Origin of the sequence: Gordonia sp. SGD-V-85 (assembly GCF_001456905.1) — a bacterium.
Lineage (GTDB): Bacteria > Actinomycetota > Actinomycetes > Mycobacteriales > Mycobacteriaceae > Gordonia > Gordonia hongkongensis.
The window spans coordinates 1-56,667 of record NZ_LNQO01000015.1 but is presented as its reverse complement, the minus strand read 5'-3'; the positions used below and the strand labels follow the sequence as shown (position 1 = coordinate 56,667).

General features: G+C 69.2%; 55 protein-coding genes and 1 pseudogene (1 of these 56 only partly in view). 29 read left to right on the top strand and 27 right to left on the bottom strand.

The window, feature by feature from the left end; genetic code table 11:
* Together AS181_RS16990 and AS181_RS16985 are read right to left on the bottom strand one after the other, a co-directional pair.
* On the bottom strand, positions 1-377 hold the start of the coding sequence (locus AS181_RS16990) for an ABC transporter permease (protein ID WP_058252727.1). Its footprint begins 454 nt before the window's first position; 377 of the gene's 831 nt are visible here — the first part of the coding sequence; it begins with the start codon at positions 375-377; its stop codon lies off the left edge, out of view.
* A complete protein-coding gene (locus tag AS181_RS16985) occupies positions 374-1,375 on the bottom strand; it encodes an ATP-binding cassette domain-containing protein (RefSeq protein WP_058252726.1) in 1,002 nt (333 codons plus the stop codon). The genes AS181_RS16990 and AS181_RS16985 overlap by 4 nt, the downstream gene beginning before the upstream one ends.
* A 600-nt stretch (positions 1,376-1,975) precedes the next feature.
* Between AS181_RS16985 and AS181_RS16980 the strand changes: the two genes are divergently transcribed.
* The 3 genes from AS181_RS16980 to AS181_RS16970 are packed head-to-tail and all read left to right on the top strand — an operon-like array spanning position 1,976 to position 6,371.
* Positions 1,976-3,433 carry a condensation domain-containing protein gene (locus tag AS181_RS16980; protein WP_058252725.1) on the top strand — a complete coding sequence of 486 codons (1,458 nt, stop codon included), beginning with the start codon at positions 1,976-1,978 and terminating at the stop codon, positions 3,431-3,433.
* Between the two features lie 16 nt (positions 3,434-3,449).
* Positions 3,450-4,946: a condensation domain-containing protein gene (locus AS181_RS16975; RefSeq protein ID WP_058252724.1), complete on the top strand. Its 1,497-nt coding sequence runs from the start codon at positions 3,450-3,452 to the stop codon at positions 4,944-4,946.
* A gap of 6 nt (positions 4,947-4,952) precedes the next feature.
* Positions 4,953-6,371, top strand: coding sequence for a condensation domain-containing protein (locus tag AS181_RS16970; RefSeq protein ID WP_058252723.1), 1,419 nt, complete (start codon positions 4,953-4,955; stop codon positions 6,369-6,371).
* Between the two features lie 150 nt (positions 6,372-6,521).
* On the opposite strand, the pseudogene AS181_RS16965 reads toward AS181_RS16970, so the two are convergent.
* Positions 6,522-7,085, bottom strand: a pseudogene (locus tag AS181_RS16965) (TetR/AcrR family transcriptional regulator); the annotation flags it as partial.
* Positions 7,086-7,276: 191 nt separating this feature from the next.
* Here AS181_RS16965 and AS181_RS16960 point away from each other — a divergent pair.
* Both AS181_RS16960 and AS181_RS16955 read left to right on the top strand, forming a co-directional pair.
* Entirely contained in the window at positions 7,277-8,839 is a 1,563-nt protein-coding gene (locus tag AS181_RS16960; protein ID WP_058252722.1) for a flavin-containing monooxygenase, read from the top strand.
* Between the two features lie 26 nt (positions 8,840-8,865).
* Entirely contained in the window at positions 8,866-9,696 is an 831-nt protein-coding gene (locus AS181_RS16955) for an SDR family NAD(P)-dependent oxidoreductase (RefSeq protein WP_058252721.1), read from the top strand.
* Positions 9,697-9,989: 293 nt separating this feature from the next.
* Here the strand turns inward: AS181_RS16955 and AS181_RS16950 are convergent, their stop codons facing one another.
* Positions 9,990-10,940 carry a glycine betaine ABC transporter substrate-binding protein gene (locus AS181_RS16950; protein ID WP_058252720.1) on the bottom strand — a complete coding sequence of 317 codons (951 nt, stop codon included), beginning with the start codon at positions 10,938-10,940 and terminating at the stop codon, positions 9,990-9,992.
* Between the two features lie 58 nt (positions 10,941-10,998).
* A complete protein-coding gene (locus AS181_RS16945) occupies positions 10,999-11,619 on the bottom strand; it encodes a MarC family protein (protein WP_058252719.1) in 621 nt (206 codons plus the stop codon).
* Positions 11,620-11,661: 42 nt separating this feature from the next.
* On the opposite strand from AS181_RS16945, the gene AS181_RS16940 reads away from it, so the two are divergent.
* From AS181_RS16940 to AS181_RS16930, 3 genes are all read left to right on the top strand, one after another.
* Positions 11,662-12,747 carry a magnesium and cobalt transport protein CorA gene (locus AS181_RS16940; protein WP_058252770.1) on the top strand — a complete coding sequence of 362 codons (1,086 nt, stop codon included), beginning with the start codon at positions 11,662-11,664 and terminating at the stop codon, positions 12,745-12,747.
* 46 nt (positions 12,748-12,793) lie between these two features.
* Positions 12,794-13,453, top strand: coding sequence for a hypothetical protein (locus AS181_RS16935; RefSeq protein ID WP_058252718.1), 660 nt, complete (start codon positions 12,794-12,796; stop codon positions 13,451-13,453).
* Between the two features lie 140 nt (positions 13,454-13,593).
* The gene (locus tag AS181_RS16930; protein ID WP_058252717.1) at positions 13,594-14,631 is read left to right on the top strand and encodes an iron-containing redox enzyme family protein; all 1,038 of its coding nucleotides are present in this window, start codon (positions 13,594-13,596) and stop codon (positions 14,629-14,631) included.
* A gap of 39 nt (positions 14,632-14,670) precedes the next feature.
* Here AS181_RS16930 and AS181_RS16925 read toward each other — a convergent pair whose 3' ends face one another.
* The 3 genes from AS181_RS16925 to AS181_RS16915 form a co-directional block, all read right to left on the bottom strand.
* Positions 14,671-14,874, bottom strand: coding sequence for a CDGSH iron-sulfur domain-containing protein (locus AS181_RS16925; protein ID WP_058252716.1), 204 nt, complete (start codon positions 14,872-14,874; stop codon positions 14,671-14,673).
* Entirely contained in the window at positions 14,871-15,587 is a 717-nt protein-coding gene (locus AS181_RS16920) for a HemK2/MTQ2 family protein methyltransferase (protein ID WP_091344408.1), read from the bottom strand. The genes AS181_RS16925 and AS181_RS16920 overlap by 4 nt, the downstream gene beginning before the upstream one ends.
* Positions 15,588-15,746: 159 nt before the next feature.
* Entirely contained in the window at positions 15,747-16,340 is a 594-nt protein-coding gene (locus tag AS181_RS16915; RefSeq protein WP_058252715.1) for a suppressor of fused domain protein, read from the bottom strand.
* 58 nt (positions 16,341-16,398) lie between these two features.
* Here AS181_RS16915 and AS181_RS16910 point away from each other — a divergent pair, with 58 nt between their 5' ends.
* Both AS181_RS16910 and AS181_RS16905 read left to right on the top strand, forming a co-directional pair.
* Positions 16,399-17,088 (top strand): metallophosphoesterase family protein, encoded by a 690-nt coding sequence (locus tag AS181_RS16910; RefSeq protein WP_058252714.1) that lies wholly within the window; start codon positions 16,399-16,401, stop codon positions 17,086-17,088.
* Positions 17,078-17,935: a hypothetical protein gene (locus AS181_RS16905; RefSeq protein ID WP_055475023.1), complete on the top strand. Its 858-nt coding sequence runs from the start codon at positions 17,078-17,080 to the stop codon at positions 17,933-17,935. The genes AS181_RS16910 and AS181_RS16905 overlap by 11 nt, the downstream gene beginning before the upstream one ends.
* 28 nt (positions 17,936-17,963) lie before the next feature.
* Here AS181_RS16905 and AS181_RS16900 read toward each other — a convergent pair whose 3' ends face one another.
* From AS181_RS16900 to AS181_RS16880, 5 genes are all read right to left on the bottom strand, one after another.
* Positions 17,964-19,139 (bottom strand): ABC transporter ATP-binding protein, encoded by a 1,176-nt coding sequence (locus tag AS181_RS16900; RefSeq protein ID WP_058252713.1) that lies wholly within the window; start codon positions 19,137-19,139, stop codon positions 17,964-17,966.
* Between the two features lie 3 nt (positions 19,140-19,142).
* Positions 19,143-19,973, bottom strand: coding sequence for a carbohydrate ABC transporter permease (locus AS181_RS16895; RefSeq protein WP_058252712.1), 831 nt, complete (start codon positions 19,971-19,973; stop codon positions 19,143-19,145).
* A 4-nt stretch (positions 19,974-19,977) separates the two neighbouring features.
* Positions 19,978-21,198, bottom strand: coding sequence for a sugar ABC transporter permease (locus AS181_RS16890; RefSeq protein WP_082652962.1), 1,221 nt, complete (start codon positions 21,196-21,198; stop codon positions 19,978-19,980).
* Entirely contained in the window at positions 21,195-22,607 is a 1,413-nt protein-coding gene (locus AS181_RS16885) for an extracellular solute-binding protein (RefSeq protein ID WP_175404349.1), read from the bottom strand. The genes AS181_RS16890 and AS181_RS16885 overlap by 4 nt, the downstream gene beginning before the upstream one ends.
* A 220-nt stretch (positions 22,608-22,827) precedes the next feature.
* The gene (locus AS181_RS16880) at positions 22,828-23,316 is read right to left on the bottom strand and encodes a general stress protein (RefSeq protein WP_055475026.1); all 489 of its coding nucleotides are present in this window, start codon (positions 23,314-23,316) and stop codon (positions 22,828-22,830) included.
* Positions 23,317-23,451: 135 nt separating this feature from the next.
* On the opposite strand from AS181_RS16880, the gene AS181_RS16875 reads away from it, so the two are divergent.
* The 4 genes from AS181_RS16875 (at position 23,452) to AS181_RS16860 (ending at position 27,883) form a co-directional block, all read left to right on the top strand.
* Positions 23,452-24,798, top strand: a complete 1,347-nt coding sequence (locus AS181_RS16875; RefSeq protein ID WP_058252711.1) for a magnesium transporter MgtE N-terminal domain-containing protein — start codon at positions 23,452-23,454, stop codon at positions 24,796-24,798.
* Positions 24,795-25,310 carry a DUF1003 domain-containing protein gene (locus tag AS181_RS16870; RefSeq protein WP_055475028.1) on the top strand — a complete coding sequence of 172 codons (516 nt, stop codon included), beginning with the start codon at positions 24,795-24,797 and terminating at the stop codon, positions 25,308-25,310. Before AS181_RS16875 ends, AS181_RS16870 begins: the two co-directional genes overlap by 4 nt.
* 241 nt (positions 25,311-25,551) lie before the next feature.
* Positions 25,552-26,679 carry a lytic transglycosylase domain-containing protein gene (locus AS181_RS16865; protein ID WP_058252710.1) on the top strand — a complete coding sequence of 376 codons (1,128 nt, stop codon included), beginning with the start codon at positions 25,552-25,554 and terminating at the stop codon, positions 26,677-26,679.
* 58 nt (positions 26,680-26,737) lie between these two features.
* Positions 26,738-27,883 (top strand): Mrp/NBP35 family ATP-binding protein, encoded by a 1,146-nt coding sequence (locus AS181_RS16860; protein ID WP_055475030.1) that lies wholly within the window; start codon positions 26,738-26,740, stop codon positions 27,881-27,883.
* Positions 27,884-27,887: 4 nt separating this feature from the next.
* Here the strand turns inward: AS181_RS16860 and tatB are convergent, their stop codons facing one another.
* The 4 genes from tatB to sigE all read right to left on the bottom strand — a co-directional run bounded on the left by tatB (position 27,888) and on the right by sigE (position 31,301).
* On the bottom strand, positions 27,888-28,367 hold the full coding sequence (gene tatB, locus AS181_RS16855) for a Sec-independent protein translocase protein TatB (protein ID WP_058252709.1): 480 nt from the start codon (positions 28,365-28,367) through the stop codon (positions 27,888-27,890).
* A gap of 31 nt (positions 28,368-28,398) precedes the next feature.
* A complete protein-coding gene (locus AS181_RS16850; protein WP_231742515.1) occupies positions 28,399-29,913 on the bottom strand; it encodes a S1C family serine protease in 1,515 nt (504 codons plus the stop codon).
* 2 nt (positions 29,914-29,915) lie between these two features.
* Positions 29,916-30,446 (bottom strand): hypothetical protein, encoded by a 531-nt coding sequence (locus AS181_RS16845; RefSeq protein ID WP_055475033.1) that lies wholly within the window; start codon positions 30,444-30,446, stop codon positions 29,916-29,918.
* A gap of 234 nt (positions 30,447-30,680) precedes the next feature.
* Complete coding sequence (gene sigE, locus AS181_RS16840; RefSeq protein WP_055475034.1) at positions 30,681-31,301, bottom strand: RNA polymerase sigma factor SigE; 621 nt, start codon at positions 31,299-31,301, stop codon at positions 30,681-30,683.
* A gap of 292 nt (positions 31,302-31,593) precedes the next feature.
* On the opposite strand from sigE, the gene AS181_RS16835 reads away from it, so the two are divergent.
* Positions 31,594-32,241, top strand: a complete 648-nt coding sequence (locus tag AS181_RS16835) for an O-methyltransferase (protein WP_055475035.1) — start codon at positions 31,594-31,596, stop codon at positions 32,239-32,241.
* Positions 32,242-32,261: 20 nt separating this feature from the next.
* On the opposite strand, the gene AS181_RS16830 is transcribed toward AS181_RS16835, so the two are convergent.
* Genes AS181_RS16830 through rfbD form a run of 3 tightly spaced genes read right to left on the bottom strand, consistent with a single transcriptional unit; the run spans position 32,262 to position 35,274 of the window.
* The gene (locus tag AS181_RS16830; RefSeq protein ID WP_058252707.1) at positions 32,262-33,395 is read right to left on the bottom strand and encodes a sugar phosphate nucleotidyltransferase; all 1,134 of its coding nucleotides are present in this window, start codon (positions 33,393-33,395) and stop codon (positions 32,262-32,264) included.
* A gap of 44 nt (positions 33,396-33,439) precedes the next feature.
* The gene (locus AS181_RS16825; protein ID WP_175404348.1) at positions 33,440-34,318 is read right to left on the bottom strand and encodes a glycosyltransferase family 2 protein; all 879 of its coding nucleotides are present in this window, start codon (positions 34,316-34,318) and stop codon (positions 33,440-33,442) included.
* A 5-nt stretch (positions 34,319-34,323) separates the two neighbouring features.
* The gene (rfbD, locus tag AS181_RS16820; protein WP_058252705.1) at positions 34,324-35,274 is read right to left on the bottom strand and encodes a dTDP-4-dehydrorhamnose reductase; all 951 of its coding nucleotides are present in this window, start codon (positions 35,272-35,274) and stop codon (positions 34,324-34,326) included.
* 593 nt (positions 35,275-35,867) lie between these two features.
* Here rfbD and AS181_RS16815 point away from each other — a divergent pair.
* The 4 genes from AS181_RS16815 to AS181_RS16800 are packed head-to-tail and all read left to right on the top strand — an operon-like array spanning position 35,868 to position 39,556.
* Positions 35,868-37,604, top strand: a complete 1,737-nt coding sequence (locus AS181_RS16815; RefSeq protein ID WP_435174608.1) for an LCP family protein — start codon at positions 35,868-35,870, stop codon at positions 37,602-37,604.
* Positions 37,592-38,308 (top strand): TIGR03089 family protein, encoded by a 717-nt coding sequence (locus AS181_RS16810; protein WP_058252703.1) that lies wholly within the window; start codon positions 37,592-37,594, stop codon positions 38,306-38,308. Before AS181_RS16815 ends, AS181_RS16810 begins: the two co-directional genes overlap by 13 nt.
* Before the next feature lie 38 nt (positions 38,309-38,346).
* Complete coding sequence (locus AS181_RS16805) at positions 38,347-38,721, top strand: nitroreductase family deazaflavin-dependent oxidoreductase (protein WP_058252702.1); 375 nt, start codon at positions 38,347-38,349, stop codon at positions 38,719-38,721.
* 4 nt (positions 38,722-38,725) lie between these two features.
* Complete coding sequence (locus AS181_RS16800; RefSeq protein ID WP_058252701.1) at positions 38,726-39,556, top strand: dienelactone hydrolase family protein; 831 nt, start codon at positions 38,726-38,728, stop codon at positions 39,554-39,556.
* A gap of 12 nt (positions 39,557-39,568) precedes the next feature.
* Here the strand turns inward: AS181_RS16800 and purE are convergent, their stop codons facing one another.
* Positions 39,569-40,081 carry a 5-(carboxyamino)imidazole ribonucleotide mutase gene (purE, locus tag AS181_RS16795; RefSeq protein ID WP_055475043.1) on the bottom strand — a complete coding sequence of 171 codons (513 nt, stop codon included), beginning with the start codon at positions 40,079-40,081 and terminating at the stop codon, positions 39,569-39,571.
* Positions 40,078-41,274 carry a 5-(carboxyamino)imidazole ribonucleotide synthase gene (locus AS181_RS16790; RefSeq protein ID WP_175404351.1) on the bottom strand — a complete coding sequence of 399 codons (1,197 nt, stop codon included), beginning with the start codon at positions 41,272-41,274 and terminating at the stop codon, positions 40,078-40,080. The genes purE and AS181_RS16790 overlap by 4 nt, the downstream gene beginning before the upstream one ends.
* A gap of 182 nt (positions 41,275-41,456) precedes the next feature.
* Between AS181_RS16790 and AS181_RS16785 the strand changes: the two genes are divergently transcribed.
* The gene (locus AS181_RS16785; RefSeq protein ID WP_197414684.1) at positions 41,457-42,017 is read left to right on the top strand and encodes a GtrA family protein; all 561 of its coding nucleotides are present in this window, start codon (positions 41,457-41,459) and stop codon (positions 42,015-42,017) included.
* On the opposite strand, the gene AS181_RS16780 is transcribed toward AS181_RS16785, so the two are convergent.
* The 3 genes from AS181_RS16780 to AS181_RS16770 are packed head-to-tail and all read right to left on the bottom strand — an operon-like array spanning position 41,989 to position 44,673.
* The gene (locus tag AS181_RS16780; RefSeq protein WP_058252699.1) at positions 41,989-43,386 is read right to left on the bottom strand and encodes a sensor histidine kinase; all 1,398 of its coding nucleotides are present in this window, start codon (positions 43,384-43,386) and stop codon (positions 41,989-41,991) included. The two genes, AS181_RS16785 and AS181_RS16780, sit on opposite strands and share 29 nt — an antisense overlap.
* A 7-nt stretch (positions 43,387-43,393) precedes the next feature.
* Complete coding sequence (locus tag AS181_RS16775; protein WP_004572230.1) at positions 43,394-44,068, bottom strand: response regulator transcription factor; 675 nt, start codon at positions 44,066-44,068, stop codon at positions 43,394-43,396.
* Entirely contained in the window at positions 44,065-44,673 is a 609-nt protein-coding gene (locus AS181_RS16770; RefSeq protein ID WP_231742513.1) for a PH domain-containing protein, read from the bottom strand. The genes AS181_RS16775 and AS181_RS16770 overlap by 4 nt, the downstream gene beginning before the upstream one ends.
* A 153-nt stretch (positions 44,674-44,826) precedes the next feature.
* Between AS181_RS16770 and AS181_RS16765 the strand changes: the two genes are divergently transcribed.
* A complete protein-coding gene (locus tag AS181_RS16765) occupies positions 44,827-45,438 on the top strand; it encodes a hypothetical protein (protein WP_058252697.1) in 612 nt (203 codons plus the stop codon).
* Positions 45,439-45,441: 3 nt separating this feature from the next.
* Here the strand turns inward: AS181_RS16765 and AS181_RS16760 are convergent, their stop codons facing one another.
* Positions 45,442-46,233, bottom strand: a complete 792-nt coding sequence (locus tag AS181_RS16760; RefSeq protein ID WP_058252696.1) for a biotin--[acetyl-CoA-carboxylase] ligase — start codon at positions 46,231-46,233, stop codon at positions 45,442-45,444.
* 158 nt (positions 46,234-46,391) lie between these two features.
* Here AS181_RS16760 and AS181_RS16755 point away from each other — a divergent pair, with 158 nt between their 5' ends.
* From AS181_RS16755 to AS181_RS16745, 3 genes are read left to right on the top strand one after another with little or no spacing between them, the layout of a single operon-like run.
* Complete coding sequence (locus tag AS181_RS16755) at positions 46,392-48,020, top strand: acyl-CoA carboxylase subunit beta (protein ID WP_058252695.1); 1,629 nt, start codon at positions 46,392-46,394, stop codon at positions 48,018-48,020.
* Positions 48,021-48,052: 32 nt separating this feature from the next.
* On the top strand, positions 48,053-48,271 hold the full coding sequence (locus AS181_RS16750) for an acyl-CoA carboxylase subunit epsilon (protein WP_175404347.1): 219 nt from the start codon (positions 48,053-48,055) through the stop codon (positions 48,269-48,271).
* A gap of 2 nt (positions 48,272-48,273) precedes the next feature.
* Positions 48,274-48,942 (top strand): Maf family protein, encoded by a 669-nt coding sequence (locus AS181_RS16745; RefSeq protein ID WP_058252693.1) that lies wholly within the window; start codon positions 48,274-48,276, stop codon positions 48,940-48,942.
* 115 nt (positions 48,943-49,057) lie between these two features.
* On the opposite strand, the gene AS181_RS16740 is transcribed toward AS181_RS16745, so the two are convergent.
* Positions 49,058-50,041: a metalloprotease gene (locus AS181_RS16740; RefSeq protein ID WP_231742511.1), complete on the bottom strand. Its 984-nt coding sequence runs from the start codon at positions 50,039-50,041 to the stop codon at positions 49,058-49,060.
* Positions 50,042-50,193: 152 nt separating this feature from the next.
* Here AS181_RS16740 and AS181_RS16735 point away from each other — a divergent pair, with 152 nt between their 5' ends.
* From AS181_RS16735 to AS181_RS16715, 5 genes are all read left to right on the top strand, one after another.
* The gene (locus AS181_RS16735; protein WP_055475116.1) at positions 50,194-51,090 is read left to right on the top strand and encodes a sulfurtransferase; all 897 of its coding nucleotides are present in this window, start codon (positions 50,194-50,196) and stop codon (positions 51,088-51,090) included.
* A gap of 13 nt (positions 51,091-51,103) precedes the next feature.
* Positions 51,104-51,541 (top strand): SufE family protein, encoded by a 438-nt coding sequence (locus tag AS181_RS16730; protein ID WP_058252692.1) that lies wholly within the window; start codon positions 51,104-51,106, stop codon positions 51,539-51,541.
* Positions 51,538-53,091, top strand: coding sequence for a condensation domain-containing protein (locus tag AS181_RS16725; RefSeq protein WP_058252691.1), 1,554 nt, complete (start codon positions 51,538-51,540; stop codon positions 53,089-53,091). Before AS181_RS16730 ends, AS181_RS16725 begins: the two co-directional genes overlap by 4 nt.
* Positions 53,092-53,297: 206 nt before the next feature.
* Positions 53,298-55,100, top strand: a complete 1,803-nt coding sequence (locus AS181_RS16720; protein ID WP_058252690.1) for an acetyl/propionyl/methylcrotonyl-CoA carboxylase subunit alpha — start codon at positions 53,298-53,300, stop codon at positions 55,098-55,100.
* 153 nt (positions 55,101-55,253) lie between these two features.
* Positions 55,254-56,339 carry an IS110 family transposase gene (locus AS181_RS16715; RefSeq protein WP_091344265.1) on the top strand — a complete coding sequence of 362 codons (1,086 nt, stop codon included), beginning with the start codon at positions 55,254-55,256 and terminating at the stop codon, positions 56,337-56,339.
* The last annotated feature ends 328 nt before the right edge of the window (positions 56,340-56,667 follow it).

The window sequence follows — 56,667 nt, the reverse complement described above, 5'->3', positions numbered from 1 at the left end:
GGCGCGATGCGCGCGATCGGCAGCGACTTGAACCGGTCGAACACCCCGCGATCGAGGTCCTCGCGCAGCTGGACGCCGGTGACCACCGACGCCGCGACACACACCTGGACCAGTACGCCGGGAATGAGCAGCGGCAGATAGCCCACCACGTTCCCGGCGATCGCGCCGCCGAAGATCGAGGAGAACATGACCGTGAACACGATGGGCAGCACGATGACGTCGAACAGCTGCTGCGGGTTGTGTTTGATCTTCAGCAGGCCACGATGGGTCATGGTGAGTGACTGCATCACCGCGGCGGTCGGCCGAACGCGGTCGTGGGGTTCGGCCGGGGCGTCGCCGGCGGCGAGTGCGCTCGGCTGCAGGGAACCGGTGGTCATGCGCGGGCTCCTGCCGAATCCGCCCGTGCGGCCATCGGTGCCGATCGCGTGGGGTCGCCCCCGTCGGTCAGCGCGAAGAACACCTCGTCGAGGGTCGGGCGCACGACGTTGACCGACGTCAGCCCGAGCCCGCGCGCGCGGAGCGCACCGAGGATGTCGGCGAGGGGGTCGATGTCGGACATGGGCAGCACGAGGATGCCCTCGCCGCGCGCGATCGTCGCCTCGCCGTTCGCGGTGAACGGCGCGCACACCTCTGCCGCGGCGATCAGATCGTCCGCATCGGCCAATTCGAGTTTCACACTCATGTCGCCGACTCCGGCTTTCAATTCGTCGGCGGTCCCGTCGGCGACCACCCGGCCGCGATCCATGACCGCGATGTGATCGGCGAGTTCATCGGCCTCGTCGAGATATTGGGTGGTCAGCAGCACGGTCGAACCGCGCGCCACCATCTCACGAACCGTCTGCCACATCTGCGCCCGCGTCCGTGGGTCGAGTCCGGTGGTCGGCTCGTCGAGGAACAGCAGGCGTGGCCGGGTGATCAGCGAAGCCGCGAGATCGAGGCGCCGGCGCATCCCGCCGGAGAAGTGCCCCACCCGGCGGGTGGCGACCGCCCCCAGCCCGAATTCCTCGAGCAGTTCGTCGGCACGCACCCGGGCTCGGCGGCGCGACGACCCGATCAGACGACCGAAGATCATCAGGTTCTCGCGAGCGGTGAGATCCTCGTCGACCGAGGCATATTGCCCCGTGACCCCGATGAGCGATCGAACCGCCGTCGCCTCCGCGACGACGTCGTGCCCGAAGATCCGGGCGCCCCCGGCATCCGGGCGCAGCAAGGTCGCGAGCATGCGCACGGTGGTGGTCTTGCCCGCACCGTTGGTTCCGAGCAGAGCGAACACCCCGCCCGCGGGTACGTGGAGGTCGACGGCGTCGACCGCACGCGTCCCGCCGTACTGCTTGGTCAGACCGTGGGCCTCGATGGCCGGGACGGTCGTGGACATGGCACCCCCGATGCGTGTATTCGACTTCGAGTGGGCCCGCTCGATCCGCTGCCGGCACCCTTCTCGGCCCACGGTAGGTGAGCTCTCCGGGTGCCGCAACGTGACCTGTCCCGGCATACCGTGCTGCCCGGCAATGCATTTCGGCGCAACCCGGCCTGACCGCGCATTCCCTCCGATGCCACCCCTGTGCGGCAGCCGCTCGTCATGAGTTCTTTACATGAACGCAACGAAACGCCCTTGACCGCAGGTCCGAACACCCAATTCGGATTAAAAACCTCTGTCTCGCAGCGCGATTCCGAAACCGGCGGTGCGTCCGTGCACACCTGGACACCGTCCCCGTGATGAAGCTCACGGACTCCTGCCGCTGCACATGTCCGATGTGACCGCTTAGGCTCGGTTCAGACACAGGCGGCCGTGATGCGGTCCGTTCGACCGGAGAGACCTCCGGGACGTCGTCGGACAAGGTCGTGCGCGTGCATCGGGGTACGGGCGATTCCTGTTGTCTCAGATCAGAACTCATGGGCCGGGGGGCCTTGCCGGCGAAGGCATGGCATGGCGTCGCGGCCCGAGAACGGATGACCGACGCATGGACGACCGCGAATGAAGTTCACCGAACTGTCCGACTATCCCGTCCCGCCCGGGACGGTGACGATCTGGACACCGACCACACGCGCGGATTCCGCGGGCTGGCACACCGATCCGCGACCGTTCACCTACGACCAGTCCGCCTCGATACGACGGTCGACCGCCTACGACTCCGACGAGACCTCCTGGCTCGGGGCCATTTTCGAGATCGACGATGATCTCGACGACGAGCACTTCGATGCCTGCCTGCGGGGGTGGATCACCCGGCACGAAGCCCTCCGCTCGACCTCGGACCCGACAGCCGACGACCCGCACGACGGCCGCCGCACCTACCGCGGTGCGCATCTCGGCGTCGACGCCGAGGCGGTCGGCGGATTCGACTCGGGAGACGACGTCCGCGAGCTGCTCACCGCGGTCTTCGACACCAGGCTCGCGCCGACGCGGTGGCCGCACTGCATCGTGGCCACGATCGAGTCCGAGCGCGGCTTCACCGTCGCCTTCGCCGCCGACCACGTGGTGATGGATGCGTACTCGATCCTGTTGAGCATGAGCGAGATCCGCCGGCTCTACCTCTCCCCACGGCACGGCTCGTCCACCGAGATGGCGGAGGTCGGCAGCCACCTCGACTTCAGCGTCCACGATCGGGCGGTGGGACTCGGACTCACCGTCGATCACCCCGTCGTCGCACGATGGCGCGCCTTCCTGGACAGCTCCGCCGAGTCCCCGGGCTTCGACCTCCCGCTGGTCCGTCCGCACCTGCAGACCCGGGACCGTGCGCGCACCCCGCGCCAGCGCGGCATCTCCGAGTACGTCGCCACCGACAACCAGGCGACCTTCGTGACCTCGGCGGCGCGTGCGCGCGGGCACGGTACCCAGACCGCGGTGTTCGCCGCCCTCGCGGTCACCCTCCGCGCACTCACGGGCCGGGACACGCTGCGGCTCACGATGCCGATGCACACCCGATCCGAGGCACGGTATGCCGGGTCGGTCGGCTGGTATGTCGGTCTGGCGCCGCTCGAGGTCGACCTCACCGCCGCCCACACGTTCGACGACGCGCTCGACGCGACCGCGGCCGCCATCGACACCGTGCGCCATCTGCCGTCCTTCCCCTACCAGCGCATCGTCGAACTGCTCGGTACCGGCGGCGAACCCGAGTTCGTGGTGTCGTATCTCGACATCCGCCACGTCCCCGGGGCGGCCGAATGGGAGGCGGCTCGCGCGCAGATCCTGCGGGGCGGCTCACGGTCGGACCGCGAGGTCTACCTCTGGATCGCGCGTGTACCCGGCGGGATCACCCTGTCCGCCCGGCATCCCGGCCATGACCCCGCCGACTCGAGCATCCGCGACCTCCTCACGTCGTACGCGACCGTCCTGAGAGCACTCGCCACCACCGGCACCGGACTGCCCCTGTCCTCCTACACCCACGCGAACTTCGCCGGCGCCACCGCGATCGACGGCGCCCGCCCCGCATGACCGACGAGAGGACCCGATGAGAATCACGGCCATGGGCAACTGGCGCCCACAACCGGGGACCGCCGTGCGATTCGATCCGACCGAGGCGTGCCGCGCGGCCGCGGCGGCGGCGCCCGCCCACACCGCTCCGGTGACCTTCCTGGCCCAGAACCACGTCCGCGGTGCTGCGGTGGCCCGGGCCGCGGGCCGTACCCATCGCGGATACCTGGGATCGGGCACGGAGATCGACGGCGACCTCGACACCGCGGCACTCGGGACCGCCCTGACGCTCTTCGTCCGGCGACACGAGGTGCTACGCACCTGGTTCGAATGCCGCGACGGAGAGGTCACCGCCCATGTCGTCGACCCGTCCGACATCGAGTTCGAGGCACACGTCGACGGCGAACTGGCGAGCACCGAGGACATCCACCCCTATCTCGTCGACCGATTCGACCGCGAGACCCCGAGCGACTCCTTCCCCGGCTTCTCCTTCGGAGTCGTCCGCCGCCCGGGCGGCTTCGCCATCTTCCTGGCGTGCGATCACGCGCTCTCCGACGGCGCCTCACAGGCCCTCGCCCTGGACGAGATCGCGCAGATCTACGCCGAACTGATCCGGCCGGACGGGCACGGCCACCCGGACCCGGACCCCGCAATGCTGGCCGCCGGGAGTTACTTCGCCTATGCGGCCGCGGAAGCGGAGGTGACCGCCGAGCATCTGGCCGGGTCACCCCAGACCAGGGCGTGGCAGGACATCTTCCGACGGCACGACCTGCAGATGCCGCGCTTCCCACTGGACCTCGGGCTGGGGCCGGGAGAGACAGCGCAGGTGGCCGGGGTCGAGGTCTCACTGCTCGATCGTGCCGGCATCGTCGCCTTCGACACCGTCTGCCGGGCGGCGGGGGGTCGGTTCGTCGACGGCATCTACGCCGCCATCGCCGTCGCCGACCGCGAACTGGCCGGCGCGGACGACTACTACGGCATGACGGTCTTCAACACGCGTGCCGCGCTCGACGGGTACGCGACGTCGCAGGGATGGTTCTGCAACTTCGCCCCGGTCGAGTTCTCCCTCGCCGGCGCGTCGACGTTCTCCGAACTGATCCCGGCGGCCCATGCGGCCCGTCGCCGCGCTCGTGACCTGGCCGCCGTCCCGGTCGCCGCCGCACTGGCCGCCATCGCCGCCGCCGGGGCCACCCCGGACGCGATCATCACCGCACCGAACCTGTTGTCGTACATCGACTTTCGCTGGTTTCCCGGCACCTCGCGCGAGGCCTTCCGGCGCGGTGCGCTGTTCACCGGGGAGGGGCGCACGGCCAATGCGTCGGCGTGGATCAATCGCGATCACGACGAGCTCTACCTGGGGAGCCAGATCCCGGGCACGCGCTTCGCCGAGTCGGTGGCCCGTCCCTACTATGAGCGCCTACGCGACATCATGACCGACATCGCCGCCACCGGCGACCGGCGGATCCAGGCACCGGCGGCCGGTTCCGGGCGAGCTGCCCCGGCCACCGACTCGGCGCTACGCAGAGGAGCGTGAGCGGGCGTGCACGTCACCACCATCGATCGCTACCACCCACCCGCCGGCGAACTGTTGACCTGGACCGTGGACGTCTCGGCCGCCCGGCCCGAGATATCCGACGTACCACCGTCGTTCAACCAGACCGTGCACCTGGCCACGGCCGGTGACTCGAGTACGTGGCTGGCCGCCGCGTTCACCGTCCGCGGGCGCGTGGACCGTGCGGCGCTTGGGTCCGCCTACCGGGCGCTCATCGCCCGGCACGGCACCCTGCGGTCGTCGTTCTCGGCGGGTCCCGCGGGAATCCGGCGACACGCTTACGATCCGGACGACCTCGTCCTGCACCTCGGCAGCGTGGTCGACACGACCGCCGACACCGTCCTACGCGACCGGCTTCGCGACACCCTCGATCGCGCGTGCCACCCCTTCGGTTACCCCGCGTTCCTGTTCGCGGCGATCGACCGCGACGACGCGTCGACGATCATCTGCGGATTCGACCACTGCCATGTGGATGCCTACTCGATCTCCATCGTCATCGACGACCTGCACCGGTTGTACGACGGATTCCGTTGCCACGGAGAGCTTTTCGATACCACCGCCCTCGCGATGAGCGGGAGTTTCGTCGACTTCTGCGCCGCGGAGTCAACAGCGCCCCCGGTCGCACTGTCCGACCCGCGGATGCGCCGATGGCTCCGGTTCTTCGACGACCGGGACGGCACACTGCCCACCTTCCCGCTGGATCTCGGGGTCGAACCCGGCGCCACCGCGCCACAGGCCACCGAGGTGCGCGCACTCCTCGGCCGGCGGGAGACGGAGCAGTTCGCCGAGTTGTGCCGGCGCAGCGGCGCGAGCGTGTTCGGCGGGACGCTGGCCGCGATGGCCGACGCCGTGCGCCGCTGCGGCGGCGGACCCGAACTGCCCCTTCTGTTCCCGATGCACACGCGACGGGAAGAGAGGTGGCGCAACGCAGTCGGATGGTTCACCACCAATGCCCCGCTGCGGGTCGTGGGCACCGGCGATCTGCTGGAGACGATCCGGCGTACCGGGCCCGAACTCCGTCGCGCGGTCACGATCGGCGAGGTTCCCGTCCCACAGGTGATCGAGGCGATGGGCGGACTCCGTCGCACACGCTCGGACATCTTCATGGTGTCCTATGTCGACTACCGGCTGCTGCCCGGCGCCGACCGGCACCGGACCATCGACGCCCACCACATCTCGAACGCGACCACCGCCGACGACGCGCAGTTCTGGATCTCGCGCACCGACGACGGACTCGCGTTGCGGGCCCGGCACCCCGACACGCTGACCGCGCACCGCACCATCCGCCGATTCACCGACGAGCTGATCCGTACCCTGCGGGCGGGCGTCGAACTGGCGGCGGCCGACGACAACGACATCCAGGAGCTGGACGGAGGCGCGGACACCGCGCACGTGGTCGGTCTCTGATCACCAGGTTTGAGAGGTCGCGAGGGGATGGTCGGTCTCGGCCTGCTCCTGCGCGGTCGTTCGGTCCCAACCGGCACCCGCCGCACGGGACCGGTCGGCGGTCAGCGGATCTGAACCCGGTCCCCGGCCTTTACTGGATCGTCGCCGCCGCAGGGCGGGAAGCGCGGCGGTGATCAGGGCGAGCAGTTCGTCCCGGGTGAGCGCTTCGGCGTCGATCGGTTCGGCGGTGAGCCAGCGGATCGTGGTCTCCTCGACGAACGCGATCCAACCGTGCACGCTCATCTCGACGATCGGCGTCACCTCGACCCCGAACACGGGGGCATGGTCGAGAACCCGGCCGACCATCACCTCGCGGGTGCGGTCGACGACCTCCCGCATCGCCGCGTCCGAACTCGACGCGCCGCGGATCAGCGCGGTGTAGGCGGTCCGGTTCTCGCTCACGTAGTCGACGAAGGCCGCCATCGACGCGGCCAGGATCGCGATCGGGTCGCCGAGGGACTCGTCCGGCTCGGTGCGGGCGAGCATCCGGTCGGCCTGGGCCTGTGCGATCGCGACGTGGAACTCCTGCTTCGACGCGAAGTAGTGGAACAGCAGGGCGCGCGACACCCCGGCGGCATCGGCGATTGCGTCGATCGTGATCTCCTCCAACGGCCGGTCCCTGACCATCGCGAGCCCGTAGTCGATGAGCTGGTCACGACGTGCCTCGGGACTCATGCGCGTGCGCTTGTGCGGCGCGCGCCGGTGGTCACCTCCGTCGTCGCCGGTCGTCTCGCCGCTGATCGTCTTGCCGTTGATCACCGACACCGCGCACATCCTCGTCTACTGGCCACGCGGCCAGCCTACCCTCTATTGAGGGTTGTTCAATAGCTATTGACACGTGTTCAGTACCACCTTATGGTGACACCATGACAACGAACGATGTAGAGATCGCCATCATCGGTGCCGGCTTCTCGGGTCTGGGCGCCGCGGTCCGTCTCAAGCAGAACGGTTTCGACGACTTCGTCCTCCTCGATCGCGGCAGCGACTTCGGCGGGACCTGGCGCGACAACACCTACCCGGGCGCGGCCTGCGACGTCCCCTCGCAGCTCTACTCCTTCTCGTTCGCGAAGAACCCCACCTGGTCGCGGTCCTACTCTCACCAGCCCGAGATCCACGACTACATCAACGGGGTCGCCGACCGGTTCGGAATCGGCGCGAAGGCGCGCTTCGGCACCGAGGTGACGCGGACCGCATGGAACGAGGACGAGGGCCGTTGGATCATCGACACCCTGCAGGACGGCAAGACCGATCAAGTGCGGGCACGAGTCCTGGTCGGCGGTGTCGGCCCGCTCTGCGAGCCCAACCTCCCCGACATCGAGGGCATCGAGTCCTTCGAGGGCAAGATCGTGCACTCCGCGCGCTGGGACAACGACCACGACTTCGGCGGGCAGCGCGTCGCGGTGATCGGGACCGGCGCGTCGGCGATCCAGCTCGTTCCCGAGGTCGCGAAGGTCGCCGGGCGCCTCGACGTGTACCAGCGGACCGCACCGTGGATCGTCCCCCGCACCGAGCGCGCCTACAGCTCCGTCGAGCACTGGGCCTACAAGAACATCCCCGGGTACCAATCCGCGGTCCGCGGTGGCATCTACGCCGCCAACGAGGTCGTCGCGTTCGGTCTGACCTACTCCCCCAAGGCCCTCAAGCCGGTCGAGTTGCTCTGCCGCGCCAACATCCTGCGCGGCATCGGCCGCGACGCCGAGCTGCGGCGCAAGGCCACCCCGACCTTCCAGGTGGGCTGCAAGCGCATCCTGCGGTCCAACGACTGGTACCCGGCCCTCGCCCGCCCGAACGTCGATCTCGTGACCGACGGCATCGACCGCATCACCCCGACCGGGATCGTGTCGAAGGACGGCACCGTCCGCGAGGTGGACGTGATCGTCGTCGCCACCGGATTCCACGTCACCGACTCCCCCGTGTTCGAGAAGATCATCGGCAAGGACGGCCGCAGCCTCGCGCAGGTGTGGAACGAGATCGGTATGCAGGGCTACAAGGGCTCGTTCGTCCACGGCTTCCCGAACATGATGCTGATGGTGGGCCCGTCGACCGGGCTGGGCCACACCTCGATGGTGTACATGATCGAGTCGCAGCTGAACTACCTCGTCGATTACCTGAAAACCTCTCGCGCGCTGGGGATCACCCGGACCGAGGTGAAGCTGTCCGCCCAGCAGGAGTTCAACGCCGGAATCCAGCACAAGCTGCGCAACAGCGTGTGGGTGAACGGCGGGTGTGCCTCCTGGTACAAGGACGCCAACGGCAACATCACCACGCTGTGGCCGGGCTTCACCTTCGCGTTCCGGCAGACGACCCGTTCCTTCGACGTCGCCGCCTACGATGTGACCCGCGGTGCCCGGCGATCCGCCGCACCCGCGGTGCCGGCCGCTTCCGCCACCGGCGACGACATCGCGTCGCCCGCCACCGCCAACGCCTGACCGAACCCACCCACAGGAGACAAGACATGAAGGACTTTCGCGGCAAGGTCGTCGTGATCACCGGCGCCGGTTCGGGAATGGGCCGTGACATCGCCGTCAAGCTCGCGCGTCGCGGTGCGCGGCTGGCCATCTCCGACGTCACCCCCGACGGCCTGGCCGTCACCGAGAAGCTGGTGACAGAGGCCGGCGCCGAGGTGCATTCGCAGCTGCTGAACGTCGCCGAGCGCGAAGCGGTACTCACCTACGCCGACACCGTCGCCGAGCACTTCGGCGTGGTCAATGTCGTGTTCAACAACGCCGGCATCGCCCACCACGGTGAGATCGAGCGCACCGAGTTCAAGGACATCGAACGGGTGATGGACGTCGACTACTGGGGAGTCGTCAACGGCACCAAGGCGTTTCTGCCGCACGTGATCGCGTCCGGGGACGGGCACATCGTGAACACCTCGTCGTTGTTCGGCTTGCTGGCCGAACCGGGCCAGGCCGCCTACAACTCCGCCAAGTTCGCGGTGCGCGGATTCACCGAGGCGCTGCGGCAGGAGATGATCATCGCCAAGCACCCGGTGGAGGTGTCGTGTGTGCATCCCGGCGGGATCAAGACCGCGATCGCCCGGAACGCCACCGTGTCCGGGGATCACGACCAGAAGGCCACGGCCGCGTTCTTCGACCGCTACCTCGCCCGGATGACGAGTGAGGATGCGGCCGAGGTGATCATCGAGGGCGTCCGGAAGAACAAGGCACGCATCTTGGTCGGCACCGACGCCAAGATCCTGGACCTCTCGGTGCGCCTCGTCGCCTCGAAGTACCAGTGGGTGTCGGCGAAGCTCACGGGCTGGGCGCTGTCGAAGGCGCGCTAGGCGCCGGGGTCACACACGGGTCGTGACACCGACACGCGGTCGGGGCGTGTCGGTGTCACGGCGCCGGGAGCGAAGCGAGCGGGCCGAATGAGCACGGCGCCGGGAGCGAAGCGAGCGGGCCGAATGAGCACGGCGCCGGGAGCGAAGCGAGCGGGCCGAATGAGCACGGCGCCGGGAGCGAAGCGAGCGGGCCGAATGAGCACGGCGCCGGGAGCGAAGCGAGCGGGCCGAATGAGCACGGCGCCGGGAGCGAAGCGAGCGGGCCGAATGAGCACGGCGTTGTCGTGTCTTCCCTACAGCCCGTGTTCGCCCAGCCAGGCCAGCGCGACGTCGCGCGGGTCCGCACCGCCGTCGACCTCGGCCGCCATGGTGGCGAGATCGGCGGTCGTGATCTCGCCCGCCACCTTGTTCATGGCCTTCACCTGATCGCGGTTCAGCGCCGCGGAACGGAACACCGGGACCAGCACCTCCGCCCGCGGACCCGACTCGTCCGCGGGTTCGGCAGCCGCGGCACCGTCCGCGGTGTCGCCGCCACCCGGTGATGTGCGGAGCGCCTGGACCTCCGACGACGCCCCGTCGGCGTCCTCGCCGGCGATCTCGAGGGGGGTCAGCAGTCCGACCGCGCCGCCGTCGGCGGCACGTCGGAGCACCTCCTCTCCGGTGGCGGTGACCTCGACCGGACCGAAGGCACAACCGGCGTCGGCGAAGGCACGCATCGTCGAGTCATCGGGTTCGGCGACGGCCACGATCGGCAGGCCCGCCGGCAGTCGGCCGCAGTCCTCGAGTCCGGTGGCGCCGACGTCCCCGGCGAGGGCCGTCGACACGAAGATCTGCGGCGCCGCCGATACCGGCGTCTCATCGCCGACCGAAACCCCCTGCGGGAGTGAGCGGTTCAGGTCGTTGTAGACGTCCTCGGCGCCGATCGCGGTAGACGACGGGGACAACAACGTCAGCAGTTCCCCGGTGAAAGCCGGGAAGAGATCGAGCGCAGCGCGGTCCATCTCGTCCAGCAGCGCCGGCGCGTCGCCACGGAGCTGGTCACCGGACACCACCGATCCGGAATTGCGCAACGCACCCGCGTACACCTCGGCCATCACGCGCATCGCCGGATCCTCCGACGAGCCGATCACCACCCCGCGTGGTGGGGACGACGAGTCGTCGGCGCACCCGGCGATGACCACCGCCAGGACGACGATCAGACCGGCCACCGTGATGAGACGTTTGCGGACACGACGTTCAGTCACCCCGCCACCGTATCCGCAGCACGTCCCACGTCCGAACGAGGCGGGTCCCCGGGTCGGCTCACGCTCCCTCGGCAATGAATCCCATGACGGAGTCGGCGATGAGCTGCACGGCGATCGCGGCGAGGAGCAGGCCCGCGATCTTGGCGAGTAGCGTGATGCCGCCGATGCCCAGGATGCGGATGAGCGCCGTCGAATAGCGCAGGACCAGCATCACCACCAGGTGAACACTGACGATGGCTGCCGCGATGGCCAGATAACCACCCGATCCGGCGTCGACGCCGCTCACACCGACGATGACCGCGGCGATGGCACCCGGTCCGGCGAGCAGCGGGGTGCCGAGCGGCACCAGCGCGACGTTGACGTCGTCGGCGGCCGTGGGCTTGCCGGCGTTGCCGAGGCCGGTGAGCAATTGCAGCGCCACGAGCAGCAACAACAAACCGCCGGCGCCCTGCAGCGCCGGGATCCCGATGTGGAGATAGTTCAGGATGGCTTTGCCGGCGACGGCGAACACACTGATCACCAGGAGGCTGACGAGCGGCGCCTGCCAGGCCGCGCGCCGCCGGTACTCCGGCGAGCGTTGACCGACCAGGCTGAGGAACAGCGGGATCTGGCCAGGCGGGTCCATGATGACGAGCAGCGTGATCAACGTCGTCGTGTACACCGTGACGTCGAAGGACACGTTCGGAGAGTGTACGGGGCCCGCCGGGTAGCATCGGCACTCGTGCCCTCGATCCCCCGGCCTGGTCCGCGCGGGTTGTCACCGCGCCGCGAGCGCCGCCCGCTCCCCGAGATCCGCGTCCCCGTGGCGCGGGCGATCGTCGATTGCGCGGTGTACGTCGACGGCCACCGGCAACCGGGACGGGTGAGCTACACCGAAGGTCTCGCCCGGGTGCGGGCCGCCGGCGAGGGCTTCGTATGGGTCGGACTCCACGCCCCCGACGACGCTCAGATGGCCGACGTCGGCGCCACGTTCGGCCTTCACGAACTCGTCGTCGAAGACGCGGTACACGCGCACCAGCGGCCGAAGCTCGAGGTCTACGACGACACCCAGTTCCTCGTCCTGCGCACCGTGCAGTACATCGAGCACGAGACGATGGCCAAGGCGAGCGAGGTCGTCGAGACCGGCGAGATCATGGTCTTCGCGGGGCCGGACTTCGTACTGACCGTGCGCCACGGCGAGCACACCGAACTGTCGGAACTGCGCCGTCGCCTGGAGACGCACCCCGAGCGTCTGGCCCTCGGCCCGACCGCGGTGCTGCACGCCGTCGCCGACAAGGTCGTCGACAGCTACCTCGCCGTCACCGACCGGATGGACGCCGATGTCGCGGCGATCGAGGAGGTCGTGTTCGGTCGGCAGGGTCACGCACTCGACATCGATCCCGTCTACCTCCTACGGCGCGAGGTGCTCGAACTCCGTCGTGCGGTGACACCGCTGGCGGCCCCGCTGCAGAGTCTCACGGCAAGCGGTAACCCGTTGGTGCCCAAAGAGATCCGACGCCAGTTCCGCGACGTCGCCGACCACCTCACGACCGTCATCGACCGGGTCCTCGAGTACGACGAACTGCTCACCTCCCTCCTGCAGGCCGCGGCGGCGAAGGTCGGTATCCAGCAGTCGACCGACATGCGCAAGATCTCGGCATGGGTCGCGATCGCCGCGGTGCCGACCATGGTCGCCGGGATCTACGGCATGAACTTCGACCACATGCCCGAACTGCACCAGGAGTGGGGTTATCCCGTCGTGCTGGGCTGTCTCGTGGCCCTCTGCGCGACGCTGTTCGTCGTGTTCCGGCGCAGTCACTGGTTGTGACCCGCGGCTGGGATTGCCCACGCACCGGCGTGGGTAACCGGCTTCGATGACCCGCACGGACCACGCCGAGGACGCGGCGCGACAACTGATCGACCGCGCCGGCCGCACCTACGCGCAGGACGCCGGGATCACGCTGAAGAACTCGCCGTCACCGCTCTTCGAGCTGTTGGTGCTCGCCCTGCTCCTCAGTACGCGGATCTCCGCGGACATCGCGGTGGCCGCCGCGCGCGAACTGTTCACCGCCGGTTACCGGACCCCGGAGAAGATGGCCCGCGCCAACTGGCAGAAGCTGGTCGACGCGCTCGGCCGCGGCCACTACGTCCGCTACGACGAGAGCACCGCCACCCGCCTCGGCGAGGCGGCGCAGAAGGTCCTCGACGACTACCACGGCGATCTCCGTCGGCTCGCCGACGACGCCGACTCCGACCCCACCCGCGTGGCGGAACTGCTCCAGGATTTCACCGGCATCGGTCCGGTCGGGGCCGACATCTTCCTGCGAGAGGTGCAATCGGTGTGGGAGTGGGTCGCGCCGCGTTTCGACAAACGCGCGCTCGCCGCCGCCCGCGACCTCGGACTACCCGAGGACCCGGCACGGCTCGCCGATCTCGCCGACGGCCGGCCCGAGGTGCTGGCAGCGGCGCTGGTGCGTGTCTCGCTCGACAAGCAGTTGCGCGCGGAGATCGCCGGATCCGACAACCGGGCCTAGGCTGGGACGACGGTCACTACCACCCGGTGATGGTTTGTGCCGTCCCCGATCCGGTTACCCAGGAGAGCCGGCGTCCGCCGCGCACCGCGGTGCCCGACGCCCGTACCCGACAGGAGGACTCCCAGGTGTCAGCTGACCCGATGGTCGACGATCCGACGGCGCACGACACGGCCTTCCGACGCCCCCTGTTGCCCGGTGCGCGCGGACCGCTCTCGGCCATGGTGATCGACCTCCTCCGCGGTGACCCTGCGTCCGCATCGGTCCTCGACCTGCCGGCCGACGACCCGAGGGTCGTCGACGCCGACCCCTACGGCGACGATCTGCAGCTCGCGCTGTACCTCTGCTACGAGATGCACTACGTCGGGTTCGTCGACGCCGACGCCGGTTGGGAATGGAGTCCGGCCCTGCTCACGGTTCGGGCCGCCCTCGAGCAGCGATTCCTCGCCGCCCTGCACCGCGACGTCCCGGCGATGACCGCCGACGATTCCGCCGAGCACGAGATGGAAGAACTGTGCATCGAGAACCCCGACGGTGACGGCGCCTCCTACCGGCTCCGCGACGCCGGGACGTGGGAGCAGTACCGGCAGCTGTTCGCTCTGCGCTCGCTGTACCACCTCAAGGAGGCCGACCCGCACGCCTTCGCGATCCCACGTCTGCGCGGGCACGCCAAGGCCGCCTACGTCGCCGTCGAGTTCGACGAATTCGGCGGCGGACGCGGCGACGCCGTGCATCAGGAGCTGTTCGCCGATCTGCTTCGCGCTTCCGATCTCAGCGCCGACTACCTCGGCTACCTCGACACCGTTCCCGGCGTCGCCCTCACGCCGGTCAATCTGATGTCGCTGTTCGGACTACACCGGCGCTACCGGGGCGCGGCGGTCGGACATCTGGCGGCCACCGAGATCACCTCGCCGCCCGGTTCGCAGCGCCTGCTGGCCGGTTTGGAGCAGCTCGACGCACCGGAGGCGTGCCGGCGGTTCTATCGCGAACACGTCGAGGCCGATGCCGTGCACGAGCAGATCCTGCGTACCGATGTCGTCGGCGATCTCATCCGCACCGAGCCGGACACCGAGGCCGATGTGATCTTCGGGATCCGCGCCTTCCTGTTCGTCGAGGACGCCCTCGACCGGCATGTGCTGTCCGCGTGGGACGACGGAAAGAGCGCCTTCCCGGGTATCTGACCCGGGCAAGGCGCTCGTTCGGGCGGCGCTCGTGAGCCGTCAGGTCGCGCGGCGGCGCTTCTTGCGATGGCTGGTGTCGCACAGGGGGTAGTTCTTGCTCCGACCGCACGCACACACCGCGACCATGAACCGATCCGACTGCACCCGGGCGCCGTCGGGGAGTTCGATGTCGACCGGACCGGACACCAGGACGGGTCCGCCTCGGATCACTCGCACCGCATTCGGCTTCTTGTCCCCGCTCACCGCGACGCTCCGGCCGGGGCGGGACCACCCGGGGCGACTGCGACGATCGCGACGAGACGCTCGATGCGACGGTTGCTTTCTAGCATGCCGCACTCTTCCATCCAGCCCGCGCGTGCGGTGAGGACCGGACCGAACGGGATGACCCGCTCGGCCACCACCTCTGCGGTCAGTCCCCCGGCGCGCAGGGCGCGCAGCGAGGCGTCGGAGTCCGCGAATTCCGAGTGGACCAGCACGAAAGCTCCGCCGGGCACCAGCAACTCGGGAACGCGTGCGCACAGCGGGTCGAGGACGGCTCGGCCGTCGGGTCCCGCGTCCCACGCATGAGACGGGCCGGCCGGGTGCAGCTCCGACTCGGACTCCGGTGGGGTCGGAACATACGGGGGGTTGCAGGTGACGACGTCGTAGCGACCCTGATGGCGCCGGAGATCACCGTGCGCCACCTCGATCCGGACGCCGGTGTCGGCTGCCGCGCGCCGAGCGTAGGCAACCGCGTCCGCCGATGCGTCCACCGCGGTCACGTGCGACGCACCCGACCTTGCGGCCGCTATCGCGATGGCGCCGCTGCCGGTGCAGAGATCGAGCACGCGGGCCCCGGAGACGCCGCGGGATCGGAGAGTGTCGATCAACAGCTGAGTGTCCTGCTGTGGCAGGTAGACATCGAGCTCGGGTAGCGCTGCGGTCGCTGTGGGAAGCGACGATGAGGTGATGGTCACGCCGGGCACCGCCCGTTCGTCGTGCCGATGGTCCCTGCTCCCCGTGACTCCATGCACCCTCACTTCTCAGACGGACCGTGCTCAGTTGGTCAGAAGTTCCCTCTGTCATACGTTCCGAAACCTCGACGCGGATGAGTCCGCCGGGAATCCGCCGGCCGGTCAGGCCGGGGTTGCCGAGGCCCGATCCGGCCGCCGCACATCGATACCCGCCTCACGCCAGGCCTCGCGGAGTGCGTCGGCACCCTTCAATCGGACCCACGCGGCCTCGTTGGCGGTGATCGGCACCGCCCGGAGCATGCTGACCGGGTCCATGGGCGTGGGCAGCTCGACCATCCCCAGTTCGTCCGCCTCGAGCAGGACCGCGGTGAACGGCGAACCGTCCCACAAGGGTTCGCCGAGGTCGACGAGTGCATCGGCGGCGATGACGAGGCCCTCGACCGCCGGCGCGGCTGCCAGCGTCGCCATGCGCTTGTGCAGACCGGGCAGCGGCGTTCCCGACGACACGCGCACGACGAGTTCGGCACGGGGGCCGCGGACCGGATCGGCGTGCAGGTCGGTGGGATCGGACATCGGGTGCCGTGCGCACCCCGACGTCACGTAGACCACCTCGCCCCGATCTCCGGCCTCGTCGGGCACGAACCGCAGGACGTCGATCGGTTCGACACCGAGGAACGTCACCGACGCACGTTGGGGGGTCGCCCCCAGCCGGTCTTCGAGAAATCGTCCGACGACCTCAGTCACGGCTTCGCTCACATCCGACAGGCTACCGACTCCGGCGCACGGGCCCGGGGTGCTCCTCTAGCCTGGAGCAATGGTCCGGGTTCTGGCGGTCGCCGACGAGGTGGTGGACTCCCTCACCTTCGGGGTGGGGATCGAGTCCCGTCCCGACCTCATCCTCGGCGCGGGTGACCTCCCGTTCGAGTACCTCGAGATCCTGTCGTCGCTGTGCGACGCGCCGTGCGTGTTCGTGCCCGGCAATCACGACCGGGACCTGCGCGGGTACCGCCGCGGCCGCACCGGCTGGACGCGCGCCGGGCTCCCCGTCGAGGACCCCGGACCGTGCGGTGCGGTCAACGCCGACGGCCGGACCGTGACGGTCGCCGGACTCCGTATCAGCGGCCTCGGCGGCAGCCGCCGCTACAACAACGGCACCAACCAGTACACCGACACCCAGCAGCGGTTGCGGTCCCTCCGGTTGCGATGCACCACCGCGCTGTCACCTCCCCGTGGTGCCGACATCCTGCTCACGCACAGCCCGGCCCGCGGCGTCGGCGACCGCGACGATCTGCCGCACCGGGGTTTCGACTGCTTCCACCCGCTGGTCCGGTCACTGCAACCGGCGCTGCTGGTCCACGGCCATGTCCATCCGTACGGCGAACAACCCGCTGACCTGCCCATCGGCTCCTCGACGACCTCGATGAACGTCGTCGGCTACTGCCAGTTCGACTTCGATCCCGCCACCCGGGAGGTCGAGATCGTGAGGCGCAGACATGGCGCGTGACACCGGATTTCCCGACGCCGACGCGGAGAACGACTTCGCCCGGATGCGACGCCAGGCCGAACGCGCGCGGCTCGCGCAGTGGTTCATGCGCCAGCCCGCCGACGTGAACACCATCCTCCCGTTCGACGAGGTCGTCGCCGCGCTCGGACGGACCGGGGAGACCTCACTCGGACTGCAGGTCGTCGAGGTGTCCTCGATCGTCGGAAGTGTCGACCGCACCAAGGATTTCGACCGCTACTTCCGGCCCACCTCGTCGCGCGGCCGGGAGCGCTGGCAGCGGCTGGCGGCCGCGCAACGCCGCGGCGAATCCGTCCCTCCGGTACAGCTGTACCGGATCGGATCGATGCACTTCGTCATCGACGGCCATCACCGCGTGTCCATCGCGATCGCGCGGAACTGGGTCACGATCGACGCCTACGTCACCCTGATCCACACGCGCATCTCCCCCGAGGGCATCACCGCGACCTCCGACCTGGTCCTCAAGGACCATCGTCGGATCTTCCTGTCACGCGTGCCGCTCGAGGGGTCCCAGGCCGAGGCCATCCGACTCAGCTTCCCGTTCGACTACGCCGAACTCGCCGAGAACGTCGAGGCGTGGGGATTCCGCCTGAGCCAGGAGATCGGCGAGTTCCTCAACCGCACCGAGACCGCTCGGCGCTGGTTCGGTGAGGAGTTCCTGCCGGTCGTGCGGATGGCGCGCCGGGCGGGCATCCGGCCCGACCTCGACAGCGACGCCGAGCTGTACATGTGGGTGGCCTGCGAACGGTATCGGCTCGTGCGCAGGCACATCTGGGACGAACACGTCTTCGACGAACTGCTCGACCACTCCCGCAGGCGTCGGCGCTGAGCCGACGCCTGCAGGGACAGGCGGGACACTAGCGGACGCGCAGGGACTGCCCCGAGCTCTGGTCGAACACCGCGATCTTCGACGCGTCGTAGAACAGCTCCGCCGAACCGCCGCGGCTCACCTTCGAGTCCGGGGACAATCGCGCGATGAACTGGTTGCCGCCGAGATCGGTTCCGGAATCGGCGGACAACTCCGCGAGGGCGTCGCTCGACGCCCGGCTCGACCCGACGCCGAAGTAGGCGTAGATGTCGGATCCCATCGATTCGAGCACGTCGATGTTCGCGGTGAAGGTCCCGCCGTGTCCGCGGGTCGTCGAGTCGACGAGCGACGCGTCTTCGAGGTGCTCGGGCCGGATGCCGATGAGCACATCGCCGCCACTGCCGACGTCTCCGGCACGGGAGACCACCGCACGGTGGTCGTCGAGCACGATCGTGCCGATCGCGGTCTCGATACCCTCGCTGCCGAGGCGCCCGGACAGGAAGTTCATCGCCGGGGAGCCGATGAAACCGGCCACGAACACGTTGGTCGGATTGTTGTACAGCTCCTGCGGCGTACCGATCTGCTGCACATACCCGTTGCGCAGCACGACGACCCGGTCACCGAGGGTCATCGCCTCGGTCTGGTCGTGGGTCACGTAGACCGTGGTGGTCCCCAGGCGCTGCTGCAGCTGTGAGATCTCCGTACGCATCTGCACGCGCAGCTTCGCATCGAGGTTCGACAGCGGCTCGTCCATCAGGAACGCCTTCGGGGAGCGCACGATCGCCCGGCCCATCGCCACGCGCTGCCGCTGACCGCCGGAGAGATTGGCCGGCTTGCGGTCGAGGTACTGCCCGAGGTCGAGGATGCGCGCGGCCTCGTCGACCTTCGCGGCCACCTGATCCTTCGGCATCTTCGCGAGAGTCAGTGGGAAGGCGATGTTCTCGCGCACCGACATGTGCGGGTAGAGCGCGTAACTCTGGAACACCATCGCGATGTCGCGGTCCTTGGGTGCGCGCTCGTTGACCCGCTCCCCGCCGATCCGCAGCTCGCCGCCGGAGATGTCCTCGAGTCCGGCGATCATGTTGAGCGTCGTCGACTTACCGCACCCCGACGGGCCCACCAGGATCACGAACTCGCCGTCGGCGATCTCGATGTCGACCCCGTGTACGGCGGTCGAGCCGTCGGGATACTGCTTGGAGACGTTGTCCAGAACGATGTCTGCCATGGGTTATCCCTTCACGGCGCCGGAGGTCAGGCCGGCCACGATTCGACGTTGGAAGAAGAGCACGAAGATGATGATGGGGATGGTGATGACCACCGCGGCGGCCGAGATCGACCCGGTTGGTTCCTCGAACTGCGAACTGCCGGTGAAGTTCGCGATCGCCACCGGCGCGGTGATCGCCCGTTCGGTCGACGTCAGCGACAGGGCCAGGAGCAGGTCGTTCCAGGCGAAGATGAACACCAGGATCGCCGCCGTCACGACGCCCGGGGCGGCGAGCGGGGCGATGACCTTGCGGAAGGCCTGCCACGGGGTGGCGCCGTCCATCTTGGCGGCCTTCTCCAGCTCCCACGGGATCTCGCGGAAGAAGGCGGACAAGGTGTAGATCGCCAGCGGCAGCGCGAAGGTGATGTAGGGCAGGATCAGGCCGGGCCAGGTATCGAACAACCCGATGGCCCGCTCGATGTTGAACAACGGTGTCACCAGCGAGATCTGGGGGAACATCGCGATCAGCAGCGCGGCACCGATCAGAAGCTTCTTGCCCGGGAAGTCCAGGCGGGCCACCGCATAGGCCGCCATCGTCCCCAGCAGCACCGCGATCACCGTGGTGATCAGACCCACGCCGATCGAGTTGATCAGCGCCGAGGTGAAGGCGCTGGTCTCGAAGATGCTCTTGTAGTTGTCGAGGGTGAACTCACTCGGCCAGAACCTCCCGTCGGTCACGCTGCTCGCCGGCTTGAAGGACAGGCTGATGATCCACAGCAGCGGGATGAGTGCATACAGGATCACCAGGATGTTGGCGATCGACCACCAGGCCTTGGACTTTCCGCTCGCATTCAACGGCTTACCTCCCCTCGTCGTCGGAACCCGGTGCGGCGGTGCCGAACCCCTTGATGAACACGAACGCGATGATCGCGACACAGATGAAGATCAGAATCGAGATCGCCGAGCCGACGCCGAGATTGAAGGCGCCGAACAGATTGTCGTAACCCAGCATCGACACCGAGTAGGTGTTGTTGGACCCGCTGGTGAGGACGTAGATGTTGTCGAACACGCGGAACGCGTCGAGTGTGCGGAACAGCAGCGCCACCAGGATCGCCGGCTTCATCAGCGGAAGGATGATGCGCCACAGTCTCGTCCACGCCCCGGCACCGTCGACCTGGGCCGCCTTGAGCAGATCGTCCGGGACGAGCGCGAGGCCGGCCAGCAGGAGCAGGGCCATGAACGGCGTCGTCTTCCAGACCTCGGCGAGGACGATGATCGCCAACGACGGCCATTGCTCGGTGAGCGGTGCGGTGCCGTCGGGTAGCAGGTTGGCGAGATATCCGGTGCCCGGCGTCCACGCGTAGTACCAGGAGAACGCCGCCGCCACGGTGACGATGCCGTAGGGGATCAGAACGACGGTGCGGATGGTGCCCCGCCCGAAGATCGTCCGGTGCATGACGAGCGCGATCGCCATGCCCAGTACGAGTTCGATGAGTACCGAGACGACCGTGATGCCGACCGTGACGGCAAAGGCCGTCCACCAGTAGTTGTCGGTGAGGACGGTGGCGTAGTTGGCGAACCAGACGAACTCGCGTTCCCCCGGCGCCGAGAGGCTCATCTTGTTCAGCGAGAGCCAGACCGCGTACACGATCGGGTATCCGGTGACCAAGAGCATCATCAGTGCGGCCGGCGCCACGAGCCAGAAGGCCAGCCGGCGCTCGGCGGTCTTGCCCTCGCTGCGCTTGCGCGGGGCGGCCGGCGGCGTGTCGGCCCGAGGCCGATCGATCACCGCGGTGCCCCCGCCCGTCCCGGTCGCCGGCTTCGACAGCGAGGCGGGCGCGGGATCCGGGGTGGGCCGGTCGGTGTGCGACGACGCCGCGGTCACCTCGTGCCGACCTCCCGGCGGAGCGGTCCACACCTGATCGGACTGCACCGGAGGTGTGTCACCGACGATCGGGATCGGACCGGTTTGCGGTGGCGCATCATCCGGGAGGGCGTGTCGCCCGGCGCGGAACCCCGCGTCGTCGGGGTTGCCGCCCGCGTTCTCGGCGTCGTTGCGCGGAGTGTCGTTGTCGCTCACGGGACCAGCCCTTCCCCGTCGATGGCCTTCTGGACCGCTTCGGCGAGCTCGTCGACCAGGGCCTCCGGCTCCCAGGCGCCGACCGGGCTCAACTTGGCCTGCAGCAGCGTCGAGATTGCTTGATAGTCGGGCGATTTCGGCCGCAGAGCAGCGTGCTCGGGTTCGAGCTGCCGCTTGATCTCGTCGGCCATCGGGTACGCGAGGCGGAAATCGGCGTCGTCGTAGATGGACTCGATGACCGGCGGCGGACCCGCACTGAACGAGAACGCCTTCTGCGATGCCTCACTGGTGATGCACTCGGCGGCCTGGTAGGCGAGGTCCTGCTGTTGCGAGGTGCTCGCGACGGCGATGTTGATGCCGCCCAGCGTCGTCTTGGTGGGAAGTCCCTCGAAGCCCGGATAGGGCGCGAAGTCGAAGACCCGCCGCATCTCGCGGTTGAGCGGGACCACCTGCGCCGGGGTCGGCGGATTCGCGGTGTCCGCGTACAGGTTCGCGTATTCGGTGAGGTCGAGGAAGGCGACGCTTCCCGCCACGGCGTTCTCACGCATCCCGGCGAAGACGAACGGCCAGTTCACCTGGTACAGGGCCTCACCGCTCTCCATGCCGAGCCGCGCGGCGCCCTCGTCGGAGTTGGTCAGCGACGGATCGGCACCGGGCGCGGTGGCGACCCGCTTCAGCGTCTCCAGGGCGCGGACCGTCGCGGCGCGGTGTTCGGGGGTGTCGTTGAGGGTGACCTTGTCGGGGTCGTCCGGGTCGACGATCTGCCCACCGGCGCTGGCGAGTACCGAGTTGAACCACACCATCAGGCCTTCGTACTGCCTGCCCTGCACCATGATGTAGGTCGGTCCGCCGTTGCGACCGCTGACGAGCGCGTCCTCGAGCATGCCGTTCCACGTCGACGCCGGGCGCCGGCGGTCGACGTCCTCGACGAGCACATCCGGTCGGTACCAGAGCAATTGGGTGTTCGTGGAGAACGGGATGGCGTAGAGCCGTTCCCGCTCGTCGTCGTCGGTCTTCCAGACCGCGGTGTCGAGCGGACCACCCAGGGTGCGCGCCGACACCTCGGCGGCCATGGCGTCGGGGACCGGCACCATCCAACCCGCGTCGGCGAATTCGGCCGTCCACACCACGTCCATGCCCATCAGGTCCAGCCCGCTGTCGTTGCCCGCGAGGCGCCGTGCGAGCTGCAAACGCTGATCGTCGGCGCCCTTGGGCAACGGGGTGGTCACGACCTTGTACGCACCACCGGAATCGGCCGAGCACTTGTCGCCGATCTCGGCGAAGGTGTCCGCGCCGTCGGCCGGCGGATAGAAATTGAGTACGCCCGCTTCATATCCCGAGCCACATGCGGACAGCACGGGCAGCATGGCCACCGCTGCCACCGCCGCGGCGAGGACCTTTCGTCTCACGCGCCTGGTAGATCCGTCGGTGCTGATGGATCCGTCCGTGCTGACCCTGCTCCGCACGCAGCCTCCTCGATGTCGTACGCGGCGCCGCAGCGGTGCTCCGCCGTGAGCGTCCGAAGAGCAACGCTATACGTGAGGATTCGTGACATGCAACACATTCGGCATGGGCGTGCCATTCCGCGGGCGATTGTGATCGCACCGTGTCCGACCGCGGGAGGCGGCGTCAGAAGGTGAGACGGGCGAGCATGTCGCGCGCCTTCTCTGCGCTTTTCGGGTCGCACAGCACGTCATAGCGGCCGGCGACCAGCTGCATGGTCGACGCGAAATCCCGCTGGCCCCGGGTCGCCGCGTACGGAATGGTCGCGGAGATCACACCGAAGACCATGCCGCCGACGATGCCCACCAGGATGGGCGCAATGGGCGAACCGGCGAAGACGAGCGCCACCAGACAGCCGAAGAAGAAGCCGAGCCAGGCACCCGAGACCAGCCCGCCGCCGATCACCTTGCCCCACGTCAGCCGGCCGATGACCCGCTCGACCTGCATCAGATCGACGCCCACGATGGTGACGTCCTGGACGGTGAAGTTCTCGTCGGAGAGGAAGTCCACCGCGCGCTGGGCCTCGGCGTAGGTTCCGTACGAACCGATCGGCCAGCCCTTGGGCGGGGTGGGGAGTCCCGGCGTCTCGCGGCTCGGGCGCATGGGATTGGTCATATCGGGGCCTTCCCTGTTGTCAGACTCCAGTGCTGAACGTCGCGGTGAGACCCGACAGTGGGACTGGTCTCCCACCGGTGGGCGTTCGTGTCTGCCGTCGGCCTCCGCTGCACCGATGGCACTACCCTTACTCCCATGTCGTCGGTGAGCAAGGTGTTCGTGGCCAGATTAGTCGGGTTGGCCGTCCTTGGTCCCGACGGCGAGTCCATCGGACGCGTCCGCGACGTGGTGATCTCGATCCGCATGTCCGGGCAGCAACCGCGCGTCCTCGGTCTCGCGGTCGAATTGACCACTCGGCGTAGAATTTTCGTGCCGATGCTGCGGGTGACCGCGATCGAGCCCCAGGCCGTGGCCCTCAACACCGGCACCGTGAGCCTCCGCCGGCTCCACCTGCGGCCCGGCGAGGCGCTCGCCATCGGACAGGTCCTCGACACCCACGTCCGGGTCGTCGATCCGGATCTCCCCGAGCTCGCCGACGCCGACGTGACGGTGATCGACCTCGGGATCGAGAAGACCCGGACCCGCGATTGGGTCGTCTCCCGCGTCGCGATCCGGGCGGGACGTCGCGGCCTGCGCCGGCGCCACGAGACACAGGTCGTGGAGTGGTCCAGCGTGCAGGGCATCACCCAGAGCTCGCTGAACCTGCCCGGACAAGGAGTCGCGCAGGCCCTCCTGCAGTTCGAGGGCATGCGCCCGGCCGACGTCGCCAACGCCCTGCGCGAACTGCCCGCGAAACGTCGCGACGAGATCGCAGCGGCCCTGGACGACGAACGGCTCGCCGACGTGCTGCAGGAGTTGCCGCCCGACGACCAGAAAGAGGTGCTGGCCGCGCTCGGACGCGACCGCGCCGTCGACATCCTCGAGGCGATGGACCCCGACGACGCCGCCGACCTCCTCGGCGAACTGCCCGACACCGAGGCCGAGGCCTTCCTCGAGGAGATGGACCCCGTGGAGTCCGAGCCCCTCCGCCGACTCCTGCTGCACTCCCCCGACACCGCGGGCGGCGTGATGACCTCGGAGCCGGTCGTGGTCACCGCATCGACCACCATCGCCGAGGCCCTCGCCCGGGTCCGCAACCCCGACCTGACGCCGGCCGCGGCGAGTCTGGTATTCGTCGTCCGCCCGCCCACCTCGACGCCGACCGGCAAGTATCTCGGATGCGTGCATCTGCAGGCCCTGCTCCGGGAACCGCCCGCGCACCTGGTCGGCGGCATCCTGGACACCGACCTCGCCCAACTCCATCCCGAGGACTCCCTGGAGACGATGACGAGATATTTCGCGACCTACAACCTGGTCTGCGGCCCCGTCGTGGACGAGGCCGGCCACCTGCTCGGCGCGGTGAGCGTCGACGACCTGCTCGACGAGATCCTGCCGCGCGACTGGCGTGAGACCGAACCCGAGGACGTCGTCGAGGCCGACGGGTACGGCGTCGGGAGCGGCCCGGAACCGGCATCGGGCGGCCCCCAGGTGCGGATCCGATGAGCGAGCCGGGACGCAAGCTCGACACCCCCAGCACCCGCCGCACGATCTCGTTCAATCTCGACTCCGACGTCGTCGGGATGTACAGCGAGCGGATCGCCCGGTTCCTGGGCACCGGACGATATCTGGCGATCCAGACGGTCATCGTCATCGTCTGGATCGTGCTGAACCTGGTCGCGGTGTCGATCCAGTGGGACCCGTACCCGTTCATCCTGCTGAACCTCGCGTTCTCCACGCAGGCGGCGTACGCGGCGCCGCTGATCCTGCTGGCCCAGAACCGGCAGGAGAACCGCGACCGGGTGTCGCTGGAAGAGGACCGGATGCGGTCCGCCCAGACGAAGGCCGACACCGAGTTCCTGGCCCGGGAGCTCGCCGCGGTCCGTCTCGCGGTCGGCGACACCGTCACGCGCGACTACCTGCGCAAAGAACTGGACGACCTGCTCGACGAACTCACCGAACGGCTCGGCGCCCCCGCCGGCGACGAATCCGGCCGCCGCGGTTCCAAGGATCACTGACACCAAAAGCCGGGTTCGTGTCTGGGACGTCAGACCCATATGTATGGTGGGTCACAGTTCGGACCGGATCCCGGCGTCTGTCACGGCGCGACGAGATTCTCCGACACATCCATGTGAGCGGCTCTGGACCTGGGCCGCGGGTGAGCATCGCCGCGTTCTCGGGGGCAGAAGTGTGTGTTGACAACGGAGTGAACAGGACCGGGCAGCGGCCCGGGGCCGCACGATGTGCAGGAGGCCTCCGGTGAGGCCCCTCGACCTCGTCCGCCGTCGCCGTGGTCCGCGCCGTCCGTCCTCGTTCCCACGACGCGCCGCGACGCTGGTCGTCGGCGGCGGTCTGGTCGGTGCACTGGTCCTGGGGACCGCGACGTCGAGCGCCTCCGGCGGCAACGTCGCGTCGGCCGTCGTCGAGCCCGATGCCCCCGTGATGGTGGCCGAACTCGTCGCGGGTTCGCCGGGCGCACTCCTCGGCTTCGCGCCGCCGCCGGAGAAGCCCGCGACCGCGCTGCCGGCGCCGCAGTTCCGGCTCGCGAGCGACCTCCCCTCGGGCCCGCTGGGGATCCCGGGCGTCGTACTCCAGGCCTACAAGCTGGCCGCCAACCGCGTCGCCGCCGAGAGCGCGGCCTGCAAACTGCCGTGGTTCCTGCTGGCCGGCATCGGACGCATCGAGTCCAATCATGCGAGCAACGGCTCGGTCGATCAGTACGGCACGACGATCAACCCGATCGCCGGGCCGGTCCTCGACGGCTCGCTGGCCGGCAACGCGGTCATCAAGGACACCGACGGCGGACGCATCGACGGCGACGCCGGACACGACCGCGCGATGGGCCCGATGCAGTTCATCCCGAGCACGTGGGCAGCGTGGGGCTCCGACGCCAACGGCGACGGAAAACCCGACCCCAACAACATCTTCGACGCCACGTACTCGGCCGGCCGGTATCTCTGCGCCGGCGTCACCGACATCATGAACGAGCGCACTCGCGTGTCGGCGGTGCTGCGGTACAACCGCTCGATGGAGTATGTCGCCAACGTCCTCGGCTGGGCCGGGGCCTACGCGACGGGCGTGATGCCGACCGACCCCATCCCGGAGATGAAGCGCAAGCCGTCGAGCAGCTCGAGCTCGTCCAGCAAGCCCAGGCAGCCGGAGTCCGGGTCGTCCTCGTCGTCGTCGTCGTCCTCCACCACGCGGCGGCCGAGCCCTCCGCCGCCGCCGTGCATCATCGTCTGCCTGCCGTCGATCCCGCCGCTGTTCCCGGGCCAGCCCGCTCCCCCGCCCACCAAGAGGGAGGCCCCGGCGGTACAACAGGGACCGGCGGGGAACGCCGGTCCGAAGAGGCCCGGAGGGGCGAGCACCCCGGTTCCCGTCCGCTGACGGCGCCACCGGAGGACCTGCGCCCGGAACCGTCGGCGCCGCCGGTAGTCTGGGCCAGATGACAACAGGAGTCGCGCCCACGGAATCGGCAGTTCGCGCCGCTCTGGGCAAGGTCAAGGATCCCGAGATCGGCAAGCCCATCACCGACATCGGGATGGTCAAGTCGGTCACGATCAACGACGACGCGAGCGTCGACGTCGGGGTGTACCTCACGACATCGGGGTGCCCGATGCGCACCGAGATCTCGCAGCGCGTGGAAACAGCAGTCGCCGACGTCCCGGGCGTCGGCGCGATCCGCGTCGAACTCGACGTCATGGACGACGAGCAGCGCACCGAGCTGCGCAAGAAGCTCCGCGGGGACAAGGCCGAGCCGGTCATCCCGTTCGCCCAGCCCGGCTCACTGACCCGTGTCTACGCCGTCGCGTCGGGTAAGGGCGGCGTCGGCAAGTCGAGCGTGACCGTCAACCTCGCCACGGCGCTCGCCGAACGCGGGCTCACCGTCGGCGTTCTCGACGCCGACATCTACGGCCACTCGGTCCCCCGCATGCTCGGGAGCGACGCCAAACCCACGCAGGTCGAACGCATGATCATGCCGCCCAGCAACCACGGCGTCCGCTTCATCTCGATCGGACAGTTCACCGACGGCAACACGCCGGTGACCTGGCGCGGTCCCATGCTGCACCGAGCCCTGCAGCAGTTCCTCGCGGACGTCTACTGGGGCGATCTCGACGTCTTGCTCCTCGACCTGCCGCCGGGCACCGGTGACGTCGCGATTTCGATCGCGCAGCTCATCCCGGGCGCGGAGATCCTGGTGGTGACGACACCCCAGCAGGCCGCGGCCGAGGTCGCCGAGCGCGCCGGGGCCATCGCGCTGCAGACGCGGCAGAAGATCCTCGGCGTCGTCGAGAACATGTCGTGGCTGGAACTGCCCGACGGCAGCCGCATGGAACCGTTCGGGTCCGGCGGCGGCGAGCAGGTGGCGCAACGCCTCACGCGCGCGGTGGGCGCCCAGGTCGACCTGCTGGGTCAGGTACCGCTCGAGACGGCCTTACGCGAAGGCGGCGACGCCGGTGTCCCGGTGGTGCTGTCGGCACCCGAATCGGCGTCCGGTTCCGCCCTGCGCGCCATCGCGGGCAAGCTCGCGGCGCGTAAGCGCGGCCTGGCGGGTATGAGTCTGGGACTCGACACCATCCGGAATTCCTGACCGGTCAGGTCGCGTCCCAGTCGGCCGCGGCGGGACGCGACCCCGACCGCGACCGGCGGTCCGACGCCGCGGATCCCGCCGGGCCGGCGGAGTCCTGATTCCCGCTCTCCTGCTTCTCGAACGACAGGGGCGCCGACACGGGCTTGATCTCTGGCGCCGCCGGGGTGGTCTTCCGGTCGACCGTGGTGGCGCTCTCGTTCAGCCGGAACAGTGAATCATCGCCGTCGAGAAGGTGTTTCGTGACGATCGACCGCGGCGTCATACCCCGCAGTTCGTTGAGGTCGGCGAGCGGCTTGCGCAGGTCGTCGAATTCGGGACCCAGCTCGTCCTTCAGCTGATTGCTCGCACCGGTCGCGTAATCACGGACCTTCTTGGCCGACTGCATCGTCCAGGAGACGGCACCGGGGAGACGTTCGGGGCCGAGGATGACGAGTGCCGCGACCACCAGGATCGCTATCTCGCCCCATCCGATGCTGCTGAACATGTGCCTCGTCCTGACCTGTGCGGTGGTGTGGTTAGTCGCTCGCCGGAGTGATGGTACCGCTGAACGTGCGACCCGCCCGCCAGTACTGGAACGGGACCGACTCGCCGATGCTGGCGGTTCGGATCGCGACGTTCAGCTCGTCGGCGCTCTCGATCGGGCGATTGTTGAACGAGGTGATCACGTCGTTCTCCCGGATGCCCGCGCGTTCGGCGGGGCTGCCGGCGACGACGTTGCGGACCTGTGCGCCCAGCACGCGCTCGTTGCGCACCGAACTGGCGTTGACGCCGATCTGCGGGTGGTTCACGCGGCCGTCGCGGATCAGCGCCTCCGCGATGGGCTTGGCCTCGTCGATGGGGATCGCGAATCCGAGCCCGATGTTGCCGCCCCCGGCGCCGAGGCGCCCGGCGGTGTTGATGCCGACCACCTGGGCTTCGCCGTTGACCAGCGGACCGCCCGAGTTGCCCGGGTTGATCGCGGCATCGGTCTGGATCGCGTCGATCACCGCGTCGGTGTCGGACTCCGCGTCGGGCGTCAGCGCCACGGCACGGTCGGTCGCGCTGACGATGCCGCTTGTCACGGTTCGGTTGAGCCCCAATGGAGATCCGAAGGCGACCACCTCTTCGCCGATCTGCAGGTCGCCCGAGCTACCGAGCACCGAGACCGTCGGGTTCTCGACATTGTTGACCTTCAACACGGCGAGATCGGTCTTGGGATCGCGACCGACGATGCGCGCCGGGACCCGCTGACGGTCGAAGAACACGACCTCCAGTTTGGCGCTCTTGTCGTTCGCGGCCATCGAGATGACGTGGTTGTTGGTGAGGATGTAACCCTCTTTGTCGATGACGAATCCCGACCCGGTGGCGTAGGCGCCCGCCGCGCGGACGTCGATGGCGACGACCGACTTCTCCACCGCCCGGGCCACCTCGGCCACGGACGACCGCGGTCCGGCGTCGCCGCCGGTGTCCTCAGTGGACAACTCGACCGTGTCACTGGTGAGCGGCGCGGCCACCTCGGCGGTGTACCGGCCCATCAGCCCGCCGACGAGCCCGATCAGCAACGCGATCACCGCGAGCGTGGCCAGGGCGACCCAGCTCAGGCGATTGCCGAGCAGGATGTCGCGGACACCGAGCTTGGGGCCGGTCTCGGTCGGGATGTCCGACGATGCGGACGCCAGCGCGGGTGCGTCCAGCCGCGCCGGGCTCTCCGGGTCGCGCCACGGGTCGTCCGGCGCCTGCGGCTGCTCGGTGTGGCCGTAGGTCGCGAGCGGATCCCGCTGCAGGGTGTCGCTCGATCCGGCCGGCCGGCTGAAGGCCTCGGCGAGCACCGGGTCCGGGGGTGCGATCTGCGGCTCGGGCGGCCGCTTGTCGCCGTCTGAGGTGGCGAACGAGCCGCGCACACCCGACGGGCGGCCGAACACCTGCGCGGTGGACGGCGACACGGGCGAGTGCCGGGTCCGCGACGGCGTCAGACGTTGCGACTCGGGCGGTTCGGCGCGCCGCGCGAACTGTGCGTCACCGGTATCGGGAGAATCGGCGTCGGGGGCCACGGTCACCGGCCCCGGCGACGGAAGGCGCGGCCGCGGGCCGCGGGGATGCCGTCGGTCGGCGCATCGGGCGACACGGTCGGCCCGAACCCTGCCGGGCGGGGTGGCTCGGAGCTCAGATCGATCTCACGCGTGGGGATCTGGGAGAGCTGACCGAGGAGGGAGTCCGGGATCGACACGCGGCCGGACTCGCGGAGTCGGGTGCGGGCCAACGACTGCGCCTCGACCGCGGTGACGCACTCGGGGCACAGCGCCAGATGATGAGCGGCCCGCGCATGCGCGGACATCCCGAGCTCGCCGTCGACGAAGGCGGCGACCGCCTCGGGGGCCAGGTGCTCGGTGGGTGCGAAGCCGCGTCCGCCGGCCGTACCCGGCGCGCGGTAGCCGCGGTTGGGCAGGAACGACGAGGGAGCCGGACTCCAGGTGTTCGTATTCCACCTGGCTGGGGTCCAGGAGGACCGCCGGCGACGAAGGTTGGGAGTCGGCGGTTCGACACCGCCACTTCCGGTCGGACGCCCGCGATCGCCGTCCATCATCGTCGTTCACCCCTCTCCACGACGAAACCGCCGCACGATGAATCCTGTGTTGCCACTGGGCTCTGCTGCTGTCTGCCACGGTACCGACCGGCGGCATCCGATGCCGTCCCCCGAACGCGCGGGCGTCCGCGGGCTGCGGCCTCCGATCGCATCGTGTCCCGTGACACAGGCAACGTCTCAGCGTATCCGAGACTCTCAACGATGCTCGGCGGAGCAGGGTTCCCGGCAGCGACCTCAGGCGTGCGAGCCGAGCGCGACCGAACGGCTACTGGTGTGTCCTTGGGCCGCGAGTGCGTCGCGGATGCTCTGCCGACCGCGATGGATGCGGCTGCGGACGGTACCCAGCTTGACACCGAGGGTGGCGGAGATCTCCTCGTAGGACAGGCCCTCGATGTCACACAGCACCACGGCCGCGCGGAAGTCGGGAGCCAGCGAGTCCAGGGCGCGCTGCAGGTCGGGGTCGAGGTTCGTCGCGTCGAAGACCTGCTGCGGATCCGGGGTGTCGGCCGGCACCCGGTCGTACTCCTCGGGCAGGGCTTCCATCCGGATCTTGCTGCGGCGACGGACCATGTCGAGGAACAGGTTGGTGGTGATGCGGTGCAACCAGCCCTCGAAGGTGCCGGGACGGTAGTTCGACAACGAGCGGAAGACCCGGATGAAGGTCTCCTGCGTGAGGTCCTCGGCGTCGTGCTGATTCCCCGACAGACGGTAGGCCAGACGGTAGACGCGGTCAGCGTGTTCGCGGACCAGGTCGTCCCAGGACGGCATGAGCAGTTCGTCGCCGGTGGCGTCGAAACCTGCGGTGCCCGCCGGAACGGCGGGCACGGCGTCGGCGGGATCGCGGGGATCGGTCATGGTCGGTGGTCGGTTCCTCTCTCGTGAAACACGCACCCGGTGACCCAAGCACTCACCGAAGACGAACGGATGATTCCGGCTGGGTATTCCCGAGCTGCCAGGGAGTTCACACCGACCTCCCGGGACCTGTCCCAACCGGAACAGCTCTCACCCTCTCCTATCGGAGTGTGGCCGCCGTATGAGGCGCCTGAGTGTTGCCTGAGGATGCGTCGGCGGTCTCGCCGTGAGCGGATTCGCCCAGGTCTGGCGTGCCGGATCGGGTTCCGCCGCGGGGCCGGACTAACCTCGACGCGTGACCGAGTCAACGCCGTCCACACGCCCCGACCTGATCGCCTACGCCGAGTCGGCCATCGTCGAGGACGACGCCGTCATCGCCGCCCGCGCTCGCGCCGAGGAGCTCGGCGCGACACCGGTCAGCCCGGCGGTCGGCGCGCTACTGGCTCTGCTGGCCCGCGCGGCCGATGCGCGGGCCGTCGTGGAGATCGGGACCGGCACCGGGGTGAGCGGCCTCTGGCTGCTCAACGGCATGTCGGCCGACGGCGTGCTGACCACGATCGATCCCGAGCCCGAACATCACCGGGCCGCACGGGCGTCGTTCGCCGGCGCCGACATCGCCCCGGGCCGCACCCGGCTGATCAACGGCACGCCGGTCGAGGTGCTGCCGCGGTTGTCCGACGCGTCCTATGACCTGGTCTTCGTGGACGGACCACTGCTGGACCTGCCCCGGTTCGTGCGTGAGGCCGTCCGGATGTTGCGACCGGGAGGTGTCGTGGTCGTCCACAACGCGACCGCGCACGGAACGGTCGGCGACCCGGCCCGCACCGAACCGCCGACGGCGGCGGCCCGCGAGGCGGCCCTGCTGATCGCCGACGACGAGCAGCTGCTTCCCGTGGTCATCCCGCTCGGGCCCGGCGTGCTCGCCGCCGCGAAGATCCGCTAGTCGGCCGCGCTCCTGCTGGACTAGACGTCCGTCGAGAATCGAATCCCGTTGTCGGGGATCTCGATTCCCGGCCACACCCGGGCGCCGCGCAGCAACTCGCAACGGGCGCCGATGTCAGCACCGTCGCCGATGACCGTGTCCCGGACCAGCGCACGCGGCCCGATGCGGGCACCGAAGCCGATGATCGACCGTTCCACGACCGCGCCGGCCTCGATCACGGCGCCGTCGAAGACGACCGCGCCGTCGAGACGGGCGCGCGGGCCGACCTCGGCGCCACGGCCGACCACCGTGCCGCCGATCAGAAGGGCACCCGGGCCCACTCCCGCGCCTTCGTGCACGAGGGACTCGCCGCGACGGTCCCCCAGGGCGGGCGACGGCGCGATCCCGCGGACGAGGTCGGCCGAGCCGCGGACGAAGTCCTCGGGCGTACCCATGTCCCGCCAGTACGCGTGATCGACGTGTGCGTGGACGTGACTGCCCTCGACGAGCAGCCGGGGGAACACCTCACGCTCGACCGACACCGGCAGGCCGGCCGGGATGGATTCGATGACCTCGCGCTTGAACACATAGGTGCCGGCATTGATCTGGTCGGTCGGCGGGTCCTGGGTCTTCTCCAGGAACGCGGTGACCCGGCCGTCGGCGTCGGTCGGGACGCAGCCGAACGCGCGGGGGTCGCTGACCCGCACGAGGTGGATGGTGACGTCGGCGTCGGCGGCGCGGTGACTGTCGATGACGTCGCCGACATCGGTGCCACCGAGGACGTCGCCGTTGAACACCACGATCGTGCTCGCGGTCAGTTCGTCGAGGACGTTGCGGATACCGCCGCCGGTGCCCAGCGGCTCGTCTTCGGTGACGTAGCGCATGCGCAGGCCCAGCTTCGAACCGTCGCCGTAGTACTCGCTGAAGACCTCGGCCTTGAACGAGGTGCTGAGCACGATGTCGCGGATACCGGCCGCCCGGATGCGGGACAGCAGATGGGTCAGGAACGGCAGCCCGGCGGTGGGCAGCATCGGTTTCGGCGCCGACAGGGTGAGTGGGCGCAGGCGGGTTCCCTTCCCGCCGACGAGGACGACGGCCTCGACGTCCTCCCTGATGTTGTCCGATCCCCCCACGGACGGTCTTTCCACCGACTCACGCACGGTGTAGTTGTCCACTGGATCGGGTCCTTCCTCGAGGTGACTGGTGTTCACTTCAGCATTCATCGGGAGTTCTCGCTCGCCGACGCGCGTCGCGCCGCGCGCACGGCGAGCCGGGATCGGACCTCCAGGCCGATGCGCAACGCCAGGCGCAGCGGCGCCCGCCACGGTCCCGGATTGCGGTCGGCCTGGAACCGGTAGGCACTGCGGTGGTGGGCGGGCAGCATCCTCTCCGGATGCCGACCGGCGCTGTGCCCCTTGGTGTGCACGACCTCCGCGCTCGGCACATAGACGTTCTGCCACCCGGCCTTGCCGAGGCGGTCGCCGAGATCGACGTCCTCCATGTACATGAAGTAGCGGGCGTCGAAGCCGCCGATGGCGTCGAAGGCCTCGCGCCGCACGAGCAGGCAGGAGCCCGACAGCCACCCCACCGGACGTTCCGACGGTGTCTCGTCGTCCGCGCGGTAGGCCGCGGTCCACGGATTGGACTTCCACACCGTGCCGAGGATCGCGTGTCCGGTGCCCGACACGAGGTCGGGAACGCGCCGCGCCGAGGGGTAGATCGAGCCGTCGGGTTCGCGGATGAGCGGCCCGAGCGAACCCGCTCGCGGCCAGCGCTGCGCGGCGGCCATCAGCTCGTCGATGGCACCGGGCTTCCATTCGACATCCGGATTGGAGATGAGCACGAACTCGACATCCGGGTCGAGCTCGGCGACACCGCGGTTCATCGCACCGCCGTAGCCGATGTTGCCGCCGGTGCGGACCAGCGTGACCGTGTCGTACTCCTGCTCGGCCCGCTCGGGCGCGCCGTCGTCGGACCCGTTGTCGGCGATGATGACCTGCGGCATGACGTCGGTGACGGCGTCGAGGCTGCGCAGGAAGGTCACGAGGTGATCGCCGGAGAAATAGGTCACCGTCACCACGGCTGGCTGAACTGGCACGCCGCTCAGGGTAACGAACCGGGGTCGGCGTCCGACGCGGCGATCGCCGCGTGCAGCGCGGGTCGCCACGGCCGGAGCGGGGTGAGGCCGGCGGCCTCCCAGGAGTGGCCGGAGAGCACCGAGAACGCCGGCCGCGGGGCCGGGCGCGGGAAGTCGGCGGTCGTCGTGGGCAGGACCCGGTCGGGCTGCGCCCCGACCTCTTCGAAGACCCCGCGGGCGACGTCGAACCAGGTGGCGGTGCCCGAGTTCGTCGCATGCAGAACCGCGCCACACACGTCTTCGCGCGGGCCCGCGACGACGAGTTCCCAGAGCCCGTCGGCGAGGTCGTACGAGTAGGTCGGGGACCCGAGTTGGTCGTCGACGACCGACACCGTCTCCCGTGACTGTTCGAGCCGCCGCATCGTGCCGACGAAGTCGCGGCTGTCGGGTCCGCCGGTGTAGACCCATGCCGTCCGCACGACGGTGGCCCGCGGGTCCGCCGACAGCGCGGCGCGTTCGCCGTCGAGCTTGGTGCGGCCGTACACGGTCGCGGGCGTTCCGCTCACGTCGTCGGGTTCGTATCCGTTCCGCTCGACCGGCCGGGAACCCTCCGCGGCGGCCCCGGGGAACACGTAGTCGGTCGACACGTGCACGAACCACGCGCCGGCGTCGGCGGTCCGGCGCGCGAGCACTTCGGGCCCGGTGGTGTTGACCCGCCGCGAGCCTTCCGAGTCGGCCTCGGCTCCGTCGACGTCGGTGTAGGCCGCGCAGTTCACCACGATGTCGTCGGGGCCGAGGTCGCCCAGCGCGGCGGCCACCGAGGTCGGGTCGGCGATGTCGACGTCGGCTGAGGTGAGCGGCCGCACGACGACGTCGGGAACCTCGGTCGACCGTGCTTGCAGGGCAGTTCCCAGCTGCCCGCCGGCGCCGACGATGTACACGGTGGGGTTGCTCGGCGTCACACGCATGAGCACCATCGTGCCGGAGTCCGGCGGTACCCACGCGGCGACGCGCTCGCCGGCACACGTGACGACGGCTACTCACACGACCGGCGTTGCGTTCTCGAATTCGCGAATCACTTCAGTAGCCTGGCGACAGCACACAACAGCCGACCCGCCTTGCACATCAGCATCGACATCCTCAGGCGTAACGCTCGCCGCGTCGACCCCGGACCCGATGTGCCGACCTCGAAAGGGACCGCTCACCAGTGGATTCACCATCCGACGGCCCGCGTCGGCGCGCGCAGCCGCGCCGTCCGGCACGGCCGGGTCCGGACGGGCGTCAGCCGATGTCCGGCGATCGGCGCGCCCCGGAGCCCGGCGCGCGCAGGCGCCCGGCCCGGCCCCCGTACGACGGTGGACCAGATGGGCGCGAATCCCCGCGCCGCGCGGCACCGCTCCCCGGTGAACCGGGCAATCCCCCACCCCGAGCGCGACGCCAGCCCCCGCCGGACCCGCGACGTCGCGCTGCCGATCCACGCGAACCCCGCGACCCCCGGCGTCGGCCGGCCGCCGACCCCCGTAACTCCGAACGTCGCGACCCCGGCGATCGACGAGCCACGCCAGAAGCCGTGGAACCCACCCCGACCCGGCAGCGCCGCCCCGGCGAGCCGCGGCCCGTCCGACGCACCTCCGGCGAGATCCACACCCGCCCGGCCCCGGCCGCGAAGCGGACGTCCGAGCAGAAGCCAGGCGACCCCAAGACGAGCCCGCGGAAGCCGACCGCACGTCAGTCCACCGACCCGAAGCCGACCGGACCGAAACAGACCGGACCGAAATCGGCCGGACCGAAGTCCGGCGACCGGCGCACGGCGGCGACGTCGTCGGCACCCGAACCACCGTCGAAGCCGCCGGCCGACAGCCGACGCAAAGGTGCCCGCACCCCGGGGGCCGGCTGGGGTCGTGCGCTCATCGCGGTCGCCTCGGTGGCGGTGCTGTTGTGCACCGGATACGCCTGGAACACCATGTCGGACCTGCAGACCCGCATCACCCAGCTCGGCGGACTCGATCTCGGCGGTGGCGCCGAAGACGGGGCCGTCGACATCCTCCTCGTGGGCACCGATTCGCGGACCGACGCCAAGGGCAATCCGCTGTCGCCGGAGGAACTCCGACTCCTGCGGTCGGGCGACGAGGTCGCGACCAACACCGACACCATCCTGCTGATCCGCATCCCCGACGACGGCTCGTCGGCGACCGCGATCTCGATCCCCCGCGACTCGTATGTCGACGTACCCGGTGTCGGGATGAGCAAGATCAACGCCGCCTACGGCACGACGCGCGAAACCGTTCGCGCGCAAGCGGTCACCGATGGCAAGTCCGAGAGCGAGGCCGAGTCCGAGGGCACCCTGGCGGGCCGGAAGGCGTTGGTGGACACCGTCGCCAACCTGACCGGCGTGCAGGTCGACCACTACGCGGAGGTGGGCCTGCTTGGTTTCGTGCTGCTGACGAACGCGGCCGGCGGCATCGACGTCTGCCTGAACGACGCGGTCCGGGATCCCTTTACGGGCGCGCGGTTCCGCGCCGGCCGTCAGACTCTCGACGGGCCCAAGGCGCTCAGCTTCGTGCGCCAGCGTCACGGCCTCCCCCGCGGCGATCTCGACCGCATCACCCGCCAGCAGGCGTTCATGGCGTCGCTGACGCAGAAGATCATCTCGGCGAACACCCTGACCGATCCGGGTAAGCTGTCGGAGCTGCAGGACGCGGTGTCGCGGTCGGTGGTCATCGACGACGACTGGGACATCATCCGGTTCGCCGAACAGCTCAAGGATCTCAGCGGCGGCCGGGTGAAGTTCGCGACCATCCCGATCGTGACGGAGCAGGGCTGGAGCGAGGACGGTCAGCAGAGCGTCGTCCAGGTGGACCCGCGCGAGGTCCAGGCCTTCACCGGTGACCTGCTGGCACCGAAGCAGACGCAGGGCATCCAGCGCGGCGACTACACGGTCGACGTGGTCAACGCAGGAACCATCGACGGGCTCGCCTCGAATGTCGCGAACATCCTGACCAACAAGGGTTTCCGGGTCGGAGCCACCTCCAGCGGCAAGGCCGACACGAAGGACTCGATCGTGTACGCCAAGGAGGAGAGCGACGCCGCTCGGCTCCTCGCCAAGGATCTCGGCGGCGCCCAGGCCGTCGCCGATCCCGCTCTCGCCGACGACCAGCTGAAGGTGGTGCTGACCAACACCTACGCCGGTCCGGGCTCGATCAGCGACACCGGCGACCAGACCGACAACACCCCGGCGAGCGAGCGTGTCGGCAACAAGCGCCCGCCGATCACCGCGGGCAACGAGGGGCCCATGTGCGTGAACTGACTCCGAACACTCTCACCGACGCGATCTTCGCCGCGGTCGCCGATCATTCGCGTCCGCTGCTGACCTACTACGACGACGCGACCGGTGAGCGCACCGAGCTCTCGGCGGCGACCCTCGGCAACTGGGCGGCCAAGACCGCGAACTACCTACGCGACGAGATCGGGGTCGCCGAAGGCGATGTCGTCGCGGTCGATCTCCCGGAGCACTGGCAGACGGCCGGCATCCTGCTGGGCGCGCTCTGGGCGGGCGCCGAGGTGCACTTCGACTCCACCGAAGTCCCGATGATCGTGTTCACCAGCCGTGATCGCCTGGGCAGCCATCCCGACGTCGACGAGGTCGTGGTCGCCTCGCTCGATCCGTTCGCGCTGCCGCTGCGCGACCTGCCGCCCGGCGTCGGCGACTACGGCAGCGTGGTCCGCGTCCACGGCGATCAGTTCTCGTCTCGGTACCCTGCATCGGCCACCCTGGAGGGCGCCCCCATCGGCGAGGTGCTCGACGACGCCCGGGCGACGGCTGAGCGCGAGGGAATCGGACCGGGCGCCCGCGTGGTGTCCACCCGGCCGTGGTACTCCGGCGACCGGGTGAACGCTCACCTCCTGGCACCTCTGCTGGCGGGCGGCAGCCTCGTCCACGTCTCCGCGGCCTCACCGGAACGGCTCGCGGCCATCGCTGAGATGGAAAAGGCCACCCTGATCCTGTCGTGAACCCCGCGGGCACGCCGCCGATCGGGCACAGTGGGGACATGCGAATCCCCCGCGCGGTGGCCCGGCTGAACAAGCGAGTGACCAACCCCATCCAGCGACAATGGGCGCCCAGACTGGCTCCGTTCGCGATGGTCGAGCACGTCGGACGTAAGTCCGGCAAGCACTACTCCATCCCGGTGATGGCGTGGGTCGACGGCAATCGGCTCACCATCATCCTCACGTACGGGCGGCACACCGATTGGGTCCGCAACGTGCAGGCCGCCGGGACCTTCGGCTTGATCCGCAAGAACCGGCACTACCGGGTGACCGGTCCGCGGGTGGTGCCGTCGGACTCGCCGGACATCGCCCGGGGTGCCCGCATCCCGGCGCGACTTTTCGACTCCGCACTCCTCGGCACACTGCACGCGGCGTGATCTGATGGCCGACGACCCGCTCGACGACTTCGACGCCGAGGACGTGACCCTGTACGGGACCACCCGCCGGGTGCATCGCCTCGGCAGTGGTCCCGCCGTCATCGTCATCGCCGAGATGCCGGGGATCAGCCCCAAGGTCGCCGACGTCGCGCGCCGGGTGGCCGGGGCGGGCGCCACCGCGGTGCTGCCGTCGTTGTTCGGCGTCGACGGCCGTGATCCTCGCCCGGACAACCTCGGCGCGGTCGGCTCGGCGACGAACATGCTCGGCACCATCGCCCGGGCATGCATCACCCGCGAGTTCACGATCCTGGCCACCGGCAAGACGTCACCGGTCGCGTCGTGGCTGCGGGCGTTGGCCGCCCGCGAACACGACCGGTGCGGCGGCCCCGGGGTCGGTGCCGTCGGGATGTGTTTCACCGGCGGGTTCGCACTCGCGATGGCCACCGACGAGCGGATGCTCGCCCCGGTGCTGTCCCAGCCCTCACTGCCGTTCGCGGTGTTGCCGGGACGCGCGCGGGCCATCGACGTGAGCGAGTCGGATCTCGCTCTGGTGCAGGCGCGGTGCGCACGCGGCCTCGAGGTGATGGGTCTGCGTTTCCAGGGCGACCGTCTGGTGCCGGGAGCCCGATTCGCGTATCTCCGGGAGATCCTCGGCGACGCCTTCATCGGCATCGAGCTACCCGACGAGTCCGCGAACCCGGATTCGATGCTGCCGCGGCCACATTCGGTGCTCACCGAGGACCTCCTCGACGAGCCAGGGCAGCCGACCCGCGAGGCCTACGATCGGGTCATCGACTTCTTCACCGCGAAGCTCGGCCTGCAGCCGACGATCTGATCGGCGGAAGTGCTACTCCCCCAACAGTTCCTGCTGGAGTGCCGCGTCCTTGTCGAGAACCATCTGTTCGAGCCCCTGCTGGAATTCGACCATTCGGGCGCGCAGGTCGGCGTCGGCCGCGGCGAGGATCCGGACCGCGAGCAGCCCGGCGTTGCGCGCACCCCCGACCGACACCGTGGCCACCGGGACCCCGGCGGGCATCTGCACGATCGACAGCAGCGAATCCAGTCCGTCGAGATGCCGCAGCGGGACCGGTACCCCGATCACCGGCAGCGGGGTCGCCGACGCGACCATGCCCGGAAGATGCGCGGCGCCACCGGCGCCCGCGATGATCACCTCGATGCCGTGGCCTGCCGCGCCGGCCGCATAGTCGAGCATGCGCTGCGGCGTGCGGTGAGCCGAGACGACACCCACCTGGAACGGCACGTCGAACTCGGCGAGGGCCTCGGCGGCCGCCTTCATCGTCGGCCAGTCCGAATCACTGCCCATGATCAGGCCCACCCGCGGGCCGTGCGTCTCACTCATGAATGTTCATCCCATCCGTCGGTCCACGTCGCCCGCGACATCCACTGGGCCGCGCGTTCGGCACGCTCCCGTACCGACTCCGGCCGATCCCCTTCGCGCCCGACGATGTTCACATGCCCGATCTTGCGATCGGGTCGCTCGCCCTTGCCGTAGAGATGCACCTTGGCCTCGGGCATCCGGGCCATGAGGTGGTGCAGCCGCTCGTCCATCGACATCGCCGGTGCGTCCGCCGCACCGAGGATGTTGGCCATCACCGTCACCGGCGCACTCGGTGCCGTGCTGCCCAGCGGATAGTCGAGGACGGCGCGCAGGTGCTGCTCGAACTGCGAGGTCACCGCACCGTCCATCGTCCAGTGCCCGCTGTTGTGCGGACGCATCGCCAGTTCGTTGACGACCAGCTCGCCGTCGACGGTCTCGAAGATTTCCATCGCCATCACACCGACCACGCCGAGCTCGTCGGCGAGCCGCAAGGCCATCTGCTGTGCGTGCGCGGCAACCTCGTCGTCGAGCCCGGGAGCCGGTGCCAGGACGACCGCGCACTGCCCGTGGCGCTGGATGGTCTCGACCACCGGCCACGCCCCACCCTGACCGAACGGCGACCGCGCGATCATCGCCGACAACTCTCGTCGCATCGGCACCTTCTGTTCGGCGAGCAGCGCCGGTGCGTCGTCGGGGTACTCGTCGAAGACCGCGAGAGCGTCGTCCGCGCCGTCGACGAGCCACACCCCGCGGCCGTCGTAACCGCCGCGGACCGCCTTGACGACGATGGCCCAGTCGTTGGCCTCGCCGAACTCGATCAGACGAGACCGGGCCGCGGCCCGGTCCCCGGACAGGTCGGCGAAGTCGGGCACGGGCAGGCCGAGCTCGGCCAGCCGGAACCGCATGGCGAGCTTGTCCTGCGCGAAATGCAGCGCCTTCGACGGCGGCAGCACCGCGACCCCGTCGGCTTCGAGTGCCTGCAGGTGCGCCAGCGGGACGCCCTCGTGGTCGAAGGTCACCGCGACCGACCCGGACGCGGCGCGCCGCAGATCGTCGAGGTCGTCGTGCGACCCCAGGACGATGTCGGCGCTGACCTGGGCGGCCGGGTCCGATTCGGACGCGGCGAGCACTCGCAGGCACTGGCCCAGGGCGATGGCGGCCTGGTGGGTCATCCGAGCGAGCTGCCCACCGCCGATCATCGTCACGGTCGGCATCCCCGACGCCCGGCCGCCCGGGCGCCCCGATTCAGGGACCGGCGGCACCTGCGACGACGGGGACACGGCCCCGCCGACCTGCTCGCGTGAATTCACGCGCACCATCGTGGCATGTATGCGGCATCATTCGCACAACCGCCCGGCACGTGTCCCGGCGGTTTCGTTTCGTACACTCGGATCTTGTGCCATTGATCGACGAGATGATCGCCCGCCTCCCAGCGCCGGTCCGTCGGCTCGTGATGCGGCACCACGAACTGATCAAGTTCGCGATGGTCGGCGGGACCACCTTCGTCTTCGACCTCGCCATCTTCTACAGCCTGAGCCTCACGGTCCTGGAGACCAAGCCGGTCATCGCCAAGGTCATCGGCGGCGTCCTGGCCACCATCCTGAGCTACATCCTCAATCGCGAGTGGGCGTTCAAGAACCGCGGCGGCCGCGAACGTCACCACGAGGCGATGCTGTTCTTCGCCATCAGCGGTATCGGCGTCATCCTCCAGGCCGCTCCACTGTTCGTCGCCAACAACATCTTCGACATGCGCTCCAACCTGAGCGTGTCCGAGATCGTGGTCATCGACTTCGTGCTCGGCTACATCATCGGCAACCTCATGCAGATGGCGTTCCGGTTCTGGGCACTGCGCAAGTTCGCCTTCCCCGAAGAACAGTTGCGCGGCGGGGACGCCGGATCGACCGACCTGCACCCCTCGCTCGCCGAGCTCAACGATGAGGAACTCGGTCACGCCTGACGCCCGATCGCGGGGGCCGACCAGAGTTCTCGTCGATCTCGTCGGCGAGTTCGGAGTCGCCCCGGTCGGTGCCGAGCTGATCGCGTCCGGTGACCAGCCGCGCGGGCACGACGATCGCGAACACCGGCGGTCGCCGGACGGTCAGTTCGAGTCGGCCACCGTCGGATTCGATCAGTGCCCGCGCGAGTGACAGGCCGACCCCGCTCCGGCCCGCGCCGGGCCGTCGGCCGGCCGAGAAACCCCGACGGAAGATGTGTGCGGCGATCTCGTCGGCGACCCCGTCACCCTCGTCGGCGACGGTGATGCGCACCAGGTCCCCCGCGGGCAGGGTGCCGACGTGGATCCGGCAGGTCCCGCGGCCGTGCTGCAGGGCATTGTCGACCAGCACACTGACCGCCTCCCGGAGACGACCCGGGTTCGCGGTCAGCGCGTGCGGGACGCCGTCGAAGGTCGCCAGCAGTTCGCGGCCCCTCGCCTCGAAGGCGTGCCGGAAATCCCCGACCAGCGTCGTCAGCATGTCCGACACGTCGACGAACTCGGGCGCGGGTTCGTCGGCCCGGGACGCCTCGACCAGCTCGTCGAGTTCGGCGGCGAGCCGCTCGATCTGATCGAGGGCGGCCTCGGCCTCGGTGACGACCGCGGGGTCATCGTGCAGGGAGAGTTCCTCCAGGCGTAGCTGGATCGCGGTGAGGCGGCTGCGCAGCTGATGGGAGGCGTCACCGGCGACCTCTCGCTCGCGCTCGAGGCGCAGGGCGAGTTCGGCGTTCGCGTCGGCCAGTGCACGCGACACCCGATCGAGTTCGGCGATGCCGTACATCTTCCACTGGGTCCGGAAGTCGCCCCGGCCCATGGTCGCGGCCCGATCGGCGAGATCGGTCAGCGGATCGACGATCCGACCCGCGGTGACCGCGGCGACCAGCGTGCCGCCGATGACGGACGCGACGACGATGACGGCCACGATCGACGCGGCGGTGAACTGGTCGTTGCGGACCTCGTCGCGCGGGATGGACAGGGTCAGCGTCCCGGCTGCGCCGAGCGAGATGGACTCCGAGAGCCGGGGCTCGCTGATGTCCGCCCCGACCACCGTGCGCTGCAGGGTGCCGGTGGGGTCGGGGAAGGTGACGATCAGGCTGCCGTTCGGCGGCAGCAGCAGCTGGAACGCCTCACGGTCGAGGGACTCCGGCGGGATCCGGCCGTCGGCCCCCTCCTGCCGGATCAGCTGGTCTGCGATGACCTTCAGCCGGTTGTCGAGGTCCTGGTGCGCGTTGTCGGCGACCCACCACCACGCGACGACACTCAGCGGGATGCCCAGCAGCCCACCGACCGCCAGCAGGACGGCGATCATTGTCGTGAGCAGGCGACGGCGCATGAGACGACTAGGGGTCGAACCGGAAGCCGACGCCGCGCACGGTCACGATGTGGCGGGGACGGTCGTGGCGGTCGTCGCCGATCTTCCGGCGCAGCCACGAGATGTGCATGTCCAGGGTCTTCGACGACCGCAGGTCGGCCGAACCCCACACCTCGGTGAGGATCTCCTCGCGCGTCACCACCTCGCCCGCGCGTTCCATGAGGAAGCGCAGCAGGTCGAACTCGCGGTTGGCCAGGGTGAGGTCGTGTCCGTTCACCAGGACGCGGCGTGCCCGCGCGTCCAGGCGCAGGGCACCGCCCTCGAGGACGACGTCGCCGGGCTGGCGACGCCGCAGGAGGGCACGCACCCGCGCCAGCAGCTCGGCCAGGCGGAACGGCTTGCCGACGTAGTCGTCGGCGCCGGCGTCGAGGCCGACCACGAAATCCACCTCGTCGGTGCGTGCGGTCAGCATCAGCACCGCGAGCGCGGGTCGCTGGGCACGTACCCGCCGGCACACCTCCAGACCGTCGAGCACCGGTAGCCCGAGGTCGAGGATGAGTAGTTCATAGCGGGTGTCGAGGGCTTTCTCCAGGGCATCCGCCCCGGTCGAGACCACCTCGCAGCCGTAACCCTCACGCGACAGCGCCCGCGCGAGCGGTTCGGCGATCGCGGCGTCGTCCTCGGCGAGCAGCACTGTCGTCATCGGTCGCGGACCCCCCGGTTCTCCGCCCGGTCACCGGGGTGCACGGGACCGTCCGCTGTCTGGTCGTAGGAATCGCGCCGGTGTCCGTCCCACGGATGATCTTCGTCGTCGTGGACGTCGAGCACCTCGTGGTACAGCAGCGCGTGCACCCTCTCCACCTGCGGGATGTCGTCGAAGGACAGCGGTTCGTCGGAGGCCGACTCGATGACCAGCGTGCCGGTGCGCAGCATCCGGTCGACGAGGCCGTGCCGGAACTCGACGGTGTTGATCCGGCGGATCGGGATGTCGATGCCCGACCGGGTGATGATTCCGTTGCGGAACATCACCCGCCGGTCGGTGAGCACGAAATGCGTTGTCTTCCAGGACATCAGCGGGCGGACGAAGTACCAGCAGAAGCCGATGGCCCAGACCGCCGCGACCGCGATGAGCAGCACGGTCTGCGGTGTCGACCGCAACCCCGACGACGTGATGACGCCGAGGAGTACGCCGGCGGCGGCGGTGAGGAGCCCGAACAACAGGAACGGCCCGAGCAGGCATTTCCAGTGCGGGTGCCGATGGAGGACGACGCGTTCCCCCGACGCCAGGTTCTCCCGCGGATAGGCCATGCGGCTCAGCATAAACGGCCGGGTGCCGCAGTAGACTGCCAATCACGCCGACCGCCGTCCTCGTGCCGTGAGCATGCCAGGGCCCTGACACCAGATCCGACCGACACCAGATCCGACCATCGGCTCCCACGACCGGTCGGGGAGGAGAACGCCATGAGCTACCAGGATCCCCGCGACCCGCGGACCGCGCGCTACGAGTCCGGTTACACACCCGAGTCGCGTGCCTACAGCAGCCAGAACGACCCGTATGCGCGCGATCCATACGCGGCCGATCCCTATGCGGGGGATCCGTACGGGGGCCAGGGCACCTACGGCCGGCCCGGCCAGCCCGCCAAGCCCCGTCGTGGCCCGGACATCAATCCCGTCACGTTCGCCGGCGGTGTGGTCATGACCGGCGTGGTGACCGGTCTCGCGGCATGGCTCGTCGCGTGGATCATCTCCGCATTCGTGGAGAAGGTGAACGAGTCGGGCAAGTTCGGCGTGTGGAACCCGGTCGCCGCCAGCGAGCTCTGGTTCGGCGTCGTCGGCTTCCTGTGCGCGCTCGCCGCGGGTGCGCTCTGGTACGTGCTGCACCTGGTCACGCCGTCACCCGATCAGTTCTACCGGTGGATCGTCGGCCTGCTGCTGGTGGCGGCCGTGCTGATCCCGATCCTGACCTACAACCAGATCTCGGTGGGCATCGAGACCGCGATCGTGCATCTGGTGATCGGTCTGCCCTCGCTGACGATCATCCCGGCGATGGCCGGCAAGAGCGTCCAGCGCTAGTAGTCACTCCGGCCGCAGGTGGGTGACGTCCCCCGCGGCGGCCACCACCTGCTCACCGTCGGCGTCGACGACGATCCGGCCGGAGGAGTCGACACCGGTCGCGGTGCCGACGACCTCACGATCGCCGGGCAGGACCAGCCGTACGCGACGGCCGATGGTGTCGCTGTCGTCGCGGTACCGCGCCGCGAGCCCGTCCAGGTCGTGCGGCCACAGGTCGAGCAGCTCGGAGAGCGCCCGCAGGTACGACGCGGCGAGCTCGGTCAGCGGGACGTCGCGGCCGGTGGCGAGCCGGAGCGAGGTGGCGGTCGGGACCGGCAGCTGCTCCTCCGCCATCGTGGTGTTGAGCCCGGTGCCGATCACCGCCACGCCTCCCGGGCCCCCTGCGGCATGCTCGCTGCGGGTGTATTCCGAGAGGATGCCCGCGACCTTCTTGCCGTCGATGAGCACGTCGTTCGGCCATTTGAGCGTCGGACGGATCCCCATCGCGTCGTCGACACCCTGCACGGCGGCGAGTCCGGCCAGCAGCGACAGCCAGCCCAGGTCCTCGGTGTGGTCGGCGACGTCGAGCGCGGCCGACATGGCCAGCTGCGTGCCGGCCGGCGCGGTCCAGGTGCGGGCGTGGCGGCCACGTCCGGCGGTCTGGTCGGTGGTGATCCGCACGATGCCCTCGACGGATTCGCCGGCCGCGCGCGACACGAGATCAGCGTTGGTCGAACCGGTCGCCTCGACCACCTCGATCCGGTGCCAGCGGGTGCCGGTGAGACGGGTGCGGAGCAGATCGGCGTCGAGACTCATACCTGACGAAACTACTGGCCGCCGCCTCCGCACGAACGGATACCACCGGTTACACGGTCGACCCGCCGGCCCACCGACCGATCGCTCGGAAACCTGAGGGATATCTCACGTTGATCCGGTTGACGTGGCTCACACTCGGGTAGTTAGCATCGTCAGTCATGACCACTGCTTCGCGCGACGACGCCGCCGCTCCCGACATCCACACGACGGCGGGAAAGCTCGCCGATCTGCGCAATCGTCTCGAGGAGACCAAGCATCCGGTGGGTGAGGCCGCCGTCGAGAAGACCCACGCCAAGGGCAAGCTCACCGCGCGGGAACGGATCACCCACCTGCTCGACGAGGGTTCCTTCGTCGAACTCGACGCCCTCGCCCGGCACCGCAGCACCAACTTCGGACTCGCCGAGCGCCGCCCGCTCGGTGACGGCGTCGTCTCGGGTTACGGCACCATCGACGGTCGCGAGGTCTGCGTCTTCTCGCAGGATTCGACCGTCTTCGGCGGCAGCCTCGGCGAGGTCTACGGCGAGAAGATCGTCAAGGTCATGGACCTCGCGATCAAGACCGGTCGCCCCCTGATCGGCATCAACGACGGCGCCGGCGCCCGCATCCAGGAGGGCGTGGTCTCGCTCGGCCTCTACGGCGAGATCTTCCACCGCAACGTGCGTGCTTCCGGCGTCATCCCGCAGATCTCGCTGATCATGGGCGCCGCGGCCGGCGGTCACGTGTACTCCCCCGCGCTCACCGACTTCGTGGTCATGGTCGACCAGACCAGCCAGATGTTCATCACCGGTCCGGACGTCATCAAGACGGTCACCGGTGAAGAGGTGACGATGGAGGAGCTCGGCGGTGCGCACACGCACATGTCGAAGTCGGGCACCGCGCACTACGTCGCCTCCGACGAAGAGGACGCCCTGGAGTACGTCAAGGAACTCCTGAGCTACCTGCCGAGCAACAACCGCGCCGATGCCCCGCGTCTGCCCGTCGCGCAGCCGGCCGCCGGTTCCATCGAGGACACCCTCACCGAAGAGGACCTCGAGCTCGACACGCTGATCCCGGATTCGCCGAACCAGCCCTACGACATGCACGAGGTCATCCGTCGCATCCTCGACGACGACGAGTTCCTCGAGGTGCAGGCCGAGTACGCGACCAACATCATCGTCGGCTACGGCCGGGTGGACGGTCGCAGCGTCGGCATCGTCGCCAACCAGCCGACGCAGTTCGCCGGCTGCCTCGACATCGACGCCTCGGAGAAGGCCGCCCGGTTCGTGCGCACCTGCGACGCCTTCAACATCCCCATCGTCACCCTGGTCGACGTCCCGGGCTTCCTTCCCGGCACCGATCAGGAGTACCGCGGCATCATCCGTCGCGGCGCGAAGCTGCTCTACGCCTACGGCGAGGCGACGGTCGGCAAGATCACCGTCATCACCCGGAAGGCCTACGGCGGCGCGTACGACGTCATGGGCTCCAAGCACATGGGTGCCGACGTGAACCTGGCGTGGCCCACCGCCCAGATCGCCGTCATGGGCGCCTCGGGTGCGGTCGGGTTCGTGTATCGCAGCCAGCTCAAGGACGCGGCCGCCAAGGGCGAGGACGTCGACGCACTGCGTCTGCAGCTGCAGGAGGAGTACGAGGACACCCTCGTCAACCCGTATGTCGCGGCCGCCCGCGGATACGTGGACGCGGTGATCCCGCCGAGCCACACCCGCGGTCAGATCGCCACCGCGCTCAAGCTGCTCGAGCGCAAGATGGTCAACCTGCCGCCGAAGAAGCACGGCAACATCCCCCTGTGACACCAGCGGTCAGTTCCGAGAGCGAGAATCCCGTGAGCGAAGACTCCACGAAGTCCGAGCGTCCGTTCCTGACGGTCGTCGGCGGCAATCCGACCGACGAGGACCTCGCCGTGCTGGTGACCGTCCTCGCCGGTGCCGGTTCGGGTGGCGGCGCCGCCGAGCCCGAGACCCGGAACGACTGGGGCCACCCGATCGACCGGCTGCGTCCGCAGTGGGGCGGCCCGGGAAGCTTCACCAACCTGCGTTACTGACGATGACGTCCGAATCCGAGATCGGGCCGGGTACTCCCGGCCCGATCTTCGTACTCGGTTCGGCCTCCCCTGCCCGGCTCCGCATCCTTCGGGCGGCAGGCGTCGAGCCGGTCGTGCGGGTGTCGGATGTCGACGAGGATGCGCTCCTCGCCGCGCTCCCCGATTCCACACCGGCCGGTGTGGTGGTCGCCGAACTCGCCCGCGCGAAGGCGGAAGCCGTTGCAGCACTTCCGGAGATCGCAGAACTCGCCGGGTCCGGCAGCCCCGTGGCCGTCATCGGCTGCGACTCGATGCTCCATCTAGGCGGCCGGCTGCTCGGCAAACCGCACACCCCCGAACGCGCCGTCGCGCAGTGGTCGGAGATGCGCGGTCGTAGCGCGGACCTACTGACCGGCCATCACCTGATCCGCCTCGACCGGCCCGCGACCGCCGGCGGGACGAGCTCCACCACGATCCATTTCGCCGCCGCCGGCGACCACGTCATCGAGCGGTATGTCGCCAGCGGTGAACCCCTGCAGGTGGCCGGCGCATTCACCCTCGACGGTCTGGGTGGCTGGCTGGTCGAGCGCATCGAGGGCGACCCGTCGTCGGTCATCGGTATCGGCCTGCCGCTAGTCCGCACCCTCCTGGCGGACGTCCGGCTCTCGGTGACCGACTTCTGGCGCCACTGACGACGACCCGCTCCCTGAGGCGCGACCGCCCGGCCCGGCTCCTTGCGGTGAGCGCATCAACCCCCTCCGCTCCCTGAGGAGCGCCCGGAGCTTGCGGAGGGCGCGTCACGAAGGGTCACTCCACCTCGAAGAATTCCGGCCAGTACCGCTCGATGCAGTCGACCGGCTGACCCTGCCGGTTGAACTGCGGGCCGGTCAGTCCGACCGTCAACGCCACCGCACGTTCGCGCGCCGAGCCGTGTCCGGAGGCGCCGCCGGTGTCGCCGATGATCGGCAGCAGCGTCGCGACCTGAAGGATCTCCCGCGCGCCGAGCGCATCACGCTGGTAGGCGGTCGCACCCCAGTTCGCGGCCAGGCAGTCGGCGATGAGCTCGCTGTTCTTGCCGGCCGGGAGACGGCTGTCGGGGATGTCGAACGCCTCGGCCATCCGGAACACGACGTTGTGGCCGTATTCGTGCGCGACCACGATCGCCGCCGTGAAGTCGCCGACGATCGGCGACGGCACCCCGAAGACGTTGCCGTCCCAGATGGCCGCGAAGGTGTCGACCGGGAGCACGATGCTGCCCTCGGTCGGGGTGCCCTCTCCGTTCGGTTCGGTGTCCACTCCACAGAAGAACGCGTTGGCCTCGTCGGACGGGATCGGTACCGGGTTCGAATCCTCGTCGCCGGCAATGCACTCCGTGGCGAAGGAGGTGCCGGACTCGATCAGCACCCGTCCCGGTGCCGGGTCGCCCCAGCCCAGTTCGTCGAACCACCCACCCCATGTCTGGTCGAGGTCGTCGAGGAGCGTGGTGAGGTAGTCGGGCACCGCGGTGTCCACGTTGGCCGGAGTGACCCCGCTGGTCATGAGTTCCGCGGTCGGCGTCGGCAACTTCGGGCAGTCGTCGGGCCGGCACTGCGCCGCGTCGGCGTCGCCGGTCGGGTCCGGTGAGCGCGACGGCGTCGGACTCGGTGCGCTGCTCGTCGACGCGGACGACGGACGGGGCTCCCCGGAATCCTCGGACGGGATGAGTGCGCATCCGCTTCCGACAGTCAGTGTCACCACGGCGGCCAGAGCGACCGCCCACCGCATCGCGAGGGGCCCGCGTCGATCGATCATTCGGCGAACGTAGCAGGCGGGACCTGCTTCACCTGGGGTTTGTCGTCTGATCGAAGCACGGTCCGGCCGATGCCCTACGCTTTATCAGCGGGACCGCAGATGGTCCGCGCGTGATCCACGCGGAACGTCCGAACAGCGAGCTGGAGAGCACCGTGAGCGTTGACACCGACCCGAATCCGGCCTTCGCCGACTACGCCCACCCCGAGCGGCTGGTGACGACCCAGTGGCTGTCGGCGCATCTCGGCGCCAAAGGACTCAAGATCATCGAGTCCGACGAGGATGTGCTGCTCTACGACATCGGCCACATCCCGACCGCTCAGAAGATCGACTGGCACCTGCATCTCAACGACCCGGTCACGCGCGACTACATCAACGGCGAGCAGTTCGCGGAACTGATGCGCAGCAAGGGAATCGAACGCGACGACACTGTCGTGATCTACGGCGACAAGAGCAACTGGTGGGCCGCCTACGCGCTGTGGGTCTTCACCTTGTTCGGCCACGAGGACGTCCGCCTGCTCGACGGTGGCCGCGACGCCTGGATGGCGGAGGACCGTGACACCTCCTTCGACGTCCCCGATTACCCGCGGTCGGACTACCCGGTGGTCGAGCGCGACGACGCCAAGATCCGCGCGTTCGCGCCGCAGGTCCTGGAGGCCCTGGGCACCGAGCCCCTCGTCGACGTCCGTTCCCCGCAGGAGTACACCGGCGAGCGCACGCACATGCCGGACTACCCGGAGGAGGGCGCGCTGCGCGGCGGGCACATCCCGACCGCCATCTCGATCCCGTGGGCGAAGTCCGCCGCCCCCGACGGCCGTTTCCGCAGCCGCGCCGAACTCGACGAGATCTACGCCGGGCTCGACCCGAAGACGCCCACGATCGCCTACTGCCGCATCGGTGAGCGGTCGAGCCACACCTGGTTCGTGCTGACACATCTGCTGGGGCACACCGCGGTCCGCAACTACGACGGATCGTGGACCGAGTGGGGCAACGCGGTGCGCGTGCCGATCGCCGTCGGCGAGGAGCCGGGCGCCGTTCCCGGCACCGAGTGAACCCGACCGCACGATGAGTCTGCCTCCAGCCCTGGCCGAGATCGTCGACGACTTCGGCGCACTCGGCGACTCCGACAAGGTCACCCTCCTGCTCGAGTTCGCCGGCGAATTGCCGGACATACCGGCGCATCTCGAGCAGGATGCGATGGAACCGGTACCCGAGTGCCAGTCGCCGGTCTTCCTGTCCGTCGACGCCGCCGACCCGTCGTCGGTGCGGCTGTATTTCAGCGCTCCGCGCGAGGCGCCGACGACCCGCGGTTTCGCCGCCATCCTGCATCAGGGGCTCGACACCGCGTCGGCGCGCGAAATCCTCGACGTGCCATCGGATTTCTATTACGACCTGGGACTCGGCAGCGCCGTGAGTCCGCTGCGCCTGCGGGGTATGGCGGGCATGCTGGGCCGCATCAAGGCGCAGGTTCGCGCCCAGGTGCCCGACACCCCCGGGGCATGAAGTTCATCCAGATCCGCGACGAACCCATCGCGCCCGGCGGTCTCGTCGAGTGGACGCCGTATGTGCCGGGCGGACTGGGTAATTGGGACTACGACTCGCGTCTGACCTCGCACAATCACGAGCAACATCTGCGGGCGGCGTTCGAGTACCGGGTCCGCACGCGTCGCGAGGGCGGACGTGAGGCCTGGCTCGGGTTGAGCATCGAGTTCGACGAGCCGCTGTCGATTCCGGCCATCCGGTCGGTGCTGACCCAGTGGATCGACCGGCACGAGGTGCTGCGTAGTCACGTCGTGATCAAGGGCTCCGGCCTGCAGCGGCTGACCACCGCGCCGGGGACCGTGAAACTCAAGATGGGCCGGGTCGGCTGGTACGCCGAGTCGGGTCCGCTCGTGGAGCAACTGGCGGGCTCGTTCGATCGAGCCACCGCACCGCTGCACTGGCCGGCCTACCGGTTCGCGACGGTCGGACGCGAACGCTCGTTCACGCTCCTCTTCGCCGCCGATCACTCGCTGGTCGACGGGTACTCGCTGATCATGGCCCAGCAGGAGTTGGTGTCGATGTACCGGGCGGCGCGGGAGCATCGCGGCGCGAATCTGCCCGAGGTCGGCAGTTATGTCGACTTCAGCGCCGCGGAACGCCGGCTCGCCGACCAGACCGGGCGCGATCATCCGGCCGTCGGCTTGTGGTCGGAGTTCCTGGCCGCCGGCAACGGTGACATGCCCGGCCTGCACACGGCCGATCCGGCCACCGGCCACCGCACCCCCGACGATGTCGCCCCCGACGATGTCGACACGGACGCGGCACTCCCCCAGGAGTCGCTGTGGGGTGTCGTCGCCGACGACGCGACGGCCAACAGGTTCACCGCGATCTGCTCGGAGGCCGGCGGCACGCTGACCGCCGGGGTGCTGGCGGCCTTCGCCGTCGTGCACCACGAACTGACCGGCGATCGGCAGTTCCGGTGTGTGCTGCCGCGGCACACGCGCGACGACGCCCGCTGGCTGACCTCCCTCGGCTGGTTCGTCGGGGTCGCTCCCTTCTGTCTGGACATGTCCGACTCCCCGACGTTCGACCAGGCCGTCGTCCGATCCACCGCCGCGCTCAAGCACGGGCGTCAGGGCGCTTCGCTGCCGTTCCTGCGGGTGGCCGACCTGATCGGGCACGAGGGTGGCCCGCGGTTCGTCATCTCGTTCATCGACACGCGCTATGCGCCGGGCGCCGGGGCCGCCGACGCGGGGCGTGCGAAGGTCCTCCGCAGTCACAGCTACTCGCCCGACGAGGTGTACATCTGGATCAACCGCACCCCGTCGGGGCTGCGGTACTCCGCCCGGTTCCCGCGCGAGTCGCCACTGCGTGAGCTCGGCGTCGCCGCCTCGGCGAACACCCCGGGTGCACAACATGAGGGAAACGTCACATTTCCCGCCGCCGAGGCCCGTTCCGAAGACGGTTGGGCAATCGACCCGACAGGTGGTCCCGTCCACGCCTACCTGCGTGCTTTCGCCGAACTGGTCCGACGCCTCGGTGATGCGAGCACATTCTCCCCGGCGTTGTGACCCAGGGCTCCACCGAACGATTGCTCGGTGGGCTAGGGTATTGCCCGGAAGGTCGCGACACCTGCACCGCGAAGGTGTCGCATCGCCCTCGCCGTCCGCATCCCGGCCGGTGACGGCGGGCCGCCAGACTTGACCGACGTCCGCCCAACGTGTCGCGTGCGCTACCGCGTCGTGCACCTGAGTACGAGTAAGGCCCAGGAGAACAAGTGCCCAGTACCTCTGCGAACACTCCGTCCGCAATCAGCAAGGTCCTCATCGCCAACCGTGGCGAAATCGCTGTCCGCGTGATCCGCGCCGCCCGGGATGCAGGCATCGCGAGCGTCGCGGTGTACGCCGAGCCCGACGCGAACGCACTGTTCGTCAAACTCGCCGACGAGGCTTTCGCACTGGGCGGGCAGACATCGGCGGAGTCGTACCTGGTCTTCGACAAGATCCTCGACGCGGCCAAGAAGTCCGGCGCCGACGCGATCCACCCGGGTTACGGCTTCCTGTCGGAGAACGGCGACTTCGCGCAGGCCGTCATCGACGCCGGGCTGATCTGGATCGGTCCGTCCCCGCAGTCGATCCGCGACCTCGGCGACAAGGTGACCGCGCGCCACATCGCGCTCAAGGCCGACGCACCGATGGCCCCCGGCACCAAGGATCCGGTGAAGGACGCCGACGAGGTCGTCGCCTTCGCCCAGGAGCACGGCGTGCCGGTCGCCATCAAGGCGGCATTCGGCGGCGGTGGACGTGGCATGAAGGTCGCGTACACGATCGAGGAGATCCCGCATCTGTTCGAGTCGGCCACCCGCGAGGCCGTCGCGGCGTTCGGTCGCGGCGAGTGCTTCGTCGAGCGCTACCTCGACAAGGCCCGCCACGTCGAGGCCCAGGTCATCGCCGACCAGCACGGCAACGTCATCGTCGCCGGCACCCGCGACTGCTCGCTGCAGCGTCGATTCCAGAAGCTGGTCGAGGAGGCCCCGGCCCCGTTCCTGACCGACGAGCAGCGCACCAAGATCCACGAGTCCGCCAAGGCCATCTGCCGCGAGGCCGGCTACTACGGCGCCGGCACGGTCGAGTTCCTGGTCGGCAGCGACGGGCTGGTCTCGTTCCTCGAGGTCAACACCCGCCTGCAGGTGGAGCACCCGGTCACCGAGGAGACCGCGGGCATCGACCTCGTGCGTCAGCAGTTCCGCATCGCCAACGGCGAGAAGCTGGAGATCACCGAGGACCCGACCCCGCGCGGCCACGCCTTCGAGTTCCGCATCAACGGTGAGGACGCCGGCCGCAACTTCCTGCCCGCCCCGGGGCCGATCTCGGTCTACAAGGAGCCGACCGGCCCCGGCGTCCGCGTCGACTCCGGCGTCGTCGAGGGCGACGTCATCGGCGGCCAGTTCGACTCGATGCTGGCCAAGCTGATCGTCACCGGCGAGACCCGCGAGCAGGCGCTGGAGCGTTCGCGTCGTGCACTGGCCGAGTTCGAGGTCGAGGGCCTGGCGACGGTCATCCCGTTCCACCGGCACATCGTCTCCAATCCCGCCTTCATCGGCGACGGCGAGAAGTTCGACGTCTACACCAAGTGGATCGAGACCGATTGGGACAACCCGATCGAGCCGTACACCGGCGGCGAGCCCATCGAAGAGGACGAAGCCGCCCCGCGGCAGAACGTCGTCGTCGAGGTCGGCGGCCGTCGCGTCGAGGTGTCGCTGCCCGGCGATCTCGCCCTCGGTGGCGGTGGCGGCTCGGCCAACGGCGTCGTCCGCAAGAAGCCGAAGGAACGTTCACGCAAGAAGGGCGGCGGCGCAGCCGTTTCCGGCGACGCCGTGGCCGCTCCGATGCAGGGCACCGTCGTCAAGGTCGCCGTGGAGGAGGGCCAGGAGGTCGCCGCCGGTGATCTGGTCGTCGTCCTCGAGGCCATGAAGATGGAGAACCCGGTCACCGCCCACAAGGACGGCGTCGTCACCGGCCTCACCATCGAGGCCGGTGCTGCCGTCACCCAGGGCACGGTGCTGCTCGAGCTGAAGTAGGGCACACCGCTCCGTCGCTGCCTGAGGTGCGAGGAGCGATAGACGGTATGAGGGCCTTGGGGCCGAAGGCCTCAAGCTGCAAACACATCGTGGGTTGCTGCTGCTGAGTTCACACTCTGCGGTAGCACCACATTGCAGATCAGGAGGCCTCCGGTGATTGTTCAGGGTACAAGTGTCGGATTGGATGTTCACGCACGCTCGGTGGTCGCTCATGCCATCGATGAAGACACCGGGCAGGTGATTCGGCAGACCTTGGTCCCCGATGCGGCGACCATCGTCAGCTGGCTACAAGGCCTGGCCCCGCCGGTGCGGGTGGCCTATGAGGCCGGTCCGACCGGCTTCGGATTGGCGCGGGCGATCACGGCGGCCGGGATGGGGTGTGTGGTTGCCGCGCCCTCGAAGCTGCAGCGGCCAGCCGGGGACCGCGTCAAGACCGATGCCCGAGACGCTGCACACTTGGCGAAGTTGCTGCGCCTGGGCGAAGTGGTGGCGGTCAGTGTTCCTGAGGTGGGCACCGAAGCCGCACGGGATCTGGTCCGCGCCCGCGAGGACGCCCGCAGCGACCTGATGCGCGCTCGGCATCGATTGTCCAAACTGCTTCTGCGACAGGGGATCGTCTACTCCGGCGGGAAACCCTGGACCGGTGTTCATCAGCGGTGGCTGCAGCGTCAACGTTTCGAGCTGCCGCTGCTGCAAGCCGCCTTCGACAACGACCTGGACGCGGTGTTGAGCGTGACCGCCCGCCGTGACCGCCTCGATGAGCTGATCGAACAGACCGCGGCCACCGATCCGTGGCAGGCGGTGGTCACCCGGCTGTCGTGTTTGCGGGGTGTGTCGACGCTGACCGCGTTCGCTCTGGCGGTCGAGATCGGCGACTGGTCACGGTTTAGCGGCGCCACGATCGGCTCCTACGCAGGATTGGTGCCCTCGGAATACTCGACCGGCGGGACCCGCAGTCAGGGATCGATCACCAAGGCCGGTAACGCCCACGTGCGGCGGCTACTGGTCGAGGCGGCCTGGCAACACCGACGCCCCTACGCCACACCCGGACAGACCATGCGCCGCCGGTGGGAGGCGGCCTCACCGGCTGCCCGCGCCCGTGGCCATGCCGGCAATCGTCGGCTACACAAGCGCTGGCAACAATTCGACCGCCGCAGCAAACATCCCTGCGTGGCCAACACCGCGATCGCTCGTGAGCTCGCCGGCTGGTGCTGGTCGCTGGCGGTGCTCGACGACTAACCAGCACTGACACACAATCTTGGCCACCCGTCGCGGGACTCCCGCTGTGGTGAACAGGGAACGAATCCACGGCGTCGCTATGTGCGCCAGCACTTTTGGGTGCACGGTACGCACGTTTACATAGACCCGTCGGCCAGCGTTTTCATCTCCTGTCGAACACCGTTGAGCGGTAACCAACCCGCGTATATCAGTCCGACAACACCGTCGCGAGTAACGACCACCACACACCGCGGCGGGTGGCCAACCCCACAACAGCCCCTGAGAAGGAGGCAATTTCGCCATGGGACTTGACAGAGCAGCACTACATATCAGCGACGAGCCACGAAGG

What these genes read in the sequence shown, in the direction of transcription:
- AS181_RS16985 (WP_058252726.1), bottom strand. Translation starts at nt 1,375, where the DNA reads ATGTCCACGACCGTCCCGGCCATCGAGGCCCACGGTCTGACCAAGCAG.
- AS181_RS16980 (WP_058252725.1), top strand. Translation starts at nt 1,976, where the DNA reads ATGAAGTTCACCGAACTGTCCGACTATCCCGTCCCGCCCGGGACGGTG.
- AS181_RS16975 (WP_058252724.1), top strand. Translation starts at nt 3,450, where the DNA reads ATGAGAATCACGGCCATGGGCAACTGGCGCCCACAACCGGGGACCGCC.
- AS181_RS16960 (WP_058252722.1), top strand. Translation starts at nt 7,277, where the DNA reads ATGACAACGAACGATGTAGAGATCGCCATCATCGGTGCCGGCTTCTCG.
- AS181_RS16955 (WP_058252721.1), top strand. Translation starts at nt 8,866, where the DNA reads ATGAAGGACTTTCGCGGCAAGGTCGTCGTGATCACCGGCGCCGGTTCG.
- AS181_RS16935 (WP_058252718.1), top strand. Translation starts at nt 12,794, where the DNA reads ATGACCCGCACGGACCACGCCGAGGACGCGGCGCGACAACTGATCGAC.
- AS181_RS16930 (WP_058252717.1), top strand. Translation starts at nt 13,594, where the DNA reads ATGGTCGACGATCCGACGGCGCACGACACGGCCTTCCGACGCCCCCTG.
- AS181_RS16910 (WP_058252714.1), top strand. Translation starts at nt 16,399, where the DNA reads ATGGTCCGGGTTCTGGCGGTCGCCGACGAGGTGGTGGACTCCCTCACC.
- AS181_RS16905 (WP_055475023.1), top strand. Translation starts at nt 17,078, where the DNA reads ATGGCGCGTGACACCGGATTTCCCGACGCCGACGCGGAGAACGACTTC.
- AS181_RS16900 (WP_058252713.1), bottom strand. Translation starts at nt 19,139, where the DNA reads ATGGCAGACATCGTTCTGGACAACGTCTCCAAGCAGTATCCCGACGGC.
- AS181_RS16880 (WP_055475026.1), bottom strand. Translation starts at nt 23,316, where the DNA reads ATGACCAATCCCATGCGCCCGAGCCGCGAGACGCCGGGACTCCCCACC.
- AS181_RS16875 (WP_058252711.1), top strand. Translation starts at nt 23,452, where the DNA reads ATGTCGTCGGTGAGCAAGGTGTTCGTGGCCAGATTAGTCGGGTTGGCC.
- AS181_RS16870 (WP_055475028.1), top strand. Translation starts at nt 24,795, where the DNA reads ATGAGCGAGCCGGGACGCAAGCTCGACACCCCCAGCACCCGCCGCACG.
- AS181_RS16860 (WP_055475030.1), top strand. Translation starts at nt 26,738, where the DNA reads ATGACAACAGGAGTCGCGCCCACGGAATCGGCAGTTCGCGCCGCTCTG.
- tatB (WP_058252709.1), bottom strand. Translation starts at nt 28,367, where the DNA reads ATGTTCAGCAGCATCGGATGGGGCGAGATAGCGATCCTGGTGGTCGCG.
- AS181_RS16845 (WP_055475033.1), bottom strand. Translation starts at nt 30,446, where the DNA reads ATGATGGACGGCGATCGCGGGCGTCCGACCGGAAGTGGCGGTGTCGAA.
- sigE (WP_055475034.1), bottom strand. Translation starts at nt 31,301, where the DNA reads ATGACCGATCCCCGCGATCCCGCCGACGCCGTGCCCGCCGTTCCGGCG.
- rfbD (WP_058252705.1), bottom strand. Translation starts at nt 35,274, where the DNA reads ATGGTGCTCATGCGTGTGACGCCGAGCAACCCCACCGTGTACATCGTC.
- AS181_RS16805 (WP_058252702.1), top strand. Translation starts at nt 38,347, where the DNA reads ATGCGAATCCCCCGCGCGGTGGCCCGGCTGAACAAGCGAGTGACCAAC.
- AS181_RS16800 (WP_058252701.1), top strand. Translation starts at nt 38,726, where the DNA reads ATGGCCGACGACCCGCTCGACGACTTCGACGCCGAGGACGTGACCCTG.
- purE (WP_055475043.1), bottom strand. Translation starts at nt 40,081, where the DNA reads ATGAGTGAGACGCACGGCCCGCGGGTGGGCCTGATCATGGGCAGTGAT.
- AS181_RS16790 (WP_175404351.1), bottom strand. Translation starts at nt 41,274, where the DNA reads ATGCCGACCGTGACGATGATCGGCGGTGGGCAGCTCGCTCGGATGACC.
- AS181_RS16780 (WP_058252699.1), bottom strand. Translation starts at nt 43,386, where the DNA reads ATGCGCCGTCGCCTGCTCACGACAATGATCGCCGTCCTGCTGGCGGTC.
- AS181_RS16775 (WP_004572230.1), bottom strand. Translation starts at nt 44,068, where the DNA reads ATGACGACAGTGCTGCTCGCCGAGGACGACGCCGCGATCGCCGAACCG.
- AS181_RS16770 (WP_231742513.1), bottom strand. Translation starts at nt 44,673, where the DNA reads ATGGCCTATCCGCGGGAGAACCTGGCGTCGGGGGAACGCGTCGTCCTC.
- AS181_RS16765 (WP_058252697.1), top strand. Translation starts at nt 44,827, where the DNA reads ATGAGCTACCAGGATCCCCGCGACCCGCGGACCGCGCGCTACGAGTCC.
- AS181_RS16760 (WP_058252696.1), bottom strand. Translation starts at nt 46,233, where the DNA reads ATGAGTCTCGACGCCGATCTGCTCCGCACCCGTCTCACCGGCACCCGC.
- AS181_RS16755 (WP_058252695.1), top strand. Translation starts at nt 46,392, where the DNA reads ATGACCACTGCTTCGCGCGACGACGCCGCCGCTCCCGACATCCACACG.
- AS181_RS16745 (WP_058252693.1), top strand. Translation starts at nt 48,274, where the DNA reads ATGACGTCCGAATCCGAGATCGGGCCGGGTACTCCCGGCCCGATCTTC.
- AS181_RS16740 (WP_231742511.1), bottom strand. Translation starts at nt 50,041, where the DNA reads ATGATCGATCGACGCGGGCCCCTCGCGATGCGGTGGGCGGTCGCTCTG.
- AS181_RS16730 (WP_058252692.1), top strand. Translation starts at nt 51,104, where the DNA reads ATGAGTCTGCCTCCAGCCCTGGCCGAGATCGTCGACGACTTCGGCGCA.
- AS181_RS16725 (WP_058252691.1), top strand. Translation starts at nt 51,538, where the DNA reads ATGAAGTTCATCCAGATCCGCGACGAACCCATCGCGCCCGGCGGTCTC.